This is a genomic window from Candidatus Kaelpia imicola, assembly GCA_030765505.1.
Taxonomy (GTDB): Bacteria; Omnitrophota; Gorgyraeia; order Kaelpiales; family Kaelpiaceae; genus Kaelpia; species Kaelpia imicola.
The window spans coordinates 1-55,793 of record JAVCCL010000042.1; the positions used below are offsets into that span (position 1 = coordinate 1).

Annotated in this window: 52 protein-coding genes and 1 pseudogene; 48 read left to right on the forward strand and 5 right to left on the reverse strand. The window is 37.6% G+C overall.

Features of this window, described 5'->3' with window-relative positions; translation table 11 throughout:
- Window positions 1-334 precede the first annotated feature (334 nt).
- The 21 genes and pseudogenes from P9L98_06295 to tmk all read left to right on the forward strand — a co-directional run bounded on the left by P9L98_06295 (window position 335) and on the right by tmk (window position 22,537).
- Window positions 335-1,411 carry a nitronate monooxygenase family protein gene (locus tag P9L98_06295; GenBank protein MDP8216902.1) on the forward strand — a complete coding sequence of 359 codons (1,077 nt, stop codon included), beginning with the start codon at window positions 335-337 and terminating at the stop codon, window positions 1,409-1,411.
- Window positions 1,412-2,000: 589 nt separating this feature from the next.
- Window positions 2,001-3,419: a lysine--tRNA ligase gene (lysS, locus tag P9L98_06300; protein ID MDP8216903.1), complete on the forward strand. Its 1,419-nt coding sequence runs from the start codon at window positions 2,001-2,003 to the stop codon at window positions 3,417-3,419.
- On the forward strand, window positions 3,416-4,591 hold the full coding sequence (locus P9L98_06305) for an ABC transporter permease (protein MDP8216904.1): 1,176 nt from the start codon (window positions 3,416-3,418) through the stop codon (window positions 4,589-4,591). Before lysS ends, P9L98_06305 begins: the two co-directional genes overlap by 4 nt.
- Window positions 4,591-5,262: an ABC transporter ATP-binding protein gene (locus P9L98_06310; protein ID MDP8216905.1), complete on the forward strand. Its 672-nt coding sequence runs from the start codon at window positions 4,591-4,593 to the stop codon at window positions 5,260-5,262. Before P9L98_06305 ends, P9L98_06310 begins: the two co-directional genes overlap by 1 nt.
- Before the next feature lie 27 nt (window positions 5,263-5,289).
- Window positions 5,290-6,159: a branched-chain-amino-acid transaminase gene (ilvE, locus tag P9L98_06315; protein ID MDP8216906.1), complete on the forward strand. Its 870-nt coding sequence runs from the start codon at window positions 5,290-5,292 to the stop codon at window positions 6,157-6,159.
- A 20-nt stretch (window positions 6,160-6,179) separates the two neighbouring features.
- Window positions 6,180-6,686, forward strand: coding sequence for a UvrB/UvrC motif-containing protein (locus tag P9L98_06320; protein ID MDP8216907.1), 507 nt, complete (start codon window positions 6,180-6,182; stop codon window positions 6,684-6,686).
- The gene (locus P9L98_06325; protein MDP8216908.1) at window positions 6,676-7,728 is read left to right on the forward strand and encodes a protein arginine kinase; all 1,053 of its coding nucleotides are present in this window, start codon (window positions 6,676-6,678) and stop codon (window positions 7,726-7,728) included. The genes P9L98_06320 and P9L98_06325 overlap by 11 nt, the downstream gene beginning before the upstream one ends.
- Window positions 7,729-7,742: 14 nt before the next feature.
- Window positions 7,743-10,193, forward strand: coding sequence for an ATP-dependent Clp protease ATP-binding subunit (locus P9L98_06330; GenBank protein MDP8216909.1), 2,451 nt, complete (start codon window positions 7,743-7,745; stop codon window positions 10,191-10,193).
- Window positions 10,194-10,359: 166 nt separating this feature from the next.
- On the forward strand, window positions 10,360-11,922 hold the full coding sequence (locus tag P9L98_06335) for a hypothetical protein (GenBank protein MDP8216910.1): 1,563 nt from the start codon (window positions 10,360-10,362) through the stop codon (window positions 11,920-11,922).
- 5 nt (window positions 11,923-11,927) lie between these two features.
- The gene (locus tag P9L98_06340; GenBank protein MDP8216911.1) at window positions 11,928-12,686 is read left to right on the forward strand and encodes an ABC transporter permease; all 759 of its coding nucleotides are present in this window, start codon (window positions 11,928-11,930) and stop codon (window positions 12,684-12,686) included.
- Window positions 12,686-13,429 carry an ABC transporter ATP-binding protein gene (locus tag P9L98_06345; protein ID MDP8216912.1) on the forward strand — a complete coding sequence of 248 codons (744 nt, stop codon included), beginning with the start codon at window positions 12,686-12,688 and terminating at the stop codon, window positions 13,427-13,429. Before P9L98_06340 ends, P9L98_06345 begins: the two co-directional genes overlap by 1 nt.
- Before the next feature lie 96 nt (window positions 13,430-13,525).
- Entirely contained in the window at window positions 13,526-14,299 is a 774-nt protein-coding gene (locus P9L98_06350) for an MlaD family protein (GenBank protein MDP8216913.1), read from the forward strand.
- A gap of 14 nt (window positions 14,300-14,313) precedes the next feature.
- Window positions 14,314-15,657, forward strand: a complete 1,344-nt coding sequence (gene radA / locus P9L98_06355) for a DNA repair protein RadA (GenBank protein MDP8216914.1) — start codon at window positions 14,314-14,316, stop codon at window positions 15,655-15,657.
- Window positions 15,658-16,035: 378 nt separating this feature from the next.
- A pseudogene (locus P9L98_06360) lies at window positions 16,036-16,617 on the forward strand (PIN domain nuclease).
- Window positions 16,595-17,302, forward strand: coding sequence for a 2-C-methyl-D-erythritol 4-phosphate cytidylyltransferase (gene ispD, locus P9L98_06365; GenBank protein ID MDP8216915.1), 708 nt, complete (start codon window positions 16,595-16,597; stop codon window positions 17,300-17,302). Before P9L98_06360 ends, ispD begins: the two are co-directional and overlap by 23 nt.
- Window positions 17,293-17,763, forward strand: a complete 471-nt coding sequence (ispF, locus tag P9L98_06370) for a 2-C-methyl-D-erythritol 2,4-cyclodiphosphate synthase (protein ID MDP8216916.1) — start codon at window positions 17,293-17,295, stop codon at window positions 17,761-17,763. Before ispD ends, ispF begins: the two co-directional genes overlap by 10 nt.
- A 231-nt stretch (window positions 17,764-17,994) precedes the next feature.
- A complete protein-coding gene (epsC, locus tag P9L98_06375) occupies window positions 17,995-18,660 on the forward strand; it encodes a serine O-acetyltransferase EpsC (GenBank protein MDP8216917.1) in 666 nt (221 codons plus the stop codon).
- Window positions 18,650-20,098: a cysteine--tRNA ligase gene (gene cysS / locus P9L98_06380; protein MDP8216918.1), complete on the forward strand. Its 1,449-nt coding sequence runs from the start codon at window positions 18,650-18,652 to the stop codon at window positions 20,096-20,098. The genes epsC and cysS overlap by 11 nt, the downstream gene beginning before the upstream one ends.
- 2 nt (window positions 20,099-20,100) lie before the next feature.
- The gene (locus tag P9L98_06385; protein ID MDP8216919.1) at window positions 20,101-21,048 is read left to right on the forward strand and encodes a sugar ABC transporter permease; all 948 of its coding nucleotides are present in this window, start codon (window positions 20,101-20,103) and stop codon (window positions 21,046-21,048) included.
- A gap of 8 nt (window positions 21,049-21,056) precedes the next feature.
- Window positions 21,057-21,926 (forward strand): carbohydrate ABC transporter permease, encoded by an 870-nt coding sequence (locus P9L98_06390; GenBank protein ID MDP8216920.1) that lies wholly within the window; start codon window positions 21,057-21,059, stop codon window positions 21,924-21,926.
- On the forward strand, window positions 21,923-22,537 hold the full coding sequence (gene tmk, locus P9L98_06395; GenBank protein ID MDP8216921.1) for a dTMP kinase: 615 nt from the start codon (window positions 21,923-21,925) through the stop codon (window positions 22,535-22,537). Before P9L98_06390 ends, tmk begins: the two co-directional genes overlap by 4 nt.
- A 149-nt stretch (window positions 22,538-22,686) precedes the next feature.
- Here tmk and P9L98_06400 read toward each other — a convergent pair whose 3' ends face one another.
- The 3 genes from P9L98_06400 to P9L98_06410 are packed head-to-tail and all read right to left on the reverse strand — an operon-like array spanning window position 22,687 to window position 27,783.
- A complete protein-coding gene (locus tag P9L98_06400) occupies window positions 22,687-25,818 on the reverse strand; it encodes an efflux RND transporter permease subunit (protein ID MDP8216922.1) in 3,132 nt (1,043 codons plus the stop codon).
- On the reverse strand, window positions 25,815-27,353 hold the full coding sequence (locus tag P9L98_06405) for a TolC family protein (protein ID MDP8216923.1): 1,539 nt from the start codon (window positions 27,351-27,353) through the stop codon (window positions 25,815-25,817). The genes P9L98_06400 and P9L98_06405 overlap by 4 nt, the downstream gene beginning before the upstream one ends.
- Window positions 27,340-27,783, reverse strand: a complete 444-nt coding sequence (locus P9L98_06410; GenBank protein MDP8216924.1) for a MarR family transcriptional regulator — start codon at window positions 27,781-27,783, stop codon at window positions 27,340-27,342. The genes P9L98_06405 and P9L98_06410 overlap by 14 nt, the downstream gene beginning before the upstream one ends.
- 124 nt (window positions 27,784-27,907) lie before the next feature.
- Between P9L98_06410 and P9L98_06415 the strand changes: the two genes are divergently transcribed.
- The 23 genes from P9L98_06415 (at window position 27,908) to nadC (ending at window position 50,263) form a co-directional block, all read left to right on the forward strand.
- Window positions 27,908-28,468, forward strand: a complete 561-nt coding sequence (locus P9L98_06415) for a hypothetical protein (GenBank protein MDP8216925.1) — start codon at window positions 27,908-27,910, stop codon at window positions 28,466-28,468.
- A gap of 2 nt (window positions 28,469-28,470) precedes the next feature.
- Window positions 28,471-28,914, forward strand: a complete 444-nt coding sequence (locus P9L98_06420) for an NUDIX domain-containing protein (GenBank protein ID MDP8216926.1) — start codon at window positions 28,471-28,473, stop codon at window positions 28,912-28,914.
- Window positions 28,911-29,486, forward strand: coding sequence for a DJ-1/PfpI family protein (locus P9L98_06425; GenBank protein MDP8216927.1), 576 nt, complete (start codon window positions 28,911-28,913; stop codon window positions 29,484-29,486). Before P9L98_06420 ends, P9L98_06425 begins: the two co-directional genes overlap by 4 nt.
- A 23-nt stretch (window positions 29,487-29,509) precedes the next feature.
- Entirely contained in the window at window positions 29,510-29,917 is a 408-nt protein-coding gene (locus P9L98_06430) for a 4Fe-4S binding protein (GenBank protein ID MDP8216928.1), read from the forward strand.
- Entirely contained in the window at window positions 29,917-30,636 is a 720-nt protein-coding gene (locus P9L98_06435) for a UPF0280 family protein (GenBank protein MDP8216929.1), read from the forward strand. The genes P9L98_06430 and P9L98_06435 overlap by 1 nt, the downstream gene beginning before the upstream one ends.
- A 129-nt stretch (window positions 30,637-30,765) precedes the next feature.
- Window positions 30,766-31,038 (forward strand): HU family DNA-binding protein, encoded by a 273-nt coding sequence (locus P9L98_06440; GenBank protein ID MDP8216930.1) that lies wholly within the window; start codon window positions 30,766-30,768, stop codon window positions 31,036-31,038.
- Window positions 31,039-31,102: 64 nt separating this feature from the next.
- On the forward strand, window positions 31,103-31,309 hold the full coding sequence (locus P9L98_06445) for a cold shock domain-containing protein (protein ID MDP8216931.1): 207 nt from the start codon (window positions 31,103-31,105) through the stop codon (window positions 31,307-31,309).
- 121 nt (window positions 31,310-31,430) lie between these two features.
- On the forward strand, window positions 31,431-32,690 hold the full coding sequence (gene hisS / locus P9L98_06450) for a histidine--tRNA ligase (protein MDP8216932.1): 1,260 nt from the start codon (window positions 31,431-31,433) through the stop codon (window positions 32,688-32,690).
- Window positions 32,684-34,078, forward strand: a complete 1,395-nt coding sequence (gene aspS, locus P9L98_06455) for an aspartate--tRNA ligase (GenBank protein MDP8216933.1) — start codon at window positions 32,684-32,686, stop codon at window positions 34,076-34,078. The genes hisS and aspS overlap by 7 nt, the downstream gene beginning before the upstream one ends.
- A complete protein-coding gene (locus tag P9L98_06460) occupies window positions 34,071-34,685 on the forward strand; it encodes a LysM peptidoglycan-binding domain-containing protein (protein ID MDP8216934.1) in 615 nt (204 codons plus the stop codon). Before aspS ends, P9L98_06460 begins: the two co-directional genes overlap by 8 nt.
- Window positions 34,682-35,659: a PhoH family protein gene (locus tag P9L98_06465; protein MDP8216935.1), complete on the forward strand. Its 978-nt coding sequence runs from the start codon at window positions 34,682-34,684 to the stop codon at window positions 35,657-35,659. The genes P9L98_06460 and P9L98_06465 overlap by 4 nt, the downstream gene beginning before the upstream one ends.
- Entirely contained in the window at window positions 35,619-37,817 is a 2,199-nt protein-coding gene (locus P9L98_06470) for an HDIG domain-containing protein (GenBank protein MDP8216936.1), read from the forward strand. Before P9L98_06465 ends, P9L98_06470 begins: the two co-directional genes overlap by 41 nt.
- On the forward strand, window positions 37,804-38,226 hold the full coding sequence (ybeY, locus tag P9L98_06475) for an rRNA maturation RNase YbeY (GenBank protein MDP8216937.1): 423 nt from the start codon (window positions 37,804-37,806) through the stop codon (window positions 38,224-38,226). The genes P9L98_06470 and ybeY overlap by 14 nt, the downstream gene beginning before the upstream one ends.
- A complete protein-coding gene (locus P9L98_06480; GenBank protein MDP8216938.1) occupies window positions 38,223-38,924 on the forward strand; it encodes a diacylglycerol kinase in 702 nt (233 codons plus the stop codon). Before ybeY ends, P9L98_06480 begins: the two co-directional genes overlap by 4 nt.
- Window positions 38,924-39,547, forward strand: coding sequence for a DUF502 domain-containing protein (locus tag P9L98_06485; GenBank protein ID MDP8216939.1), 624 nt, complete (start codon window positions 38,924-38,926; stop codon window positions 39,545-39,547). The genes P9L98_06480 and P9L98_06485 overlap by 1 nt, the downstream gene beginning before the upstream one ends.
- Entirely contained in the window at window positions 39,540-40,292 is a 753-nt protein-coding gene (gene recO, locus P9L98_06490) for a DNA repair protein RecO (protein MDP8216940.1), read from the forward strand. The genes P9L98_06485 and recO overlap by 8 nt, the downstream gene beginning before the upstream one ends.
- A complete protein-coding gene (locus tag P9L98_06495) occupies window positions 40,289-40,942 on the forward strand; it encodes an energy transducer TonB (GenBank protein ID MDP8216941.1) in 654 nt (217 codons plus the stop codon). Before recO ends, P9L98_06495 begins: the two co-directional genes overlap by 4 nt.
- A gap of 100 nt (window positions 40,943-41,042) precedes the next feature.
- On the forward strand, window positions 41,043-42,230 hold the full coding sequence (locus tag P9L98_06500) for a cofactor-independent phosphoglycerate mutase (GenBank protein ID MDP8216942.1): 1,188 nt from the start codon (window positions 41,043-41,045) through the stop codon (window positions 42,228-42,230).
- Window positions 42,227-43,825, forward strand: coding sequence for a carbon starvation protein A (locus P9L98_06505; protein MDP8216943.1), 1,599 nt, complete (start codon window positions 42,227-42,229; stop codon window positions 43,823-43,825). Before P9L98_06500 ends, P9L98_06505 begins: the two co-directional genes overlap by 4 nt.
- Before the next feature lie 2 nt (window positions 43,826-43,827).
- Window positions 43,828-45,063, forward strand: a complete 1,236-nt coding sequence (locus P9L98_06510) for an aspartate kinase (protein MDP8216944.1) — start codon at window positions 43,828-43,830, stop codon at window positions 45,061-45,063.
- A 7-nt stretch (window positions 45,064-45,070) separates the two neighbouring features.
- Window positions 45,071-46,654 carry a citramalate synthase gene (gene cimA / locus P9L98_06515; GenBank protein MDP8216945.1) on the forward strand — a complete coding sequence of 528 codons (1,584 nt, stop codon included), beginning with the start codon at window positions 45,071-45,073 and terminating at the stop codon, window positions 46,652-46,654.
- Between the two features lie 4 nt (window positions 46,655-46,658).
- Complete coding sequence (locus tag P9L98_06520; protein MDP8216946.1) at window positions 46,659-49,415, forward strand: valine--tRNA ligase; 2,757 nt, start codon at window positions 46,659-46,661, stop codon at window positions 49,413-49,415.
- Window positions 49,412-50,263: a carboxylating nicotinate-nucleotide diphosphorylase gene (gene nadC, locus P9L98_06525; GenBank protein ID MDP8216947.1), complete on the forward strand. Its 852-nt coding sequence runs from the start codon at window positions 49,412-49,414 to the stop codon at window positions 50,261-50,263. The genes P9L98_06520 and nadC overlap by 4 nt, the downstream gene beginning before the upstream one ends.
- An 11-nt stretch (window positions 50,264-50,274) precedes the next feature.
- Here the strand turns inward: nadC and P9L98_06530 are convergent, their stop codons facing one another.
- Together P9L98_06530 and P9L98_06535 are read right to left on the reverse strand one after the other, a co-directional pair.
- A complete protein-coding gene (locus P9L98_06530; protein MDP8216948.1) occupies window positions 50,275-52,056 on the reverse strand; it encodes a carbamoyltransferase in 1,782 nt (593 codons plus the stop codon).
- Window positions 52,057-52,268: 212 nt separating this feature from the next.
- Window positions 52,269-52,448 (reverse strand): DUF5989 family protein, encoded by a 180-nt coding sequence (locus P9L98_06535; GenBank protein ID MDP8216949.1) that lies wholly within the window; start codon window positions 52,446-52,448, stop codon window positions 52,269-52,271.
- Window positions 52,449-52,637: 189 nt separating this feature from the next.
- Between P9L98_06535 and P9L98_06540 the strand changes: the two genes are divergently transcribed.
- From P9L98_06540 to P9L98_06555, 4 genes are all read left to right on the forward strand, one after another.
- Window positions 52,638-53,060, forward strand: a complete 423-nt coding sequence (locus P9L98_06540) for a hypothetical protein (protein ID MDP8216950.1) — start codon at window positions 52,638-52,640, stop codon at window positions 53,058-53,060.
- A 203-nt stretch (window positions 53,061-53,263) separates the two neighbouring features.
- Window positions 53,264-54,091 (forward strand): sulfide/dihydroorotate dehydrogenase-like FAD/NAD-binding protein, encoded by an 828-nt coding sequence (locus P9L98_06545; GenBank protein ID MDP8216951.1) that lies wholly within the window; start codon window positions 53,264-53,266, stop codon window positions 54,089-54,091.
- On the forward strand, window positions 54,088-55,503 hold the full coding sequence (gene gltA / locus P9L98_06550; protein MDP8216952.1) for an NADPH-dependent glutamate synthase: 1,416 nt from the start codon (window positions 54,088-54,090) through the stop codon (window positions 55,501-55,503). Before P9L98_06545 ends, gltA begins: the two co-directional genes overlap by 4 nt.
- Before the next feature lie 16 nt (window positions 55,504-55,519).
- Window positions 55,520-55,793, forward strand: a 274-nt coding sequence (locus P9L98_06555) for a Glu/Leu/Phe/Val dehydrogenase dimerization domain-containing protein (GenBank protein ID MDP8216953.1), incomplete at its 3' end; no start/stop codon positions are given.

Below are 55,793 nucleotides of genomic sequence, written 5' to 3' on the forward strand. Positions count from 1 at the left end.
GCAAGCGCTGTTAATGTGAGTATTGCGAAGAAATAATAATAAAGATTTATTGGGCAATGGAACAATGTAAAGAAACTAATTCTTTATAGAGTTCTTCAGTCTTTTCTGTATACATCCAGTTGCATAATTCATCCAACAGGGGGAGACTCTTTCCTCAAGTTGTGCATACCTAAAAAATAATATCGTGTTATAATATATAAAAAAGGATAAGGAAGAAGTGGCGTATTTAAAAGTATGTGTGCTTAGGAGCAGTTCTAGTTGTAATTGCACTGACTTGCAAAAATGGGGTGGGTCTAATTCATGTGGGTAAAATTAAATTTTACGAGGAGTTAAATTGGAATTTAAGGGTTTGAATATAGGGGATCTAAAGATTGAAATACCGATAATTCAGGGTGGTATGGGCGTAAGGGTATCTAATTATTCGTTAGTATCCGCGGTATCAAATGAGGGTGCGTTGGGAGTGATCGCGGCGGTTGGGCTTGGTGAGACCGTTGACTGCTCGGAGAGTGACTACAAAAAGAGATCGAGTGAGGCATTGCGGGAAAGTATCAGGGAAACCAAGAAACGCACGGATAAGCCTTTTGGCGTGAATATTATGTGTGCTTTGTCCAATTATGACGAACTGGTGGCCGTGGCTGAGGAAGAAAAAGTAGACGTCATCATTACGGGCGCCGGTTTGTCGATGAAGCTGCCTTCGCTGGTTAAGAATCCCAGGACCAAATTGCTCCCGATCGTCTCTTCCGGTCGCGCAGCGCGGATTATCTGCGCCAACTGGAAGAGAAAATTCAACCGCCTGCCCGACGCGGTGGTGGTGGAAGGGCCGCTGGCGGGAGGCCATTTGGGTTTCAGCCGGGCGGAGCTGGACGATCCCCAACATTTCTATCTGGATAAGATACTGGTTGATGTCATTGAAGTGGTGAAGGGTTTCCAGGCCGATCAGCACAAGATTCCCGTAATAGCCGCCGGAGGTATTTTTGACGGCAAGGATATTGCCAGGGTGATGAAGCTGGGAGCCAGTGGAGTACAGATGGCCACAAGATTCGTTTGCACGCATGAGTGCGACGTGTCGCCAAAGTATAAAGAAATGTATATTAACGCGAAGGAAGAGGGTATAGTGATCATTCAGAGTCCGGTAGGCCTGCCGGGGCGGGTGATCCGTAATGATTTTGTCACGAGGATAATGCAGGGCGAACGTATTGATTTCGAATGCGCATATCAGTGCCTGTCTACGTGTAATCCGAAAAAAGTCAATTACTGTATCGGCAAAGCGCTCATCAATGCGTCCCGGGGCCGGATGGACAAAGGTTTCGCCATGTGCGGGTCCAACGCTTATCGTATTAATAAAATAATTTCGGTGAAGGAATTGATCAACGAGTTAGTGAAAGAAGCGAGGAAGAGCTATGTCCTATAATATGAAAGATATTATTGACCCTCATCTTATTTATTCCACTGACAAGAGCTCAATCTGTCCTGATTGTTCTAAGTCAACCAGTTCTTGGCATACTTTTTCCGCTTCCTCCGAATACAGCCAGTTGCGAAACTCGTCCAATACGGGGAGATGCGAGCCCGAGAAAATCTTAGTATGAAATTTATCTCTGATTTGGCTATTTATGCACTTTTTGCCGCTATAACGTCAATAATTTGATCCCGGTTATTCAGAGATATAATTACAACTAATATTTGCACGGGGAGAGCCATGTATTCATAAGTAATTGGTATATAAAGAGTTAGTAGAAATAGCCTCTTCATATAGGAGAGGCTATTTTATATATGCTTGGTGCTGAAAGAGTTATGAATGTAGCTATTTCTATAAGCCTTCCCGTTAATTATTTTTTAAATTCTTTCTTAATTAAATCAGGAAATAATTAGCCTTAAAGTATCTCTCTATCTCTGCGACATTAGAGATTTTGGGTCAAAATTATGTTATTTGGAGAGTTATATTATTTTTTAGGATAATCCAAGTTGACTTATTTTGTGTAAGAGTTTACAATTCAAAAGATATGAAAGATGAACTAAGAGAACATAAACTTGATAAACTAAAGAGATTAGAGGCCAAGGGCATAAATGCCTATCCTAACCGCTATCTGCCTTATGATTCCATAGTATCCTGCCTGGAAGATTGGGAGGATGATAAAGAAGTTAAAATTGCAGGGCGTATTATGGCTCTAAGAGGTCACGGCAAGAGCATATTTTTGGATCTTAAAGATGCAGCTTCTAGAATGCAGGTTTATATTAAAAACGATATTTTGGGCGAAGATAAGTTTGCTACTTTTAAAGAGTGTTTTGATATTGGAGATATTATTGGAGTAAATGGAGAGACTTTTAAAACACGGACTGGTGAAGGTACTCTTTTGGCAAAAAGCGTTACAATGCTGTCAAAATCACTCCTGCCTCTTCCTGAAAAGTGGCATGGATTAAAAGATGTAGAGATAAGACATAGAAAGCGTTACCTGGATTTGATTATGAACGATGAGTCCAAAGAGAGATTTTTGTTAAAAAGTAAGATAATAAATCTCCTGCGCAGCTTTCTTGATAAGAGAGGGTTTATTGAAGTTGAGACTCCCATGCTTCATGCTGTGGCAGGAGGAGCAGCCGGAGCACCTTTTAAAACTCATCTTGAAGTGTATGACTTAGACCTCAATCTTCGAATTGCACCGGAGCTTTACTTAAAGAGGTTGCTTGTTGGAGGATTTGAGAAAGTCTATGAGATAAATAGAAGCTTTAGAAATGAAGGTGTCTCTACCAAGCATAATCCTGAGTTTACCATGATGGAGCTATATTGGGCCTATGCAGATTATAACGATATAATGGCTCTGACTGAAGAACTTTTCTCTTTTCTTGCTCGTGAGATAAAAGGAAGTGAAGAGTTTGAGTATCAGGGCAAGAAGATTAGCTTTAAGGCCCCATTTAAGAGGTTAAGTTTTTCAGAGATACTGGGCGAAGAAGAGATTGATATGGATAGGCTTAAAGAGATAATGGAGAAGAAGCTCGATAAGAAATTAGAGAAACTCTCCAGGTCTCAGATTTTAAATTTATGTGAGGAGTATATAGAAGAACAACTTGATGATAACCCTATCTTTGTAGTCGATTATTTAAAAGAGATATCCCCTTTGGCTAAGAGAAAAGAGGGCAGCTCTAATCTTGCCGAGAGATTTGAACTTTTTATTGCTGGTATGGAGATTGCCAATGCATATAGCGAACTCAACAATCCGATTGAACAGAGAGAGAGATTTCAGGCCCAGAGCGGCGAAAGAAAAGAGCATGTAGATTATGATTTTGTTCAAGCTTTGGAATATGGAATGCCTCCTGCTGGAGGTTTGGGGATAGGCGTGGATAGGCTTATTATGGTACTTACTGACGCAGCTTCTATCAGAGAAGTCTTATTCTTCCCGCTGTTAAAACCAGAGAATACTTTATGAGGCTCGAATTCTGGCTGGCCAGGAAATATCTTCTGCGAAGAGAGACTAAATTCCTGAAACTTGTCTCTGTTATAACAGTCTTAGGTGTTGCTATTGGAGTAATGGCGCTGTTGGTTGTTATAGCTGTTATGAATGGTTTTGATCAGGAATTAGAAGATAAAATTTTAGGAATAAATTCTGACATCTTAATAAAGTCCCAGCCCCTAATCTCTAAACCGAATGAGATTATAGCCAGGATCCAAGACTTGGAAAGCGTAATAGCCAGTTCTTCTGTTATGGTAGGAAACGGAAGTCTTATCTATGAGGGTTATTTGGAGAATATATATATTAAAGGTGTAGATTTAAAAAGTGAAAAGAAGACTACCAGAATAGATAACTACCTCCTAAATAGGTTAGATAGCATACCGGGAGATGGTATCGTTGTAGGTAAAGTTATTGCCCAAAAGATGGGTCTGGGAATTGGTTCGTCCGTTAAGGTTCTTCTGCCTTTTAATCTTGATAGTTTTGATTTTAAAGTTGAAGGCATATTTGAATCAGGGATGTATGAGTATGATTCTTCTCTGGCCTATATAAATCTCCAAAAAGCAGAGAATATCTTCAATCTTCTAGGTGCAACTGCTATTGAGGTTAAGATAGAGGACTCTTATAAAGCTGATAAGATTAAAGCTGTAATTAAAGCTTGCTTAGGGTCTGATTTTGATGTTTTAAGCTGGATGGATATGAATAGAAATCTTTTTAATGCGCTTAGACTAGAAAAAACGGCAATGTTTATAATACTCTGCCTGATAATACTCGTAGCCTCTTTTAATATTGCCAGCATTCTTATTATGTCTGTATTGGAGAAAGTGAAAGATATTGGAGTTATGAAAGCAATAGGGATGAAGAATGCAACCATAAGAGGTGTCTTTATGATGCAGGGTATGCTAATAGGTCTCTCAGGTATCATTTTAGGGTCTGCCCTGGGGGGCGGGATAATATATCTTTTGGATAATTATCCTATAATAAAGCTGCCTTCGGATATCTATTATATCGACCGCTTGCCGGTCTCTACGTCTCTATTAGACTTTGCAATAATTATAGTTGCTGCTCTTGCTATAACATTTATATCTACATTATACCCTGCGATAAAGGCATCTAGGTTTGATCCTGTTGTTGCCTTGAGGTATGAATAATGATAACGCTTAGAAATATAAATAAATCTTTTAAGGTTGGAAATAAGAAGATAGATGTTTTAAGGGATCTCTCTTTTGAGGTGGCGGAGGGTGAGATTTTAGCTGTAAGAGGTCCCTCTGGTGCCGGTAAATCAACACTTCTTCATACTATAGGAGCTTTGGAGAGGCCGGATAAGGGGGAGGTCTATTTAGAGGGAGAGGATATTTATAGCTTTGATGAAAATAGAAAGGCTATATTCAGAAATAATAATATTGGTTTTGTATTTCAGTTCTATTATTTAATTCCGGAGTTAAGTATTCTTGAGAATGTTGCATTGCCTCTCTTTATAAAAAATATCAAAAGAGATAAGGTTTTAAATAAAGTCCGGGAGATTTTAAAGTTTTTGCAGATTGATAACAGAAAAGACCACTACCCTAATCAAGTTTCGGGGGGAGAGCAGCAGCGCGCTGCTATTGCCCGGGCTCTTATAGTAGAACCTAAGATTCTTCTCTGCGATGAGCCTACGGGAAATTTGGATTCTCAAATGGGTGGAGAAGTGTTAAAATTACTTGGATTAATAAGTAGAGATAGAGATACTACTATTGTAGTTGTAACCCATGATAGCGATGTAGCTTCCTGGGCAAAAAGAGAAATTTACATAAAAGACGGTTGTATAGAAAGAGATAATTAGCTTAAAGAGTAGAGTAAGGAGGATAAGATGAAAATTTATCTTAACGGTGATTTCGTTAAAAAAGAGGATGCAAAAGTCTCTGTTTTTGATCACGGCTATCTTTATGGCGATGGTGTATTTGAAGGAATAAGGGCATATAATGGTCTGGTCTTTAGATTGGATCAGCATTTAGATAGGCTCTATAGTTCTGCTCATACTATCATGCTTAAGATCTCTTTGACTAAAGAAGAGATGAAAGAGGCTCTTTTAGAAACATTGAGAGTCAACGATTTAAAAGATGCTTATATCAGGCTTATTATCTCTCGCGGCGAGGGGGACTTAGGTCTAGACCCGAGAAAATGCAAAAGTTCAACTATTGTTATGATTGCAGATAAGATTGCGCTCTATCCGCAGGAGTTCTATGAAAAAGGACTTGAGATTATCACAGTTCCTACAAGGAGGAACACCATTGAGACTGTCAATCCTCAGGTTAAATCTCTTAACTATCTTAACAATATCATGGCTAAGATAGAGGCTGTTCATTGCGGATATGAAGAGGCTATTATGTTAAATAACGAAGGCTATGTTGTAGAGTGCAGCGGAGACAATATCGTTATACTTTCTGAGTCTAAGCTCTATACCCCTTCTGACCATATCGGCGCTTTAAAAGGCATAACGCAGGCTGTAGTTGTAAAGTTAGCCGAAAAGATGGGTATCGGTATTGTGCGGGAAGTCTTCTCAAGGCACGATATCTATAATGCTCAGGAGTGTTTTTTAACAGGTACCGCTGCTGAGATTATCCCTGTAGTCAAGGTTGATGGCAGGGCTATCGGGTCTGGTAAGCCAGGAAAGGTCACGCTTCAGTTGATTCAAAGTTATAGAGATCTTACTAAGAGAGAAGGTATTTCAGCTTATTAATTGGAGGGTAAATTATCAATATGGTTTGTGATATTTGCGCTGAGAAAGAAGCCACGGTTCATTTAACCGAGATAATAAATGGCAAAGTTACAGAGCTGCACCTCTGTGAGGATTGTGCCAGGAAGAAAGGGACGCAGATGGAGCAGCATTTTGGGATCTCAGATCTCTTATCCGGACTTGCCGATTTAAGTTCCTCTTTAGAGGTAAAAGAGGACCCCGGTTTAAAGTGTGCTAATTGCGGGATGAGCTATAACGATTTTAAAAAATCAGGGCGTTTCGGCTGCAGTGAATGCTACGGGGCTTTTAAAAAATATATTCCCTCTCTACTTAAAAGAATACATGGTTCTACTAAATATGTTGGAGATATACCTAAGACTGGTGAATTTAAGGTTGTCAGAGACGAGCTGCAGCAGCTACGCAAAGAGCTGCAGTCGGCAATCGAAAAAGAAGAGTATGAGAGAGCGGCTGAAGTAAGGGATGAGATAAAAAAGTTAGAGAAGAAGAGAACAAAAAAAGATGAAAAATAGTAACGTCGATATTTTATTGAACCAGCCTAGTGCTTGGTTAAAAGGTACGGGTAAGGATTCTGATATTGTTATTTCAAGCAGAGTGAGGTTTGCTCGAAATTTAAAAAAGATTCCTTTTTATCACTGGGCAAACGATGAGCAGCGTCAGCAGAGTTATTCTAAAATCAAAAATGTTTTGGAAGATATTCCGGATCTTAAAAACGGAATCTGGCTGGACATAGATAGACTGAGTGAGCTGGATAGATATTTTCTTCTCGAAAGACATTTAATAAGCAGGGAACTGGCTGATAAAGGCACCTATAAGGCTGATCTTGTAGGCGATAGGGAGATAGTCTCTATTATGGTTAATGAAGAAGACCATATCCGCCTCCAAGTTTTAGAATCGGGATTCTCTCTACTTGAAGCTGTTGATATAGCCAGGAAGATAGATAGCGAGTTGGCTAAGAGGCTTGATTATGCTTTCAATTACGAACTTGGTTATCTTACAGCTTGTCCTACTAATACAGGGACCGGCCTTAGGGCCTCTGTAATGCTGCATCTGCCCCTGCTTGTTATGAGCAAGCAGATAGCAAATGTTATCAATACAATAGCAAAATTAAGTTTTACTACTCGCGGTTTTTACGGAGAGGGTACTGAAGCTAGCGGAAATTTCTTCCAGATCTCCAATCAGGTTACTTTAGGGAGAGCCGAAGAGGAGATTGTCGAGAATCTCCAAAAAGTTATAGTTCAGGTTATAAGTTATGTAAGAGCAGCCAGAGAGAAATTTTATAAAAAAGATAAGCTCTCTTTGGAAGATCAGGTATTCCGCTCTTACGGTATGCTGCAGAACTCACGTCTTATAAACAGTAAAGAGGCAATAGAGCTCCTTTCCAACTTGAGATTAGGAGCAGATTTAGGTGTCATAGATATAGATTTAAAGCAGATTAATGAGCTTCTGTTGTATATACAGCCTGCTCATCTGCAGAAGTCTGAAGGTAAGATTTTGGGTTCAAAAGAGAGAGATATAAAACGTGCAAAACTTATAAGAGAAAAGATAGCATAGGAGGTATTATGAAGATGTTCAATAGATTTACCGAACGTGCCAGGAAGGTGATAATAATTGCTAAAGAAGAGGCTAAAAGATTTAATCATGACTATATTGGTACAGAGCATATTCTTTTGGGTTTAGCAAGAGAAGGCGAAGGTGTTGCAGCTATTGTTTTAAAGAGTCTTAGTCTTGAGCTTGGTCAGATCAAGATAGAGGTTGAGAAATTTGTACAGCCTGGACCAAATGCTGTTATCTCAGGAGACGTACCTTTTACCCCTGCAGCTAAGAAGGCGATTGAGCTGGCTATGGATGAGGCGAACTCTCTTGGACACAATTATATTGGTACAGAACATCTTCTATTGGGTTTAGTGAGAGAAGGCGAAGGTGTGGCTTCACAAGTACTTTTAAATCTCGGCTTAAATGCTAATAAGATACGAGAGTCTGTAATGGACCTTTTAGGTACCCCGTCAGGTCAAAATTTGAGCGGTGATAGTGCAGGAAGTTCTGCAGCCAAGAGTAAGACCCCTGCTTTGGATACATTCGGAAGAGATTTAGCTTCTTTAGCCAGAGAGGACAAGCTTGATCCAGTCGTGGGCAGAGGAAATGAGATTGAAAGAGTGATGCAGATATTATGCAGGAGAACAAAGAATAGTCCGGTCTTACTTGGTGAAGCTGGGGTCGGCAAGACTGCTATTGTTGAGGGTTTGGCGCAGAAGATAGTGTCAGGTGATATTCCGGAGCTTCTTAGAAATAAAAGGATTGTTGCTCTAGACCTAGCTCTTATGGTTGCAGGAACTAAATATAGGGGGCAGTTTGAAGAGAGAATAAAGGCGGTGATGAATGAAATCAAGAAGACAGAGGATGTAATTCTTTTTATAGATGAGCTGCATACTCTCGTAGGTGCAGGCGGCGCAGAGGGTGCAATAGATGCATCTAATATACTTAAACCTGCCTTATCCAGAGGAGAGATTCAGTGTATCGGTGCAACTACTCTGGATGAGTATAGAAAACATATTGAAAAGGATGCTGCTTTAGAGAGGCGTTTTCAGATTATCATGGTTGATCCTCCTACGGTTGATGAGACGATAGAGATACTTAGAGGGTTGAGGGATAAGTACGAGGCGCATCATAAGGTTGAATTTGCAGATGAGACTATAGTTGCGGCAGCTAAGTTGTCTGATAGGTATATTACGGGTAGATTCTTGCCCGATAAGGCAATAGACTTAATTGACGAATCAGGATCTAAGGCCCGTCTCTCTGTTTTAACCATACCTCCTGAGCTTAAAGACCTTGAGGAGAAGACAGAGGATATTAAAAAAGAGAAAGAGGCTGCTATCAAAGGTCAGGACTTTGAACGTGCGGCAAAATTAAGAGACCAAGAGAGGGAGACCAAAAAAGATTTGGAATCAAAGAAGAAAGATTGGGAAAAGATAAAGAGTGAGAAACAACCTGTTGTTACTGCAGAAGATATTGCAGTAATTGTATCTAAATGGACAGGTGTGCCATTGATGAAATTAGAGGAGACCGAAAGCGATAAGCTCTTGAAAATAGAAGAGGAACTTAAAAAAGGTATTGTAGGCCAGGATGAAGCTATCTATGCAATAGCACGTGCTGTAAGGAGGTCGCGTGCAGGATTAAAAGATCCCAAGCGTCCGATAGGTACTTTTATATTTTTAGGTCCTACAGGTGTAGGTAAGACGCTTCTTGCGAGAGTGCTGGCAGAGTTTTTGTTCGGAGACGAGGATGCGTTAATACAGCTTGATATGTCAGAGTATATGGAGAAGTTCAATGTCTCTCGTCTTGTAGGTGCTCCTCCAGGTTATGTAGGCTATGAAGAAGGCGGACAGTTAACAGAGAAAGTTAGAAGGCGGCCTTATTCGGTCGTATTACTAGATGAGATAGAGAAGGCTCATCCGGATATATTCAATGTATTGCTCCAGGTCATGGAGGATGGCAGACTTACAGACAGCTTTGGGCGGCGTGTTGATTTCAGAAATGTTGTTTTGATAATGACTTCCAATGTTGGTGCATCGCTTTTGAGGGCTCAGGGGGCAATAGGTTTCAAAGCCGGAGCAGAATCCGGTGGAATTGACCATAACTCTATGAAAGATAAATTGATGGATGAAGTCAAGAAGACGTTTAAGCCCGAGTTTTTGAACCGGGTTGATGATACGATAGTCTTTCGCTCTTTGGATAAAGAGCATCTTGTTGAAGTAGTAGAGATCGAGCTAAAAGAGGTAAGAGGGAGAATACAGGAGCAGGGCCTTGATATAGAGCTGTCGAAAGATGCAAAAGATTTTTTGATAGACAAGGGGTTTGATCCTATTTTTGGTGCCCGGCCTCTGAAAAGGGCTATACAGAGATATATAGAGGATCTTCTTGCTGAGGATATTATTGCTGGTAAATTTAAATCTCCCGACGTTATCTATGTTAAAAAGGCACCGCATAAAGAAGAGCTGGAGTTTAAAAAGAAAGGTTAAGTCTGTTAATAATCTTCTCCAATTCAGCTGTTATATTTTAATTCAGCATTTATTTTAAATGTATTTATCGTACTTTAAAAAAAGGTATAGGGTATTTTTTCTTTTCTTGGCGGTTCTTTTAATATTATTTTCCTTGAGTTTCGTTCTATCTAATATGGTATTTAATATGGTTATAAAAGATCTATTGGCGGGTGCATCTATTCCACCGGATCTTAAGTCTTGTGTAAGACAGTCTATTTTTTCACTTAAGGATGGGGTTATATTAAAAGATATATCTATATCTAGAGGAGATAAGAATCTTATTATTCCTAGTTTTGCAATCAAGAAAGAGAACGATTTTATTTCGATTAAAATAAAAAAAGCGCTGTTAAATCTAGATTTGCTTAAAAGTTTAATAGCTATTTCTGCTAGTAGTAGTGCTTCTAATATTGCCTCTTTTAAAATCAGGTTAGATGATGTCGGTTTTTTATCTCAAGGTAAGGCTATGAATATAGATCATGGTTTCATATTATTTAATGAGAATGGGGTTCATTGGGATTTAAGATTTGATTATCAAGGGTTAAATTTTAATACCAGAGGTTATATCTCACTTGAAAAAGAACTCTGTTTTTTCAATTTTGATTCTGAATTTACAAAAACGGTTTTAGTAGGCGAGTACGATTTAAAAAGAAAAATGCTAAGAGGGGGATTCTTTTTTAAAGGAGAGTTCTACCGCTTAGGAGCTAAAATCCTAAGAGAGCACGAGGCACTCTCTCTAATAGATATCTCTTTAGGTCCTCTCTCTATTCCTGGGCCTGTAGAGTTAGAATTTAGCAAAGGCTTGAGTTTTAATTGGGCTATTGAAGGCAATTCTTTAGATATATCTGGTTTTTTTGATTTTAAGAGCGAAGAAGATAGACTCCGTTTCTATATCAAAATTCTGAAGGCCCAGATTGGAGAGTATGAGCTAATAACAAACTCCTACATAGACTATCTTGCAGACGAGAGGGTCCTGCTCTTTGACTCTGTAGGTACTGTTTTAAATAAGATGCCTTTTCCGGAGATATCTTTTAAAGCAGTATTAATGGATAAAAGGATAGTTCTTGAAAGGTTTGATTATAAAGGCGGGATAAGTCTTAATGGTTATTGTGATTATAATTTAAATCACAGCATTCAGGGGGAGTTTAATAATTTCGACTTACATGAGATAATGATTGTAGTTATGCCGCTCTATACTCGTTATCTAAGTGTTCCTATGATAGACGGGAGATTCAATTATTTTTTCTATGATGATACAAGATTTACAGATATTATATTAGAACTTGGAAAGGGCAGGATTATGGATGTTGCGTTTGAGAGCGGCAGGGTTCATCTAATAGGAAATTCGAATATACTAGAGTTTGTTAATTCAGAACTGGTCATTGACAATATGCCTCTATCTTTTGAAGGCAATATTGATATAGCTAAGTTTCCAACAACTGCTATGTGGGAAGATGTTTTTTTAGTTCCTATTTCAACCTCTTATCCTTTTGGGGATGTATTTTTTGAGGATAGGTTCGGAGATAGAAAAATGTCTTTAGGTGCAAAGTTAAAAGAGAATGTAAGATTGGATTATAATGTGGAATTTTCAGCAGATGAAAACTACAATAAGAATGAAGTTTCATTAGAGATTATAGGTAAGCCTAATTTAAAATTGCGCCTAAAGAATGACGAAGAGATAATGGGAGTAGAGAAAAACATTAAGTTCTAATAATTATGAAGGAGAGAATAAACAATTTCTTCTGTTATATCGGTAAATTGGCTATGCTCACAGGGCATATAATCAACCTTCTTTTTACCAGAACACCGCGTTTCGACCTTCTTTATAAGCAGATGATTAAAATAGGATTAGAGAGTTTTCCTATAGTCTCTTTGACGGCTATATTTATCGGTATAGTTATTGCACTGCAGAGTGCTTATCAGATGCAGAGGCTTTCAGCAGAGATATATATTGCCTCTCTGGTTGCGCTTTCAGTTGTACGAGAGCTGGGTCCTGTTATAACCGGTCTTGTTGTTGCCGGCCGTGTCGGGGCTTCTGTCTCTGCTGAACTGGGTACGATGAAGGTCACCGAGCAGGTAGATGCTATGGAATCAATGGCTACCGACTCTGTTCAGTATCTTGTGATTCCCAGGTTTTTAGCACTTCTTTTTATGCTTCCAATCTTGACTATATATGCGGACATAATAGGTATACTGGGAGGTTTCTTGATAGGAGTGACAAAGCTGGGCATCGGTGCAAATCAGTATTTAAAGTTAACTTTTGAAGCTTTAGCTATGAAGGATATCTATAGTGGTTTTGTAAAACCTGTAGTCTTTGCAATTATCATTGCTCTGATATCTGCGCAGGAAGGCTTTATGGCCAGAGGTGGCGCCGAAGGTGTTGGCAGGGCAACCACGCGTACGGTGGTCAATACTTTTATTTTAATCATTATAGCGGATTGCTTGATAACCGCATTCTTCTATTTTATTTTATAATGATAAAAGTAGTCAATCTTTGGAAAAAATTTGAGGATTTAGAGGTTCTAAAAGGTTTAGATATTACAATAAACAAGGAAGATGTTTTTGTAATAATTGGCCAGAGTGGATGCGGTAAGAGTGTATTTTTAAAACTTTTGATGAATCTTCTTGAACCTGATAAAGGGGATGTATTTATAGAGAATGAGAACGTGTTCAAATTAAATGAAAAAGAACTCAGAAAATTAAGGATGAAGTTTGGTTTTGTCTTCCAGAATTCGGCTCTCTTTGATTCTTTGAATGTGTATGATAATGTTAGTTTTGGATTAGTCCAGCATACTGATTTAGACCAAGATTTAATTTGTGAGAGAGTGGCCGATTGCCTTAAACTTGTAGGTTTACAGGGTATAGAAGATAAGATGCCGGCTGAGTTAAGCGGAGGGATGAAAAAGAGAGTTGCTATAGCCAGGGCGGTAGTCTTAAATCCCAAAATAATACTCTATGATGAGCCGACTACGGGATTGGACCCGGTTGTTGCCTCCTCGATAAATTATTTGATTAAGAAGTTAAAACGGGAAGTCAATGCGACCTCTATCGTGGTTACTCATGATATGAATAGTGCTTATTTTATAGCGGATAGGATTGGTATGCTTTATAAGGGAAAGATTATCGAGATAGGTAGTCCAGATGGAATAAGGGTCAGCTCTAATCCTATTGTCCAGCAGTTTATTAACGGTGATGCCCAAGGTCCTATAGAAGCATGATAGATAGTATCAGGGGCTATAAGTTTAAAATGGAGAATCGAAAAATAAATATTAAAGTGATTGAATTAAGTTTTATTTTGTTAGGAGGATAAAATTATGGAATATTGGAGAAAGAGTGAATGGAGATTAGGTCTCTTTATCGCCTGCGGCATTGTTCTGTTTGGTGCTCTTGTTTTTACTATAAGTAATCTTAACTTCTTTCAAAGAAGTTACGAGGTAAGAGCTCTCTTTAAGTTTGCAAATGGTATAGAGAGTGGAGCTCCAGTCAGACTTGCAGGTGTAAAAGTTGGCGAAGTTAAAAATGTTAAGATAATTTATAATCCAGATAATAAAGTTCCTCTTGTTGAGGTTTATCTGTTGATAGAGGAGGGTGTTCTAATTAGACAGAATGCCAGTATTTTGATATCTACCCTGGGGTTGTTGGGCGAAAAATACGTTGAGATATTGCCTGGGGATAAGAACCGAGCCTTAGTAAGGAAGGGTGATATTATAGTTGGCTACGATGCTGTTCCAATGGCAAAGCTTTCGGATTTGGCATATCAGATTGCTCAAAAATTAGACCAGACTATAGATTCTGTAAGAGATGTTTTTCTCAAAGAAGAGAATAAGCAGGATTTAGAAGATACAATTGTAAATATGAAGTCTTTAAGTGATAATTTGAACAAACTGGTAGTTGAGACCAATGAGGTTATAAGCAAGATAAATAATGGAGAGGGTACTTTCGGTAAGCTTCTTTCTGAGGATCTGCTTTATTATGAGATACTTGCGATTGTAGGAGATATCAAGAGAAATCCTTGGAAGCTATTGAGGAAGACAAAGAGTTCTGACGATATATCTTTAGACGAGGGCAACCAGGGTTATTTACGCTGAGAACAGTTTTTAATATGAAGAAGAGCACTATATTTGTCTGTCAAAATTGCGGCTATCAATCCAAGGGATTTTTAGGGCGTTGTCCGGAGTGTGAGAGCTGGGATTCCATGATTGAAGAGTTTAAAGAGCAGGAGAGCAGGGCTGTATCTAGCGGTAAGACTGCTCAAGTATTGTCCGAAATCGAATTTGAAAACCAAGGTAGAGTCTTAACAGGAGATAATGAATTTGACCTTGTCTTAGGCGGAGGAGTTGTCCCGGGTTCTGTTGTGCTTCTAGGCGGGAGACCTGGAATTGGCAAGTCTACCATTATGCTTCAGGTAGCTTTTAATATTGCAGGGTCTAAAAAAAGCGTTCTCTATGTTTCGGGTGAAGAGTCTTTAGCTCAGATCAAAATTAGAGCGAAGAGATTAAATGTTAAAGAGGAGCCCAGTCTGTTCTTTCTTTCTGAGACCAATCTAGAGGTTATAATATCTCAAATTGAGTTATTAAATCCAGATTTTCTGGTAATAGACTCAATACAGGTTATCTCTCATCCTGATCTCTCTTCTTCCGCTGGAACCATAAGCCAAGTCAAAGAGTCTGCTCAGAGATTAACGAGGATTGCAAAAGATAGAAGTATGTCTACTTTCCTTATAGGGCATGTCACGAAAGAGGGTTCCCTTGCCGGCCCTATGGTGTTAGAACATATCGTAGATACTGTTCTTTATTTTGAGGGAGATAGTTTCCTATCTCACAGAATATTGAGGGCTATAAAAAATCGATTTGGCTCTACCAATGAGATAGGTCTATTTGAAATGACAGAGGACGGATTAAAAGAAGTGGAGAATCCATCTTCAGTATTTCTGTTGGAGAAGGAGAGTCAGACACCCGGCAGCGTCATTGTCTCTACTCTTGAAGGAACACGCTCGCTTTTAGTGCAGATTCAGGCTCTTGTTGCTAAGTCTTACCAGGGTTTTCCGTTGAGACGTACTATAGGTTTGGATCACAACAGAATGACTCTACTCACAGCTGTTTTAGAGAGAAGAGCCGGCTTTGGTCTCTACAATCAAGATATCTTCATAAATGTTGTAGGGGGGCTGAAGATAGGAGAACCTGCTGTAGATTTAGGTGTGATATTAGCTCTGGCTTCGGCTTTCAAAAATAAGACTCTGGACAATGATTTAATTGTTTTTGGTGAGGTTGGTCTGGCCGGAGAGGTAAGAAAAGTTGGTTTTGCAGAGAAAAGAGTAAAAGAAGCAATAAAGTTAGGTTTTAAGAAATGTTTGATCCCCAAAAGAAACCTGTTGGAAAAAGATAAGTTTGATATTAAAATAATTGAAACCGTTAACATTAAAGAAGCATTAAAAATAATGGAGTAAAATATGAAATTAATGAGATTGATTTTTTTTATATTGATTGTAGTTTTAAGTTCCGTTCTTTTTTATTTTAAGAATGCCAGTTTGAATAGTATTCCGTTTTTTACTTTTATATCGTTAGGAGTAGCATTTATTTTAATAGAATATCTTAGCTCCAGAATCAATACGATATATCTGACATCTTTTCTACTTGCACTTCTGGTTAGTTCTGTATTCTCTCTTATCTCGGTAAAGCTGTTCTCTTTCTTTAAGTTTGGTATAGCTCCTGAGATAGTCGCCGTTCTCTCTTTTGTCTTAATTTTCTATCTCTGTTTTGCTGTAGCTTTCAAATTTAGTGAGACAAAATTGTTTTCAGCCTCGGGTTCTAAAAATGAGTTAATAGTTGTGGATACATCTGCAATTATTGATGGCCGGATTGCAGATCTTTGCGCGACCAAATTTTTATCGGCCAGGTTCTTAGTTCCCAAGTTTGTACTTAAAGAGCTACAGCATATAGCTGACTCTCATGACCATCTTAAGAGAAAGAGGGGTAGGCGCGGTTTGGATATTTTGAGCAGGATGAGAAAGGCCAAAGTAGATGTTGTTATAGATGAGCACGATTTTCCTGATATAAGAGAGGTAGATGCTAAGTTAATTCAGCTATCTAAATTCTATGGAGCTTCTATCTTTACAACCGATTACAATTTAAATAAGGTAGCTCAGTTGCAAGGGGTCGTAGTTTTAAATATTAATGACCTTGCCAATGCCCTTAAGCCTGTAGTATTGCCGGGTGAAAATATGAAGATAAGAGTTGTTAAGGAAGGTAAGGATAACAAGCAGGCGGTTGGTTATCTGGATGATGGTACAATGGTTGTGGTTGAAGATGCAAAGCACTTAATGGGTAATGTTATAAGTATAGTTGTAACAACAGCATTACAGACCTCAGCCGGTAGAATAATATTTGCTAAAAAAGCTAAGCGTTGATATGCAGGTTGCATTCATTCTTCTGGCAGCCGGAAGCGGCGAAAGATTAGATGCTGAAGTTCCCAAGTCACTCGTTAAGCTTAATAATTATCCTCTGTTTATACATTCTCTGATTAGATCTAAGGAGGCGGGGTTTTTTAATCAGTCAATCCTTGTTGTGCCTAAAGGGTTTAAAGAAGATTTCCAATCTGCTTTATCTAAATATAACCTTGATGTTGATAGTTTGGTCTTGGGCGGTTCTAAGAGGGTGGATTCCGTCTCCAATGCTCTGGACTCTATCGAGTATGCAGACTATGTATTTATACATGATGCGGCACGTCCATTTATTAGCGTTAAACTTATGGAAGTTCTTTTAGAAGAGGTGAAGAAACATTCTGCCGTTATACCTGCATTGGCAGTCAGTTCGACATTAAAAATATCTAAAGATGGTTTTGCGGTTAGGACATTGAATAGGGATAATATGTACACTGTTCAGACACCGCAAGTCTTTGATTTTCAATTAATTAAATCAGCATTATTGGAATTTAAAAATAGAGATGTAGGAAATGAGATATTTGATGATTCTTATTTATTGGAGTTTAGTGGTAAAAAAGTTAAGATGGTAGAAGGAGATGTATCTAATTTTAAAATTACATATCCTCGGGATCTAGAATTTGCAAAGAGGATTTTAGAACAATGCAGATAAAAGTTGGCTTTGGTTTTGATTCTCACGGTCTTGAAAAAGGCGAGAAGATCAAGCTTGGTGGAGTTGAGATAGAATCTGACCTTAAACTCAAAGGATTTTCAGATGGAGATCTCATTATGCATGCTCTATCTGATGCTATCCTCGGTGCTATATCTCATAAAGATATAGGGGAGCTATTTCCTGATACGGATAGCTCTAATAAGGATAGGGATAGTGCTGATTTTTTAAAACAAGTTAAAGAGTTAATGCTCTCGAAGGATTATAATTTGAGCAATGTCGACATTACTGTTGTTTTAGAGAGGCCGCATCTTAGTCCCTATAAGGATAGGATAAGAGGAAATATAGCTGAAATTTTAGAGTTAGACAATGATTTAATCTCTGTTAAAGCTAAACATCCTGAGGAAGCTTTTTCAACTAATGCAGCTGTTTGCTTCGTAGTTGTACTGCTGACAAAAGATTGAGTTTTCTATATTAGTTTATTTCAGGGTTAATCAACACTATATTTTTATTGATTGTTATGTTTTTGGCTTGCATGTCTCTACTTTCGTATTTTATATAATTAGATATAATAATCTGGCTGTTATCTTATTCTCTAAATTTAGCTTTATATATTGACATTTTATGAAGTTCAGAGATAATAAATTACAATGTTTCTAATTATTTTAATTGTTGCAATAATAGCGGGATATGTTATCTCTATTCTGCTTAAGTCTGAGATAGAGGCAGCTATGGAGCGTGACCCTGCAGCCAGGAGCAAAATAGCCATAATAATATTATATCCTGGGCTACATGCTTTAATCGTCCATAGGTTATCCCATTATCTTTATGGGTTGAGAGTGCCTTTTATCCCCAGATTGATATCTCAGCTGGCAAGACTATTAACCGGCATTGAGATTCATCCTGGAGCTGAGATAGACGATGGACTATTCATAGACCATGGAATGGGCGTTGTAATAGGTGAGACCTCTATGCTAGGTAAAAATGTGACTCTCTATCAGGGTGTTACATTGGGGGGGACCGGCAAAGAGCGGGGAAAACGCCACCCTACCATAGGAGATAATGTTGTTATAGGTTCCGGAGCCAAAGTGCTGGGCAATATAAGAATAGGAGACAATGTTCAGATAGGTTCCAATGCTGTTGTTATAAAAGATGTACCTGACGACTCTACTGTCGTTGGAGTTCCGGGAAGAATGGTGAAGAGAGAGGGGGTAAAAATACCCAAGATATCTTTAGATCATACAAATCTACCTGACCCTTTAGCTCAGTCTATAGACCATATTCAGAGCGAGATAAACGAAATAGAAGGTGTCTTAAAGCAGTGGCGTAAAAAGAAAGAAGAAGAGCTGAATGGCGATTAAACTCTTAAACTCCCTTAGTAAGAAGAAAGAAGAGTTTCAACCTATAAGAGAGAATAAGGTCAGCATCTATCTCTGCGGGCCTACTGTCTATGATAAACCCCATTTAGGGCATTTAAGAAGCGCTTACGATTTTGATGTTATAAGAAAATATTTTCTATTTTCAGGGTATGAAGTATTGTTTTTAAGAAACGTTACCGATATAGATGATAAGATTATAGATAAGGCTAGAAGTTCATCGAGTAAAGATCTAAAAGAATCAACTCGTGAGATTGCTGATAAATATTACAAGGTTTACGATCTTTGGATGACCCAGTTTGGGATAATGCCTCCTGATTTAGAACCCTGGGCTACGGATCACATATCCCAGATGCAAGAGATGATTCAAGAACTTATTGATAGAGATTGTGCCTATCTCTCAGACGGAGACGTTTATTTTGATATTAAGAAGTTCAAAAATTACGGTAAGCTCTCTCATCGCTCTGCTGAAGATATGATATCAGGAGTAAGAGTTGAGCCAGGCGATAAAAAGAGAGATTCTCTTGATTTTGCTCTCTGGAAAAAAGCTAAAGAAGGTGAGCCTTCTTGGGAGAGTCCTTGGGGCAAGGGGAGGCCTGGTTGGCACATAGAGTGCTCAGCTATGAGCACATGTTACCTAGGGAATACTTTTGATATTCATGCCGGCGGAAGAGATCTGATATTCCCCCATCATGAGAACGAGATTGCCCAGGCTGAAGCGGCAACAGGAAAGAGATTTGCAAATTACTGGCTGCATAATGGAATGCTTACAATTGATGCTCAAAAAATGGCTAAATCTCTTGGTAATTTTATAGCAATAGAGGATGTTTTAAGTAAGTATCATCCTGATGTTGTTAAGATGTTTTTTCTCTCTACAAATTACAGTAGTCCTATCGATTTTTCCTGGCAGAGATTGGATGGGTTGAAATCAGTAAAGAGTAGTTTTGATTCTTTCTTTTCAAAGTTAAGGGTGATAAGAAATGTAGAATACTTGAAATCTGAAGTAAAGTTTGGGAAAGAATATTCTGAATTTGATAATCAGATAGATGGTCTAGCTTCTAAATTTAAAGATGCTATGGATGACAATTTTAATACTGCCTTAGCATTCGGGGTTCTTAATGAGATGTTGAGTCTCGGTAATAAAATATACGATGATAAAAATATAGAGTTTTCGTCTAAGGTTATTCTTTTGATCAGGATAAAGAATCTTGTTTTAAAGTTCTCTAAAATATTTGGTCTTTTTGAGAATCTTGATTCAGGGATAGAGGGTTATAAGCAGGCAGTCGATATTTTGGTAAGAATTAGAGATGAATTAAGAGATCAGAAGTTATATCAATTAGCAGATAAGATAAGAGGTTCTTTGGAGAACATAGGAATAGTCTTAGAAGACGGCGCGGGTGGATCCAGCTGGAGAAAGGTTTAAATTTGAAATCTAGAAACAAAGAATCTCTAGCAGCTTTTCTATTTTTAACTCCAAATATGATTGGGTTTTTGGTTTTTACTTTTTTACCTGTGATATTCTCTCTTGTCTTAAGTTTTTTTCATTGGGAACTTGTCGGTAGCGGAGAGTCTCTTTTTTCTAATCTTAAGTTTGTTGGTTTTGCCAACTTTGTTAAGCTTCTAGGTTTTCATTTTAAAGATGGTCACTTAATAGCTAATGATCCCCATTTCTGGTACTATCTCTACAATACTATATTCCTGATGCTTATAATTCCTGTAGGCATTCTAGGATCTTTGATATTAGCCGTAGCTGTTAATCAAAAATTAAAAGGTGTTGTATTATATCGAGTCATATTCTTTCTTCCGGTTATATGTCCTATTGCCGCAATAGCAGTTCTCTGGAAAGTCTTGCTCAATCCCGATTTTGGGCTTATAAATAGTTTGATAGTTAAGTTCTCAACTCTATTAGGCTTAGAGATAGAAGGACCTAATTGGCTGTCTGATACTAATTGGGCAAAGCCGGCAATCATGCTTGTTAATCTCTGGATGACTGTGGGCGGTTATAATATGATCCTATATTTGGCAGCATTGCAGGGTATTCCAAAGGATCTCTATGAGGCAGCAAATATAGATGGGGCTAGCTCTTGGCATAGATTCCGCTATATTACGGTTCCAATGATATCTCCGACCACCTTCTTTATAACCATTATGAGTATCATTGGAGGGTTACAGGGTTCTTTTGCCATAATATATATCTTAACAGGGGGAGGTCCAGCCGGATCATCTACCACTATAATGTATTACATATTTACAAATCTTTATGAATTTCAAAAGGCTGGTTATGCTGCTGCTGTTGCCTGGGTGTTGTTTATTTTAATATTTCTTTTCTCCAGAATATATTGGAAGAGAGGCGGGAGTTTGGTTCACTACTGAGAATTTTAATGAAGAGCGAGATTAAAAATAGAAAAAGATTTGATGGAAAGATTACCAAAAATGTTTTTTGGTATCTCTTTCTTTCTATTTTTGGTATTACCATGATTCTGCCTTTTGCTTGGATGGTATCTACATCACTTAAAGATTCTGTCGAGGTCTATACAGGAGACCCTTTAGATTGGCGAAGCTGGATACCTGATAATTTTATTTGGCAGAACTATATTGATGTTTTTAGGGTAATACCATTTTTAAGATTTTATTTTAATTCTCTATTCGTTGCCTTGTGTGTAACTTTAGGTGTTGTTATTACAAGCTCTCTTGCCGGCTATGCTTTTTCGCGGCTTAATTTCATAGCTAGAGATAAAATATTCTTTACCTATCTTGCAACTATGATGATACCGGGTGCTGTTGTAATAATACCGGTCTTTATTTTAATGCGCTACTTTGGTTGGATAGATAGCTATAAAGCATTGGTTATTCCCGCTATGTTTACAGCCTATGGCACTTTTATGCTGAGGCAGTTTTTTATGACGTTGCCTAAAGATTTAGAAGATGCTGCTAAAATTGATGGCTGCGGTTATCTGGGGATATTTTTAAGAATAATACTGCCTCTTTCAAAACCGGCTCTGGCAACTCTTACCGTCTTTACCTTTATAGGCAACTGGCAGAGTCTGCTCTGGCCGCTTCTTGTGACTAACTCGATTGAGATGTTTACTGTTCCTATCGGTCTATCTTATTTTGAGTCTCAGTATTACCTTGTTAATTGGACGCTTCTTATGGCGGCCTCTACTATGGCAATCATTCCTATCGTTACAATCTTTGTCTTTGCTCAGAAGTTCTTTATCCAGGGCATCAAGCTTGAAGGGATTAAAGGATGAGGGGAGTATTCGTTACATTTGAAGGTATTGAGGGAAGCGGTAAATCTACCCAAGCAAGCCTTTTTATAGATTGGTGTCAGGAAAAAGGTAGGAAGGTAATTTTTTTAAGGGAACCCGGCTCGACTTCTATTGGTGAGAAAATACGCGAAGTATTGTTATCTCTTGATTATGAAAATTTTTACTCTCAGACTGAACTTCTGCTTTTTCTGTCTGCTAGGGCGCAGATGGTGAGAGAGAAGATAAGCCCTGCCTTAGAAAAAGGTGTTATAGTTATTTTGGACAGATATTCAGATTCTACTTTTGCCTATCAGGGATACGGGGAAGGTATTCCTTTAGAGCTTATTGATAAAATGAATTCTTTTGCAACTTCTAATCTTATGCCGGATATTACTTTTCTTTTGGATATAGAGATAGAAGAGGGTTTAAAAAGAGCAGGTTTTAAGGATAGGATTGAAAAAAAAGGTTTGGAGTTTCATCGAAAAGTAAGAGATGGTTATTACCAATTAACCGAGAATTCTGATGGAAGGATACGTATTATTAAGGTCAAGAAAGATTTCTCAGAGACTCAAAAAGAAATAAGAGAAATTTTCCAGAAAAAGTTTTCTTTATAAAGTTCTTTCTGCTTCAAATTGACTGTGATAATAGTATCGATATATAAACAACGAATCAAAGATTAATTAATAATAAAGAGATAAAGATGAATAGATGGTAGTCAATAATTCAGTTAAACAAAAATATTTAAGTTTTTAGCACAGGGCAGTTAGTCTGAATTATTCTCGTTCTTCTTTCTTGCAGTCTCATGATGGGCTATCTTTATAGTAATATCGTCAATAACGGCATAGATGCAGGGAATAACTATTAGAGTTAAAACTGTTGCACAGATTAAACCCCAGACAATAGTTAAAGCCATGGGTTTTAAGAACGGATCGCCTCCCCAGATGCCGTAGGCTGTGGGAGTTAGACCTAGAGAAGTTGTTATTGTTGTAAGCAGAACAGGTCTAAGACGTAACCGGCCTGCCTCTATGATCGACTTACGTCTATCTATGCCTTTTTGGCGCAAGTTGTTTATGAATTCAACCAGGACTATTGAGTCATTAACAACTATACCGCTTAGGCCGACTACTCCCATAAGCATAAAGAAACTTAATGGAAGGCCGTGCAATAAGAATGCCCAAATTACTCCTATTAAGCCAAAGGGAATAGCCATCATGACAATAAATGGTTGAATAAGCGAATTAAAGTTAGCAGCCAATATCATAAATATGCAGAAGAATGCAATTATAAAAGCTCTCATGAATCCTTGGAGCGATTTTACGTTCTCTTCCTGTTCACCGCCGAATTTAACTGTATACCCTGGGTATTGCTTAGGTATATCTTCCATCTTTTGAGCAAGAAGCTGGTTGGCCTTGAGAGAGGTTATTTTTTTGTTATCTACATCGGCTCTGATTGTTATTACTCTCCTACCGTCTAAGTGGCGTATCGTAGAGATAGCCGTCTTATCTTCTATTTTAGCTACCTTATTAAGAGGTATCAGGTTATTGAATTTATTGAGAATTAGTATTTTATTGAAAGTGGCTCTATCATTGCGATAGTTTTGCGGAAACATTACCAGAACATCTATCTCTTCTTCTGCTTTTGTCGGTTTTATTGAGGTTGCAATTCCTCCTCTAAATGTTGCACGGATATTTGAAGCAATCTCGCTAATTGATAAGTAGGTGCTAGCTGCAGCTTCTTCATCGACAACTACTCTTATCTCACTCTGTCCTATTTCGTAATCTGATGTTATGTCGGTTATACCTGGGATATTCTCTAACATTGAATATGTTTTCCGAGATATCTCATTTAGTACCTCAAAGCTCTCGCCTCTTATTTGGATTGCTATGGCTTTACCTGTTGGAGGTCCCTCTTTCTCTTTTTCAAAATATACTTCATCAAAGCCTTCTAGATCTTTTAATAAAGGTCTTAAGTCGTCGACAATCTCATCGACCTCTCTTTTTCTATCTGCAGTAGGGCTAAGATATACAGTAACCTGAGCAATATGGCTTCCAATCTTTCCACTGGGATCGAATGTGCGGTGCGATAACCCGGATCTACCAATTTCAGTTGTATAGGCATCAAGTTCATCAGATGGGAGTTCAGATACTACTTCTTCTATTTTATACATCAATCTCTCTGTCTCGTAAAGATTGGTTCCTATTGGTGCTTCTGCTTTTATATAGAATTGCTCGATGCCCTGGCTTCCAAATAGTATAAAGGGCATAAATTTAGCGGTCACAAATGTTAAGATTAGAATTATAAATATCACTGTTAATACAATGTAACGTTTGTTTAAAGCTTTATTTATGGTTTTAGTATAGAAATTAATTAGAGTTTTAAACCAGGGTAATTCTTTCCTGGATTTAAATTTTTCACCTGCTTTTACCTTTATAAAATCTGCAATATGGGAGGGTAGAATTACCAATGCTTCGAATAAAGATGCAGCTAGAGCAATTGTTACAACAATAGGTATTCCACGGATAAATTTTCCAATCATACCTTCCATAAGCATAAGCGGTATAAAGGCTGCTACTGTAGTTATAATTGTTGCGGTTACCGGCTTAATAACTTCCTCTGTTCCTAAAATGGCTGCTTTTCGGGGTGGGTATCCTTCTTCTATATAGCGGGAGCAGTTCTCGGCTATGATTATTCCATCATCTACAATCATGCCTAATACTATAATAAGCCCAAACATAGTTATCAGGTTTACACTTATTCCGACAAAACCCATTATTGCCAGAGTTATGCTAAAAGCTATAGGTATGCCCAAAGCAGTAAGAAAGGCTATCTTTGAATTCAGGAAGAGCATCAACACTCCCAAGACTAAAAATATTCCAATAATTCCATTCTGCCTCAATACCCCAAGGCGTCTTTTGACATAGAAGGACATATCGTCAATATAGGAGATATGGAGTTTTGAATTAGCATACTTTGTGTATTTTTTGACAGCTTTTTTAACAGCAGTTACTGTCCTTATTGCATCACCGCTGCTTTTTTTAATAACTGTTAATGCTATAGAACGGGTACCAAAGTTTTTGTTTATTGAATCTTCTTCTTCAAAAGAGAATCTTACCTTAGCAACTTCTTTTACATAGAGCCAGTTTCCTGCATCATTTGCTCTTATTACAACATTCTCTATCTCATTTACTGTATGGAACTCTCCTGTAGTTCTGATGCTGAACTCTTCATTGGCTCTGATCTTTCCTGCAGGTATGCTTATATTTCTTTTACTCAGTGCCGCCATTATCTCTTCAAGCGAGATCTGATACTCTTTTATCTTATCGGGGTCAACTTCGACCCAAACTTCTTTATTACGCCAACCGCTTTTAGATATTGAAGATACGCCTTCTATATCTTCGAGAATATCTTCCAGGTTCTCGGCATCTTTCTGCAAATCCCATTCACTCATATCTCCGCTCAATGCAATTTTAATAACTGGGATTTCATCCGATGTTATCTCTATTACCCGAGGGTCTTCTTTAATCTCACCGGGTAGACCTCTTACTCTATCTACAGCTTTTTGGATATTATCTATTACCTTATCTTTATCTCTAGCATCTTCACTTATCTCTACTGATATTGAAGAGAGGTTATCCGTTGAAGAAGAGCTAAACTCTTCTATACCATCTACGCCTTTAAGTTCTTTCTCAATAGGAGTAGTTACTAATTTTTCTACTTCATTAGGGGTTGCTCCTGGATAGACTGTTGTTATTATAACAGTATCAAAAGATACCTCAGGGAATGCCTCCTTCTTTATCTTTGATATAAAGAGGGTATAAAATCCTGCGATAAGGATAAATATAGATATGAGGTTTATTAATAGCGAGTGTTTTACAGAGAATTCACTTATCTTCATAGTTCAGAGTTCCAGTATCTATCAAGCAGCGTATTTTTTGTAATAGCCAAATCTATCAAACTGATATGGTAGTTATAGAGAGTGGTTGCAAGGTTTAGTTCTGCATTTAATAGGTCTTCTTCATATCTTATAACTGCATCTGAGCTGGATCTTCCGTAATTAAATCTTTTCATCTCCTCCTGGAGTTTATTTCTCTGCAGCTCTACAATTGAGCTATAAAGTTCAGTCTGACTCTTTAAGCTATTTACGCTTTTGACCTTGTTGTACGCTTCTTTAAGTATCAATCGTTCAACTCTTTTTAAAGAGAGCAAGAGCTGTTCCTTGTAGAGACGTGCTTCTTTAAGCTCTGAACGGGCTTCTCTATTCTCTATCGGAATATTGAAGCTTATCCCTACGTAAGTTTGAGAGTCATTCTCTCTTGATAGATCACTCCAGGCATCGCTCTCGCTGCTTCTGATACCATTTTTAATAAAACTTGCTTCTAGATCTATCTCTGGCCAGAGAGAATTTTTCTTTATGTTGATATCTATATCTTTGGACTTAAGTCTGTTTTCAATAGTCTTATAGTCACGCCTGGTCTCTATTGCTTTTTTTAATTCCGTATTCACGTCTTTACTTAGAAGCTCTGTTTTTAAGCTATCCAATATCTTTATATCAATAGAAGAGTCTTCTTCGTTTAACAAGAATAGTAGATTGTTTTTAACCAGTTCTCTTTCTAGCTCTGCAACAAGGAGCTCATTCTTTCTATTTTGAAAGTTTGCTTTAGCTGCAAATATATCTACTTCTTCTGCCAGACCGCGTGAATATTTATCTTCATATCTTGTATATAATTCGTTGGCTTTATTGAGCATATCATTTCTTATATTCAATATTTTATCTCTTAAAACCAAGCCCCAGTATTCGGTCTGGACATTATATATGACACGTTCTATGGAATCTAAAGAAGAGTATTCAGCATTCTCTATATCTATCTTGGTTATTTTGATCTCATTCCGGTCTTTAAGGCCGAAGAAGTTTTTACCTAAAGACTGAGTTAAAGTTATAGCTCCAGATGCTTCATAGTTCGGGTTTACTGCAACTGTCGAAAGGCTTGATGAGGTTCTTATATCTGCTGCTTCAAGTTCTATAGTTGAACCTGTTGGCAGAGTCTTTTCTATTCCCATTGAAAATGATTTACTGCGTGTATGAGAGTTATCTATTGTTGAGGATAACTGCTGCTTATTATCACGATAGTCAGCTTCTAAAGTTAAAAACGTATCAAAGATAGACTTTTCTTTTTTAAGTTTTGTCCTGCTTCTGTAGGCATCATATTTTGCAATCTGTATCTCTAATGAATTTTTGAGCGCAAGCTCTGTTACAGATTCAATTGATAAAGGCAATGTTATGTTATGCTCATTTTTTTTAGTTTTAAAGTCTATTCTCTCTTTATCTATTTCATTTAAAGAGAGAGCTTTGTCGTTGTTAAGCATTACAATAAGAATAGCTAATAATAGGACTATTGCTTTATATAAAATCAGATGTTTATCTTTCTTCATTTTGATATAGACCGGTTTTTATTTTCTTTAAAATATTCAGATAGTCTTCTCTCTCTCTCTCTGTTAATTTAGAGAATAGCGCTATTATTTCTTTCTCTCTTTCTAGGCGTATATCTTTTACCATTTTTTTCCCTTTCTCTGTAATCTTTATATAGATTACACGTCTATCTTTTTTATCATATATTCGTTCTATCGTTTTTATAGAATAAAGCCTATCTATCAGGCCTGTTGCAGCAGGTAGGGATATGTTAAGTTCAGCTGCAATATCTTTCATCTTTAGCGGTCCTTGCAGAGATAAAATATTAAGTGTCAGGTATTGAGGTAGGGTAATAGTCCCTTTCTTTAAAGCGTCATTTTGGTTTTTGACTATACCCCTTATTATATGAGGTAGTATCTTTGTGACCTCTTTGGCAAAATGCTCAATATTCATTTTTATTTTAGTTAATTCAGTAAATAGTTAATACTACTAACTATTTGCTGAATTAACTATCGCATATTCTCTTATATCTGTCAAGAGGTTCTGGTATAATAACTAAATAAATACAGGAGGTATTATGGTAATATTTTTTAAGTTTCTATTTTTGGTAATTCCGCTGACGTATATTCTATTTGAGAAAAGAGCCTCTTTAATCGTCGTAACGGTCTTATTCTCTTACTTTCTAATTCTAAGAGTATCTGAATCTAATCCTGGAATATTTAATTTTCTCATGAGGTCTAAACTCTATTCCGGGGTTAAGGATATTGCCAGGGAGAAACAGGTAAGTTTTCTCTGTATGTTAGGAGCTGTATTTATTGTAGCTAACTTTTTTCAAAAAGATATTGCCTGCTTCTCTCTCATATTAAGCCTCTCTTATATTGCAATATTATCTTTCCTTGAGAGGTTTTCTAAGATTCGACTGTTAAATAGGCCTTTAGATATAATGGTGATTCTAATCCCGGTTATATATTTCTTAGCTAAATATATAGGGATTTATTTTGTACTCGAGAATAATGTTGTGAATTACTCTGTCTTGGCTCTGCCTTTAATACATTTTTCTTTACGTTGGCCAGAGAAGAGTTTCTCTGTTGTATTTTTTACGGCTTTTACGGCTCAGTTTATTAAAAACTCTTTTTAAAAATGGTTAAGAGAGAACTATCCTGCGGCGGAATTTTATATAGAAGAGTAGAGGATAGTTTTCAGATTGTTTTAGTTAGGAGGTTAAGAAAGAATGGTCTATCTGTTTGGTGTATTCCCAAAGGCAAGGCTGAAGAGGGTGAGGGGCATAAAGAGACTGCATTGAGAGAGGTAAGAGAAGAGACGGGTATGAATGGTATTATTGAGGATGAATTAGGCAAAATTAATTACTGGTTTCATGATTCTGAAAATAAGGTTAAAATAAATAAAACAGTATGGTTTTTCCTTATGGTGTATAAAGATGGTGATTTGGAAGATCATGATTCTGAAGTTGAAGAAGTGAGATGGCTTGGAATAGATGAGGTGTTAGATTATATGAGCTATGATTCGGAAAAGGATATGGTTGAAAAATCAAAAAATAGATTACTTGAAAAGGGGATTATTTGAAAAAGTTTCTACTTCTATCTTTTATTTCAGGGTTACTATTTACAATGAAAGCTTATTGTCAAGATAAAGTTTTGATGATAGTGCCTAAACAAGATTTTCGGGATGAAGAACTGTTTGTTTCTAAAGAGATTATTGAAGATGCAGGCTATGAGGTAGATATAGCTTCTAGCTCTACAGGATATTGCTTCGGCATGTTGGGTCATAATGTCGAGGCTGCTAAATCTTTAGACGGTATAAGGGTGGCAGATTATAAGGCTATAGTATTTATAGGCGGTGCGGGAGCGAAAGAGTATTGGTATGATAATAGAGCTCTCTCTATAGCTCAAGATGCTATAAAAGAGGAGGTTGTTTTAGCTGCGATATGTATAGCTCCTGTTACTCTGGCCAATGCTGGAGTTTTGGAAGGTAGAGATGCTACCGTATCAGCTTTATTTAAAGATAAGATTATAGCTAAAGGTGCAATTTATAGTGGTTCCGGTATCGAGGTTGATGCTAATATTATAACTGCAAGTGGCCCCTCTTCCAGTGAAGGATTTGGTTATAAGATAGTCGAACTTTTAAAAGATAAATAGTTTTTTTATTTTCGGAGGTAGAGATGGGTTCTAAAAAAATAGTGTTACATTTTCCTAAAAAATTAGTCGACCGTCCTATTATTTGCAATATTGTTAAAAAATATAATCTAGATTTTAATATCCTTAGAGCTTCAGTTACTCCGGATGAAGAAGGGCTTTTGGTTCTGGAACTTACAGGAGCGGTTAAAGATTTAAGTAAAGCAGTTAAGTCTCTAAGGAGCAGCGGAGTCACGGCTCAGCCTTTGAGCAAGGATGTTGTTAGAAATGAGTCTAAGTGTACTCATTGCGGGCTCTGTGTAGTCTATTGCCCAACAAATGCTTTATATACTGACAGAGCAACACAAGAGATAATCTTTGAAAAAGATAAATGTATTGGATGCGAAATTTGCGTAAGAGTCTGTCCTACCAAAGCTATGGAAGTTAGTTTTTAATGCAAAACAGATTCTATAGGGATTGGACCAGAAATCATGGAGGGGTAAATTTTCAGGTCCAAATTGAGGAGACGGATCTCTCTATATCGGCAGATAGCGATATTAAGGATCAAGCTCTTGACTGCGTTAAAAAACAGAGAGCTTTATTAAAAGAGTATATAAAAAAAGATAGTTCATTTCTCATCTCGCTTGAGCCAGTTGAAATTAAACCCCAGGCACCTTTAATTATAAAAGAGATGATTAGAGCCGCTTCTATAGCCAATGTTGGGCCTATGGCTGCTGTTGCCGGTGCAATGGCAGAGATTGTAGGAAGAGAGCTGCGTAAGCTAAGCGAAAATATAATAGTTGAAAATGGCGGCGATATCTATATAGATACTCGTGATAGCAGTGTAGTTGCTCTCTATGCGGGCGGTTCTTCTATATTGGGTAAGATAGGTTTAAAATTAGACCAAAATATTATGCCTGCTGGAGTCTGTACTTCTTCAGCTACGATAGGGCACTCTTTGAATTTTGGTAAAGCCGATGCTGTTACTATAGTATCTGATTCAGCTGCTATTGCTGATGCATTAGCTACTTCTATCTCAAATAGAGTTAAATCTTCTTCTGATATAGGCTCTGTTTTAAAATACGCCCAAGATATTAGTGATATTAGAGGGTTGGTTATAGTTGCAGCTGGAAGAATAGCTTTCTATGGTGGTATTGAGATTATAAAAGTGTGATTTTACAAAAATTAAGTTTTTTTGCTATCTTCTTGAGGCTATTTTAGTTATAGTAATTATCTTGACATGAATTTGCTCTTATGCTAACGTGGCCCTAATACTTAATAGAAGATAAAAAAGGAGGTTGTGATGACTAAGAAAGATATTGTTAATCAAATTGTAGAAAAGACAGGCTATAAACAAACTAAGGTTAAGAATACAGTTCAACTGACGTTAGATACAATAGCTTCTGCTCTTGTGGGTGGGAATAATATTGAATTGAGGAATTTTGGAGTCTTTAAGGTAAAAACAAGAAAGCCCAGACAGGGACGTAATCCACGGACAGGAGAGATTGTTCCTGTGCCCGAGAGGCGTGTTGTAGTTTTTAAGCCAGGCTTGGAGTTGAAAGAAAGATTAAAATAGAAGAATGTTTACTTCTTGCCATGTCTGCCTGGCTATACGGGGAGAAGGAAGAGGTAGGTGAAGTATGAGTAGTAAAGGTAAGGTCAAATGGTTTTCAAACCAAAAAGGTTTCGGTTTTATAACACCAGAGGAAGGGGCGGATGTCTTTGTCCATTTTTCTGCAGTTCAAACCGAAGGTTATAGGACACTTGAAGAAGGTGATGATGTGGAGTTTGAGATAGTTGAAACTCCTAAGGGTCCTCAGGCTGCTAATGTAAAAAGAGTTAGCTGAATCAAAAATTACAAACCCGCCTCTCTCTATTTTTGGAAAAGGCGGGTTTTAAAATAATACTTTTTTGTTTTTTTCAATACATCCTTATGCTCAATCGTATTATACTAAAGATGGGTAAAATATGAATTATAGAAGGTTGCGAGGTACAGAAGATATATATGGGTCTAAGGTTGAGGTTTGGCATAAGGTTGAGGCTATTGCCAGGGAGATTTTCGAACTCTACGGGTATAAGGATATAAGAACACCTTTAATCGAGTATACAGAGTTATTCAAGCGCAGCATCGGTGAGAATACCGATATTATAGAGAAAGAGATTTTTCAATTTCAGGATAATTCCCAGAGACTCATATCTCTAAGACCGGAGGCTACTGCCTCTATTGTCAGAGCATATCTTGAAAATAGTCTTTATCAAAGACCTGGAGTGGCAAAATTTTATTATTCAGGGGCAATGTTTAGGGCTGAGAGGCCTCAGAGAGGACGGAAGAGGCAGTTTCATCAATTAGGCGTTGAAGCTATAGGTTCTCTATATCCTGAGATGGATGCAGAGGTTATATTATTGGCTCAGAAGTTTTTTGATCTTCTTGGAATTAAAGATTGTATTACAGAGCTTAACACTTTAGGCTGCAGGAAAGATAAGAATGGGATATCCGATTATTTAAGGAGAGAGATCAAAGATAGTCTTGGAGATCTCTGTCCCAGCTGTCAGGAGAGATACGATAGAAATATTTTCAGGGTCTTGGATTGCAAAAACCCTACTTGTAGAGAAAAGATATCAAGGTTGAATGTCGATATTAAAAATGCTGTTTGTAAAGATTGTTTAAAGCATTATCAGGATTTAAAAGATATGCTTGACCTGTTAGGTCTTAAATATGTGGAGAATAAACATTTGGTCAGAGGTTTAGACTATTATACCTGCACTGTATTCGAGATATCCCATCCAGGTTTGGGTGCTCAGAATACCATAGCTGCGGGGGGGCGGTATGACAATTTGGTAGAAGATATGGGCGGTTCTGCCACTGGAGCTGTCGGTTTTGCTCTAGGAGTAGAAAGGTTGATAACGGCGCTTAATGAAAAGACGGATTGTTCTAAGAGTCTGGATGTTTTTATTATTCTGCAAGATAGAGGTTTAATAGATCAGGCTTTGCTCAGGCTTGTTGAGCTTAGGGATAATGGTGTCTCAGCAGATATGGATTATGAGAGCAGGTCATTAAAATCACAGATGCGGTTGGCTAACGAGAAAAGATCTAGATTTGTTCTAATAATAGGCAAAGAAGAGGATAAGCAGGGGGTCTATTCTTTAAAAGATATGAAAGCACATCAGCAGCAAAAAATAAAAAAGAGAGATATTTTAGGCGTTATCAAAGGAGGTTTAAATTGCTAAGGACTCATTATTGCGGAGAGCTTCGGAGAGAAGATAAAGATAAGAAGGTTGTTTTAGCCGGCTGGGTCTATAGGATAAGAGAACATGGTAAGGTCACATTTATCGACCTGCGTGATAGGGAAGGTCTTATCCAGGTTGTATGTGTTCCCAGCATCTTAAAAGATAGTGTAAGTGTTGTTAAAGAGTTAACCAAAGAGGATGTTGTCTCTATTAGAGGTACTGTGAATGAGAGGCCTCAGGGTACAATAAATGAAAGTATTCCAACCGGAGAGGTTGAACTGTTGGCGTCAGAGATTAAATTACTTAATAAATGTAATGACCTCCCTTTTGACATAGAATCAGAGACAGAAGTATCTGAGGACCTGCGTCTTAAGTATAGATATTTAGATTTAAGAAGAGAGGAGTTAAAGAAAAACTTTATTTTTAAAAATAGAGTTACCAAAAGTATTAGAGATTTTCTTCACCAGAAAGGGTTCTTAGATATAGAGACTCCGATACTTACAAAGTCTACACCCGAAGGAGCTAGGGATTTTCTGGTACCTGCTCGTCTACGTTCGGGCAGTTTCTATGCATTGCCTCAATCTCCCCAGCTATTTAAGCAGATTCTGATGATTGCAGGGTTTGATAAGTATTACCAGATAGCAAGGTGTTTTAGGGACGAGGATCTAAGAGCTGATAGGCAACCTGAGTTTACACAACTTGATTTAGAGATAAGCTTTGTAGATGAAGAGGATATCTTCAATCTCATAGAAGAGTTGTTAAGGTATCTCTTTAAGGAGGTGTTGAATTATGAACTGAAGATTCCTTTTCCACGTCTCTCTTACGGAGAAGCTATGGAGAGATATGATTCAGATAAGCCGGATCTAAGAACAGAAAAAAATGATTTTTGCTTCCTCTGGCTAAAAGATTTTCCATTATTTAATTTTAATGCCGAAGAAGATAGATGGGATATGGAACACCATCCTTTTACTGCGCCTCATCCGGAGGATATAGATCTTATAGGCAAAGATATGGGTAAAATTCGGGCTAGGTCATATGATTTGATTCTTAATGGTGTTGAGTTGGGTAGCGGCAGCATTAGAATACACCAGAGAGAATTACAGAGAAAGATTTTTGAAGCCATAGGAATGGAGGATAAAGATGCAGAGCGTAAGTTTGGTTTTCTATTAAAGGCTTTGGATTCCGGTGCACCGCCTCATGGCGGTTTTGCTCTGGGGCTGGATAGAATGCTTGCTTTAATATTAGGGAAGGATAGCATTAGGGATGTAATAGCTTTTCCTAAGACTCAGCGCGGTATCTGTCTTTTAACTGATGCCCCTTCTCATGTTGATGTTGACCAGCTACTGGAATTAAAAATAAAAACGTTGAAGGAGGAGAGAGATGGATAAAAAAATACCGTTTTTAATTTTAATAGCAGTTCTATGTTTCTCTTTAGGTTGCATAAGTGTGGGAACGAGAGAGATCATAATGCCTGATCAAGAGATGATAGGTAATCAGGGTTATCTGGATGGTTCTCCTTCATCAATATATAGGGGGAGAGAGGTTAAAAAGAAAAAGATTTACGATATAGAGATAGAGATTCCAGATCTGTTTCAGGAAAAAACAAGTTTTTCTTACGATCAAACCATATGGGGTAACCAAGGGTATCTTCAAAAAGAAAATGCCGAGATGTCCCGTATCTATGTTGCCCCGAAAAAGAAATCTCTTCCTGTCATAGAGTTAGAAGAGGTATATGAGAGTGAAGATGATATAGAGCCCCTAAGTTCATATTCTCAGGAGCCTGCAGAGCCTGATAGAGTCGAATATATGGATTATGTAGTAGTTGAGGGGGATAGCCTCTGGATTATTGCAAAGAGAGTTTATGGTGATGCGGCAAAATGGGATCTTATATCCGATAATAATCAGGATGTTTTAAAAGGCCGCAAGTATCTTAAACCTGGAATGATATTGAAGCTGCCTGTTTTAGACGAGAATAGAGTTCAGTATATAAAATGAAAGAGAAGCTCTTGGAGTTTGAAGATAGCAAGGTTGCTCAGGCGCTTGCCGGTCGTTTTGATGATAATGTTAAATTGATCGAGAAAGAGTTGGGTTTAGATATTATACCTCGCGGTAATGGTTTTATACTAAAAGGTAAGGATAGTGAAATAAAACAAGCTGAGAAGTTGCTCCAAGAACTGGCTTTTGCTGTAGATAGAGAATCCTATCTGCGTAAACACGATATAATCTATGCTTTAAAATTGTTAGACAAGAATGCTGAGGCTATCCATGAAGTATACTTAGATAAAATAGAGGTATATTCAAAGAAACAATACGTCACTCCTAAGACGGAAAAACAGAAAGAGTATCTGGATGCTATTAAGGATTATGATATTGTTTTTTCTATAGGGCCAGCGGGTACAGGCAAGACCTATCTTGCTATGGCCATGGCTGTAAATGCTCTTAAAAAGCAGGAGGTCTCGCGTATTATTTTAGCTAGACCTGCCATTGAAGCAGGAGAGAAGCTTGGTTATCTTCCGGGAGGCATTCAGGATAAAGTATCCCCTTATCTTAGGCCGCTCTATGATGCTCTATATGATATGATGGAGCCTAGTATGATAGAGGATTATATAGATATGGGTATTATAGAGGTTGCACCTCTTGCCTATATGAGAGGCAGGACTCTTAACGATGCTTTTATTATTTTAGATGAAGCACAAAATTCTACCCCCGAGCAGATGAAGATGTTTCTTACTAGGCTTGGTTTTGAGTCAAAGGCAGTGATTACAGGGGATATCACCCAGAGCGATTTGCCCAATGGTGTAATTTCAGGCTTGGTAAGAGCGGTGGATATATTAGAAGCTATAGATGAGATTAAATTCATATATCTTAGCCGTGACGATGTTGTAAGGCATGAACTAGTCCAGCAGATATTAGAGGCTTATGAGGCTTATGAAGGTAAGAGAGAGAAAGAAGATACTAAAACTTCGTAAACGAAAAGGAACTGGAGACTCTTTAAGCTTAAAGTTTTTTGTCCGGCCTTTAATAATATTAAGTACTGCAGTTTTAATTACCGCAATATATTATCTGGGTGAAGAGATATCTCAGTTTAGCTTAAGAGAAGGAGATATAGCCTTAAGAAATGTATTTGCTCCTTTTAACTTTAGCTATAGCGTCGGCATAGATAAGGATAAAACAGAAGCAGCAAAAGAGAGAGCTAGATTAAATTCGGGAGAGGTCTATCTTTTTGACAAGAACGTGCCGCTGGTTGTTTTGGATAAGATTAAAAAAGTCTTTGATTATATACCCTCTGTTTTTACCGAAGAAGAGAATCTGCACTTGCCTGAAGAGCTGATATCTTTTATGCCTCAGAAGCTGAACTTTAAAGATCTCCGTGCTTTAAGAGAGTACAACCTGGATTTGATCTTAAAAGAGATGTCTGAGCCGTTGGAAGAGTTCTACAAGAACAGCTATGTTATCTCCGGCTCTAATTTCTCAAGGTTTATCTTATCAGAAGCTAAGTATCTCTATGTAAAGTCCGGCAGTGATTATGTCCAGGTTTCCAGAGATAGCTTGAAAATAGCCGCTCTAAGTAAAGCCAAGGATATTCTTTCTTCAGAGTTTAGGAAGGTACTCAAGTTTAGGAACAGAGAATTGATAATAAGTTTAATATCTTGGAACTTGGAACCCAATATAATATTTTCTGAAGGAGAGACAGAGGCGTTTAGAAAAAGAGCAGAGAAGAATGTAAAGGATATAGATATACGTAAGTATATCAAAAAGAATGAGAGTATTCTCTCGAAAGGTGAACATATAGATAAAGAGGATTTGATTAAAATTAGAGAGATTAACAGTAAGTTTGGAGATAAAAAACTTCCTGCAGTTTTAGGTATATTTATCTTCTCTTTACTCTTTCTTTCCCTAATTACTATCTCTTATAAGTATTTCAATCCCAAGTTCTATCAAAATGTTTCTCAACTAATTTTAGTCTCTTTGGTTATCTTGCTTACAGTAGCTATCTCTAAAATAGTAGTGCTATCTCCGTTGCCCAGTTATTTAATCCCTGTTGCTATGGGGCCTATGCTGATAGCTGTTCTGGTCTCTTTTCCAGTTGCGGTAAAAGTCTCAATCTTTGTCGCTATTATAAGCGGTATCATAATAGGGGATAATATAGTACCTGCGGTATGTTTTCTCATCGGTTCTCTTGCCGGTATCATGGCCATGAAAGATACCCGTAACCGTTATCAGCTTCTCAAAGCCGGAATAGCTGTCTCGGGTGCTCAATTTGTTGCTCTATTCGGACTGGGACTGGCCTTTGGCATGGATAATTATATTCTTTTGAGAGAAGGTTTAATGGTTGTATCAAGCGGAATCTTGGCAGCTTTCTTTGCGCTGGGATTATTGCCTATCTTAGAACATATCTTTAAGATTATAACCAATATAAGCCTTTTAGAGTACTCAGATTTAAATCACCCATTATTAAAAGAACTTTTAATAAAAGCCCCCGGGACCTACCATCATGCTCTTATTGTAAGCAGTCTTGCTGAGCAGGCTGCGGAATCAGTTGGAGCTAATCCGCTTTTGGCCAGAGTCGGCTCCTACTTTCATGATATTGGAAAGTTGGAAAAACCTGAATATTTCTCCGAGAATGTATCTTTAAAGAAAAAAGATAAGTCTAAACATGAAAAACTTTCTCCCTCTATGAGTAGTTTAATAATTACAAATCATGCTAAAAAAGGTATAGAGCTTGCGCAGTCATATAAGTTGCCTTCGGCAATAGTGGATTTTATTGAACAACATCACGGGACTTCTTTAGTCTATTATTTTTATCATAAGGCTTTGGAAAATAAATCTCCCCAAGACATAAAAGAAGAGCAGTTTAGGTATCCGGGCCCTAGACCTCAAACAAAAGAGGTTGCAATAGTCTCTTTAGCCGATGCTGTTGAAGCAGCTACGAGAAGCCTTCAGGATCCAACTTCTGCCCGTATAAAAGGCCTAGTAAAAGAGGTAATCAATAACAAGTTTATTATGGGTGAGCTTGATGAATGTGAGCTGTCCTTTAAAGATTTGCATAAGATCGAAAATGTTTTTACCAGATTGAGTGTTAGTATACACCACGGAAGAATTGAATATCCTAATGGCAAAAAATAGTTTTAATATTGTTATAGATAGTAAAGATTCGCCCTTCAAGAAGAGTAAGATCGCTTTTTATTTCGAGAGAATAATAGGAGTTTTGCCTGAAGCTAGAAGTCTCTCTTGGAGTATTGCGGTAGTATCGGATAAGGATATGAAAAGATTAAACAGGAGCTATAGAAGTAAAGATAAGACTACGGATGTACTGGCTTTCTTCTATTCTGACGGAGATCCTCAAGCAGAGATTATCATATCTTCAGAGATGGCGGTTAGGAATGCTCCTTACTATAGCAACTCTCCCGAGGAGGAGTTTTTAACTTATTTGATCCACGGGGTATTGCATATTTTGGGATATAATGATATAAGGAAAGGTCAAAAAGATTTAATGTTTAAAAAGCAGAGTGATATTTTAAAGAAGATACTATGAAAAAAAGAACTTTTACTGTGCGGTTAAATAATGCAGTTGAAGGATTGATAGGAGTTTTCAAAGAGCACAGAATAGTACGTTTATACCTTCTTATAAGCAGCCTTGTTTTTGCAGTGGGTGTTTTTCTTGGATTGGGTAGAGTGGAGCTGCTTTTTCTTACCATGGTTCTTGGACTTATACTCTTTGCTGAGATGATTAATTCCTGCATTGAGATGGTGCTTGATTTTGTACATCCTGATTATAGTAAAAATCTGGGTAAGATTAAAGATATGCTTGCAGGTACGGTTCTGTTTATGGGGGTAGTTTCGTTTTTTATAATCTATCTCTTGCTTAGTCCTTACCTGGAAACTTCTCTGCCTAGAGGTTTTGATAGGTTAAAAGGGGCTCATTGGTATATTACCTTTTTTACCCTTGCTATAGTAGGTGCTATAGTTATAATAAGCAAAACTTTCTTCCAGAAAGGTACTCCGCTTCGGGGCGGTATTCCATCAGGACACGCTGCTATGTCTTTCTCTATTTGGACTATCATAACATTACTTGAGGCAAATGCATTGCTCTCAGTATTGATATTTGTCATGGCAGTAATAATTGCAGCAAGCAGGATTAAAGAGGGTATTCACTCATTATGGGAGATAGTACTCGGAGGTTTGGTAGGTTTTTTAGTAACGCTTACTATATTTCAGATATTTAGCGGCTAATGATGTTTAAAAGAGTAAGAAAATATTTTTTGACTGGTATTGCTACAGTCTTACCGTTGATAATAACTTTTTGGTTTTTAGCTTGGTTGTTTGAAATAGTCGACAATGTTTTATTAGAGCCGTTTTTCAATTATGTTCAAAATTATTTAGGTTACCCCGGCATAGATATAATTATTAAAGTTGTTCTGGTATTGGTTCTGGTATTACTGCTCTCTTTCCTGGGCTTTCTGGTCAGTTTTTTATTCTTCAGAAGATTCTTGAATTTTTTTGAGGCCCTTTTTCTTAAATTTCCCATAGTAGGCAAGACTTATAAATCTATTAAGCAGATAAGCGATGCTGTTATGGGTGAAGGTAGGAATGTGTTTAAAAAAGTAGTTCTTGTTGAATATCCCTCTGACGGTAAATTCTGTATAGGTTTTATGACTGCCAAAGCAGAGAATATTTTAAATAAAACGGCTGGATTTGAGCTTATTACTGTCTTCATACCTACAACTCCTAATCCTACAAGCGGTATGTTAATCTACTATCCCAAGGAAAAGATTAAATATCTTGATATGACTGTTGAAGAGGGTATGAGAGTAGTTATTTCGGCAGGAACTGCAATTGTATCCTCAGATGATTGAGAAGACAAAAGCCTTTATAATCAACAGAAGAGTATATCGTGATACGAGCCTGCTTCTTACTCTATATAGTTATGATTTCGGTAAGATTGAGGGAATAGTAAAAGGTGTGAGAAAGATAGAAGATTACGGCCGTTACGATGGTGTTCTGGATCTATTTTCCAACTATGAAGTGGTTTTCTATCCTCGCAAATCAAAATTTGCCCTCTTTGTTCAGTTCTATCTCTTAAACTCCTATTGGGAGAGTATCAGAGATTACAGCAAATTTTCCACCCTATGTTCGGCTATAGAGCTGTTAAATTATGTTATGCAGCCCTACGAGGATAACAAGGATGTATATGGCTTGATAGATTTTCTATTAAGCGAGATATCTGCGAATAGAACAGATATAGTTTTTTATACTTTCCTGATAAAACTGCTGAAATTTTCCGGTTTTAGCCCTCAAATAAACGAGTGTATTAATTGTGCTGAAAAAATAGAATATAAGGGTTATCTCTCAATTTCCGAAGGGGCTCTATATTGTTCGGAATGCGGCAGTAAGAGGAGAGGTCTGACTCCTGTAAGTTCTGGAGTTATTAAATCTATTAATTTTTTAAAAGACGAGTCTTACGTAAATATAAAAAGGTTTCTATTTACCCCCAAAGTTAGAATAGATTTAGAAAATATCATTGCTAAGTTTTTAAAGTACCATATATCCTTCAGCTCTAAAAGCTGGAGCGAGTTAAACTCTGAGCCTGCTTGCAGATGATTAGAGATAATCTTATCAAGAGGGCTCTCTTTGTTTCGCTTCTGTTTCATTTTGCGCTTTTAGTTCCTTGGCGAGGTATATCTCTTATTAAACCTAATAAGAATAGAGTTTCAGGGGCAGAGCCTGTGGTAGTCTCTTACAAGATATCTAACAAAAAGGAAGTCGAAATCCAAAAAGTTGAAGTTTTGAAGAGAGATCAAAAGGCCGAAGCTAAGGACTCAGAGAGGAAGCCTTTTGAAGGCTTAAAAGATGATATTACACTGGTGGAGAAGGAGAAACATGAACAGAGCTCTTATTTAATTGAAGAGGATGAGATTGTAAGCCTTTCAGGAAAGATGAATAGCCATGTAGTCCCGGCTATTCTTATTGAGTATTATAGCTCCATAAGAGAAGAGATTAAAAAGAAAGCTTTCTATTACAAACCTGTTCAGGGTAGAGGTGCTGTCACAGTACTCTTCGGTATCGATTCAAAGGGCCTACTTAAAAGATTGACTATTGATGATATTAGGTCAACTAATCAAAAAAACCTCAGAACCGCTGCTTTAAATAGTGTAAAACATGCTGCTCCTTTCTCTCCTTTTCCTCCGGAACTTAAGAATAGTATTATAACCTTCAGTATAACTATAGAGTTTGCATTGGGAAGCAATTAAAGCAATATTTGATTTAAATTTGATCTATTTGAGGGTAAAATTGACTTCAATCTTTATATATGATAGATTTAAATAGTTTTTAAATTTAAGGGAGAGAGTTATGAAATACGTACTTCTTATTGCTGATGGGATGAATGATAGACCTGTAAAAGAGATTGATGGATCTACGCCTTTAGAAGTTGCACATACGCCCAATATTGACGATATGGCTCAGAGAGGGGCTTTAATCGGTGTAGTTAGGAATATTCCGCGTGGTTTTAAACCCGGTAGTGATATAGCTATAATGTCTATACTTGGGTACGACCCTAAATCATACTATACAGGCCGCGGTCCTCTTGAGGCTGCAAATCTGGGGTTAAAACTTACGGATAATCAAGTTGCTTTTAGGTGTAACTTTACAACGGTTGCGGAGGGGAGGATGATTGATTATTCTTCTTCCCATATAAGCAACAGAGAGACAGAGGTTTTAATAGAAGGTTTAAATAAAAAGTTCGGCAGCAAAAGATTCAAGTTTTATACCGGTATAAGCTATAGGAATCTTCTACTCTCTGAGGGTGTAGGTGATGAAGTTAGGACAACACCTCCTCATGATATTATGGGAGAGGAGATTGCCAAGTTTTTACCCAGCGGATTAGACTCAGAGTTTATAAGAGATTTAATGCTAGAGTCGCAAGGTTTCTTAGCTTCCCATGATGTCAATAGAGTTCGCCTGGATTTGGGCGAGAATCCTGCGAATATGATATGGTTATGGGGACAGGGCAGGCGTCCCAGTTTCCTGAGTTTTGAAAAAAAATATGGAGTAAATGGTTTTGTAATCTCTGCAGTTGACTTGGTAAATGGTATGGCAAGATTGATGGGCTTAGAAGTCGTAAAGGTTCCTGGTGCGACAGGTTATTATGATACAAATTATGTAGCTAAGGGAGAGTATGCAATTGAGAGTCTTAAGAGGTATGATTTCTGCTGTGTCCATCTTGAAGCAACGGATGAGGCAGGTCATAACGGAGATTTGAGAGAGAAAATAAAGGCAATTGAATCGTTTGACCGTTATATTGTTGGACCGATATATGACTATCTTAAAAAGGATAGAGATTATAGGATTCTAATATCTTCGGATCATGCTACCCCTGTCAGTATGCGTACTCATACTGAAGAGCCAGTGGCTTTTATCTGTTATGGTAAGGGAGTAAAGAGCGGCATCAAGCTAAAATCTTTCAACGAAAAGAATGCCCGTGCAACGCTTATCGAATATAAAGGACCTAAGTTAATAGAAGAGGTTCTGTTTAAATGAGCGGTTTGGCGTTGCTGTTATTTTCAGTAGCAGCATTTATATTAGGATACCTCTTTTATTTAAAGTTTCTATTAAAGAGAGCATTTCCTATATCTTTAGATACTCCAACTCCAGCAGTAGAGCTAAACGATGGTTTTGATTATGTCCCTGCCCGTAACTGGCTGATGCTATTTGGACATCATTTTGCTTCTATTGCAGGAGCGGCTCCGATAATAGGTCCGGTTATTGCATTATCTCTTTGGGGCTGGGCTCCAGCGATAATATGGATTGTGCTGGGCAGTATTTTTTTGGGAGGTATACATGATTTTTCCTCTCTCTATGTATCTATGAAAAGCAAAGGCGGGTCTATGGCTGAGGTCAGCAAAATAGCAGTCTCCAGCAAAACTAAAAACCTTTTTTCGGTCTTTATTCTGCTTACTCTTATTCTTGTCATCGGGGTCTTTCTCTATTTTTGTGCTGATACTCTCATGAATAAGCCTGAGGTTATAATACCTTCTTTTGGGCTTATTCCTGTTGCAGTCTTGGTCGGGATTATGCTTTATAGATTTAATATGAATATATTTTTTTCGACTCTCTTAGGTCTTCTTTTGCTTGGGGCTTTAATCTATTTTGGCGATAAAATGTCCTTTGCCGTTCCTATTGGCAATGAGGGTTGGATAATAATTCTAATCTGCTACTGTTTTATTGCCTCTGTTATTCCGGTCAATATACTTCTCCAGCCCAGAGACTATCTATCTACTTACCTTCTCTTTGCAGGTATAATATTTGGAGTATTGGGGATATTTATAACACGCCCTGTAATAGAGGCTCCCGCTTTTACAGCATTTAACACTGAGAGCGGGTTTCTCTGGCCGATGCTTTTTGTTACTGTTGCTTGCGGTGCTATATCGGGTTTTCACTCTCTTGTTGCAGCGGGAACAACATCAAAGCAGATATCAAGTGAAAGATATGCGCCCAGAATAGGGTACGGGGCTATGCTCTTAGAAGGCTTATTGGCTGTAATAGCTCTGGTATCTGTAGCATCTCTATCCGGGGATACCTTCTCTAAGCTGTTCAAATCTTCCGGAGCGATAAACTGTTTTGGTCATGGATACGGCAATATTGTATTTCCTTTTCTAGGTTCTTACGGGGCGGCTTTTGCGATATTAATTTTAAATACTTTCATCTTAACTACATTAGATACGGCGACACGTATATCTAGATATGTCATGACGGAGGTGTTCAACTTAAAGAGCAAGTTGATAGCTACTCTGATCCCTGTTATACTGGCAGGATTATTGGCTATCTCTGGAAGCTGGAGGGCTATCTGGGTTATATTTGGCGCCGGTAATCAATTGATTGCCGCTTTGAGCCTGATAGTAGTCTCTGGATGGCTGATTAAAAGAGAGAGGCCTATAAAATATACGTTTATTCCGGCTATATTTATGCTTACAACTGCTGTATTTGCTATACTTTATAAGCTCAATCAGTTTGTAAAAGATAGAAATATTGTTTTATCTATTATATCCGTTATGTTAATATTATTGGGGATTTCGGTTTCATGGGAAGCAAGGTTTATATTTAAGAGATTTATATTTAGGAAGAGAATGGTGTAAATATGGGAAAAAGAAGAGAGATTGTTGTACAAAAATATGGCGGTTCCTCGGTTGCTACTGTTGAAAAGATAAAAAGAGTTGCCAAAAACATTATAGATTATAAGAAGAAAGGGTTTAGCGTTATCTCTGTAGTCTCTGCTTTAGGTGATACAACAGATGAATTAATAAGCCTCGCGGCTAAAATTACAAAACACCCTAAAGAGAGAGAGTTTGATATGTTGATCTCTACAGGAGAGCAGGTCTCATCGGCTCTTCTCGCTATGGCTATACATGATATGGGCTATAAGGCTATAGCTTTCACCGGTTTTCAGGTTGGAATCATAACCGATGGTGTTTTCACCAGGGCAAGGATTGTAAAGATAAATGCTGATAGGATAAAGAGTGAGCTTAAAAGGGGTAAGGTTGTAGTTGTTGCAGGGTTTCAAGGTGTTAATATTGATATGGATATTACGACTCTTGGCAGAGGAGGGAGTGATTTGACTGCAGTTGCTCTTACTAAGGGCGTCAATGCCGATATATGCGAGATATACACCGATGTCAAAGGTGTCTATACAGCAGATCCTAGAATAGTTAAGGAGGCTAAAAGGATATCTAAGATATGCTATGATGAGATGCTTGAGATGGCATCGCTTGGTGCTCAGGTTATGCAGGCTCGTTCTATTGAATTTGCTAAAAAAAATAATGTTAAGATACATGTTCGGTCCAGTTTTTCTAAAGGAGAAGGGACAATAATCATGGGGGAGGTAAAAAGCATGGAAAATATTTATGTTACGGGTGTAGCAGTAGATAAAAAAGAGGCGAAAGTTACGATATGTGATGTTCCGGATAAGCCTGGCATTGCTGCTTTAATATTCTCAAGGATATCCAGTGAAAATATAAGCGTCGATATGATAGTACAGAATGTAAGCCGCAAAGGGTATACCGATCTCTCTTTTACCGTGCCCAAGACTGATCTGACCAGGACAGTGAGTATTGCTAAACTTGTTGCTTCTGATATTAAAGCAACAGGGGTGATAATAGATGATAAGATTGCAAAAATATCAGTTGTTGGGGTGGGCATGAGATCCCATGCAGGTATAGCTGCCGGGATGTTTCAGGCGCTTGCAGATAACAAGATAAATATAGAGATGATATCTACCTCGGAGATAAAGATTTCATGTGTTATAGATGTAAAGCATGCTGAGGAGGCAGTAAGAATATTACACAAAGTATTTAAACTGCATAATATAAAGAGGTGATTTTAAGATGAAGAAAAGAAACGTTAAAATATATGATACTACTTTACGGGATGGCGCCCAGACACCGGGGATATCCTTTGCTGTAAAAGATAAATTATCTATAACTGAAAAACTAGATGATTTAGGCATTCATTTCATTGAGGGAGGCTGGCCTGGTTCTAACCCCAAGGATATAGATTATTTTAAAAAGGCTAAAAAGTTAAGACTTAAGAACTCCCAACTAGTTGCTTTTGGTTCTACGAGAAGAGCCAAGACGAAAGCCAGTGTTGACAGCAATTTGAAGGCACTTTTAAAATCAGAAGTTAAAAATATAGCCATCTTTGGCAAGAGTTGGGACCTGCATGTAATTAAGGTCTTTAAGGTATCTTTAAAGGAAAACCTGGATATGATTTTTGATTCTGTCTCTTTCTTGAAGAAGAAAGGTTGTTTTGTCTTTTTTGATGCTGAGCACTTTTTTGACGGCTATAGAGTAAATCGAGATTATGCTCTTGAGAGCCTAAGGGCAGCAAAATCCGCAGGGGCTGACTGTTTAGTTCTTTGTGATACCAATGGCGGCATGATTCCCGGCTGGGTTAGAGATATAGTGACAGATGTAAGGAGTGAATTAGATATTGATTTAGGTATTCATGTCCATAATGACTCTGGTATGGCAGTGGCCAATTCCATAATAGCGGTTGAGGAAGGTGTTACCAATGTTCAGGGAACTATAAATGGTTACGGAGAGAGATGCGGCAATGCAGATCTCTGCTCTTTAATTCCAAACATAAAGCTGAAATTAAAATTAGATTGCATACCAGATTCTAAAATTAAACACCTTACAGAGATATCCCGTTTTGTATCTGATGTTTCGAATATGAAGCAGTTTGAAAATCAACCCTATGTTGGCTCCAGCGCATTTGCTCATAAAGGCGGGATCCATATCAATGCTGTTATGAAAGAGTCCAGCACCTATGAGCATATAGATCCGGAATTAGTAGGTAATAGAAGAGAGCTTTTGGTTTCAGAACTTTCAGGTAAGTCTTCCCTTGTTTTAAAAGCTTGGGAATATGGGTATAAGCTTCAAAAAGATAAGAATGTTACCGGGAAGCTGCATAAGCTCCTGCAGAGCTTGGAGCATGAAGGCTACCATTTTGAAGCTGCGGAAGGCTCTTTCGAGCTGCTTTTAAATAAACATCTTAAGAAATTTAAGAAATTTTTTACTTTAGAGGGGTTTCGAGTTGTAGTTGAACAAGAGAATAAAGATGAGATTGTTTCAGAAGCGACTATTAAACTTAAGGTTGATAACAAAAAAGAGTATACAGTTGCAGAGGGAGATGGCCCGGTAAATGCATTGGACGAGGCTTTAAGGAAAGCTTTAAACCGGTTCTACCCTGTATTGGCTGAGATGAGGCTCTCAGATTTCAAGGTAAGGGTTTTAGATGAAAAAGACGGCACTGCTGCTAAAGTCCGGGTCTTAGTTCAGTCTCAAGACAGAGAGAGCAGCTGGAATACAATAGGAGTATCTGAGAATATTATTGAAGCTAGCTGGAAGGCTCTCTTAGACAGCGTTGAGTATAAGCTGATGAAAGAACGTAAGAGGGGTAGAATATAGATTGATGGAATCCCGCTATAACTCTAAAGAGATAGAGCAGAGATGGTATAAGTTTTGGGAAAGCAATGGTCTCTTCCGGGCCTCAGTTGATAGTAAGAAGAAGCCTTACTCAATTGTAATCCCCCCTCCTAATATTACTGGTATTTTACATATGGGTCATGCACTCAATAATACCATTCAGGATATATTGATAAGATATAAAAGAATGCAGGGATATGCCTCTCTCTGGATTCCCGGTACCGATCATGCCGGAATAGCCACTCAGAATGTTGTTGAGAAACAGTTGGCAAAGGAAGATTTAAGCAGGGATGATTTAGGGAGAGAGAGCTTTATAGAGCGTGTCTGGAAATGGCGTGAAGAGTACGGTTCTACCATAGTAAGGCAGCTTAGACGCTTGGGGGCATCTTGCGATTGGAGCAGAGAGCGCTTTACAATGGATGAAGGTTTATCCAGTGCCGTGATAGAAGCGTTTATAAAACTTTATGAAAAAGATTTTATCTACCGCGGTAACTATATTATTAATTGGTGTCCGCGTTGTAAGACTGCACTCTCTGATGAAGAGGTGGAGTATCAGGAACAGGAAGGCTTCCTCTATTATTTAAAGTATCCTGTGCTGGGTGAAGAGGGTAAGTTTGTAACAGTTGCTACAACCCGTCCTGAGACGATGCTTGGTGATGTTGCTATAGCGGTTCATCCAAGCGATGAAAGATTTGAATTTTTAAAAGATAAAAAAGTTGTATTACCTATTTTGAATAGGCAGCTTAAGCTTATTTGGGATGATATCGTAGATCCTGAGTTTGGTACCGGGGCAGTAAAAATTACTCCTGCTCATGATGGAAATGATTTTGAGATTGCAATGAGGCATGGACTTAAACCTGTCGTTGTTATGGATGAAGGCGGGGTAATGAATGAAAATGCAGCGGAATACAGGGGTATGGATAGGTTTATAGCTCGAGAGAAAATAGTAGAAGATTTAGAGAAGCAGGATCTGGTTGAAAAAATAGAACCTTATGTTAACTCAATAGGTTGCTGTTATCGTTGCGGTACTGTAATAGAGCCCTATATATCTTGGCAGTGGTTTGTTAAGATGCAGCCTTTGGCAAAAGAGGCTATCAAGGTTGTAAAAGACAGGGAGGTTAAATTTTTTCCTCCTCGTTGGGAGAAAGTCTATCTTCATTGGATGGAGAATATCCGCGATTGGTGTATATCCCGTCAGATATGGTGGGGGCATAGAATTCCTGTATATTACTGCAGAGATTGCTATAGACAGACTGAGGTTTTAGGCAGCTTAGATTCTAAGAGTGGTGAAAATATTAAAGGTATAATTGTTTCCCGGGATAAACCTGATAGCTGCCCTGAATGCGGCGGTAGGGATATCTATCAGGATGAAGATGTTTTAGATACATGGTTCTCTTCCTGGCTCTGGCCGTTCTCTACGATGGGTTGGCCGAATACTGTAAAAAGTAAACAGCAGGCTGGTAAAAGCCAGAGTTTAGGCGATTTAGATTATTTCTATCCTACTTCGACTTTAGTTACAGCGCAGGAGATACTATTTTTCTGGGTTGCACGTATGATTATGGCGGGGCTTGAATTTATAGATCAGATTCCTTTTTCTGATGTTTATATCCATGGTACTGTTAGGGATGAGAAGGGCAGGAAGATGTCTAAATCTTTAGGCAATGTAATCGATCCTTTAGAGATCATAGATGAATATGGCGCCGATGCATTACGTTTTAGTCTTATCTCTATTACCGCTATGGGCCAGGATGTATTTTTGTCTAAAGATAGGTTTATATTTGGGCGTAACTTTACAAATAAAATCTGGAATGCTGCACGTTTTCTTACGATGAATATCAATGAAATAAAATCAGTCTCTCCGTATAAAGAGGGTTCTATTTTTGATAGTTGGATTTTGGCGAAGCTTAGAAATCTGATTCAGGAGCTAAATGTTTCGCTGGATAAGTATAATTTCAATGAAGCAGCTTTTTTGCTCTATGAGTTTTTCTGGCATGTCTTTTGCGATTGGTATATAGAACTTAAAAAAAAGGACCTGTATTCAGAGGAGAATGGTGTGCAGGACTCAGCTTCTTTGATTTTGATATTTGTACTTGATAATCTTTTAAGATTACTCCACCCTTTTATGCCTTTTATAACTGAAGAGATATGGCAGATGTTAAGGCCTAACCTTAAATATGCTTATGAGTTTTTGGGATTTAATTATAACGATACAGAGAGCCTGATGCTTAACAGTTGGCCGGATATGCCTGATAGGTTTAAAAACGAAGAGGCGGAGAGCAGAATGTCGAGTATTATTGCAATTATCCAAACTGTTAGAAATATGAGAGCGGAGCTAAATGTTCCTTCTCAAGAGAAGATAGAGCTGGTACTCTTCTCTTCTGATTTAGAATTGCTTGAGACATTTAAAAAGAATATCTCTTATCTTGGGCCTCTGGCGCAGATATCGGATATAAAAATAGAGAGAGAAGAGATAGAGAGGCCGCCTTATTCCGCATTCGGCATAATTGGTGAGACCAATATATATATACTACTTGAAGGCATAATAGATTTTGAGAGAGAGAGAGAGAGATTGTCTAAAAAAAGAGAGAAGATGATAAAAAATTTGGAGATTGCAAAAAATAAGTTGAAAAATAAAGATTTCATTAACAAGGCCAACGAGTCTGTTGTTCAGAAAGTAAAGGAGAGAGATCAGATGCTGGGTCTTAAGATAGCCGAAATATCGGATATAATAGATAATATATGAAAATTACCTCCAGTATTAGAAATTTGATTAAAGCTGCTTTGGACGAGGATTGTGCAGCTGGCGACCTTACTACATTAGGACTCGGCATAGCAGGCTTAAAGCTGAAAGCCGTTGTCATCGCAAAACAGAAAGGCGTACTTTCCGGGCTCGATATTTTTAAAGAAGCATTTACGATTATTGGAGATGTTGGATTTAAGACAAAACTTAAAGATGGTGCTTGTTTCGATAGTGGTTTAAAGATCATAACTATTGAAGGTAATTCAGATGTCATACTCTCTGTGGAGAGAGTTGCACTTAATTTTCTATCTCATCTCTCAGGAATATCAACATTTACTGAGAAGTTTGTTGATGTTATTGGTCATAATAAGATAAAAATATACGACACTAGGAAGACAACTCCTCTTATAAGAGAGCTTGAGAAATATGCTGTTAAAGTAGGGGGGGGATACAATCACAGGGTGAATCTATCTCAGGCGTTAATGATAAAGGATAATCATATAAACATATTTAGAAAAAAGTATCGAGGGGAAGACTATATTTTGGAGATGGTTAGAATATTGAGAGAAAAGTATCCCCAGAAAGAGTTGGTACTTGAAGTTCATAATCTTTCGGAGTGGATGCAGGCTATGAAATCGGATCCTGATGTTGTCATGTTCGATAATTGGAATGCAGAGGACATTGAAGTTGCTTTAAAGCTGCTTGAGAAAAAGAATTTTCAGATAGAGATTTCAGGAAGTATTAGACTTGAACAGCTTGAAAGGATTATAAACTTAGGCGTTGATAGGATCTCATTAGGAAGGATTACCCATTCTGCTCCGGCATGTGATTTTTCTTTAGAAATTTTATAGCTGTAGCGGCTCTATTTTTCTATTACATATTTCCCCAACACCAACATATCTAAGCCGCTACTTCTAAATGTAGAGTAAGCATCTTGAGGTGAGTTCACAATAGGTTCTCCTTTAAGATTGAAAGATGTATTAATTAAAAGCGGTACCCCTGTTTTAAGGTAGAAATTTTTAATCAAAGAGTAATAGAGAGGATTATCCTTTTTCTCCAGGAGCTGGATTCTACTCATTCCGTTCACATGAGTTACGGCCGGTATTAGGTCTCTCTTTTTGACAGCCACGGCGTAGAGCATGAATTTTAAAGGTGATTTTTCTAATATCTTATCAAGATCAAAAAAATCGCTTGCTTCTTCAACTAGCACTGAAGGAGCAAAGGGTCTAAATGGTTCACGGAATTTTATTTTGGCATTCAATATTTTTTTCATCTCTGAGCTTCTGGGATCAGCTAAGATTGAACGATTACCTAGAGCGCGGGGCCCCCATTCGAATCTTCCCTGGAAATAACCTATTATTTTTTGCTCTATTATTGCATCAGCCATGTAATCTAGAAGCTCCGTTTCGTTATCATATTTTTTATAGGTTATATTATTCTCTTTGAGAAAACTCTCTATCTCCTCATTAGTATAGCCTTTACCTAAGTATATATCTGTTAAAATATGCTCTCTTTTTTTGTTTCCTAAGCAGTGCCAAACATATAGAGCTGCTCCCAAAGCAGCGCCGGAGTCACCTGCTGCAGGTTGGATATATATCTCATCAAAAGGTGTGTTTTCAAGTATCTTAGAGTTTGCAATGCAGTTTAAAGCTACTCCGCCTGCTAAACAGATCTTGTTTAGTTTTGTTATATCATGAAGATGGTTTGCGATTTTTATTAAGATATCCTCTGTTACTTTTTGGATACTTGCTGCAATATCAGCGAAACACCTGTTCTCCTCTATCTCCCTATCCGTTATAGGTTCTTTACTATAGGAGAAGTCATCTTTTCTTAAGACAAATCTTTGCCCTCTCTTCCTCGGTTCTCCGAAAAGCTCTACAAAGCGTCTGTTGAAACTATGTTTTGTTGAATAATGGTATGAGAAATATTCCATCTTTAATTTGAAGCTTCCGTCTTCGTTTAAATCAACTAATTTATATATCTTATCTTGATATTTAGGTTCTCCATAAGCACTCATACCCATGACTTTATATTCACCGTTATTTATCTTAAAACCAAGAAAAGCTGTAAATGTAGAGTAGAGTAGGCCTATTGAGTGGGGAAAGTCTATCTCCTTCAATAAAGTTATATTATTCTTATTACCTTCTATAAAACTGCTCTCTCCTATACCCAGAGTTGTTGTTGCCCACTCTCCAACTCCGTCAACTGTTAGAATGGCTGCTTCTGTAAAAGGAGAGCAAAAAAAACTGGATGCAGCATGTGAGAGGTGGTGTTTGGAGAACAATATTTTATCTTCAGGTATATCAAGAAAGCCAGTAATTGTAGATTTAATCCAGAGCTTCTCTTTAAGCCAGTTTTTGGAAACATCAGAAAATAGCCTAGCTGATTTTGGATATGTTGTGAGTATTGTTTTCATAATACGCTCAAATTTAATAAATGGTTTTTCATGAAAGACGACATAATCTAAATCTTTTGAATCAATATTTGCATAATCAAGGCAGAATTGAATAGCTTTTTCAGGAAACGAGAAGTCATGTTTAATGCGGGAGAATCTCTCCTCACTTGATGCTGCTATTATATCCCCATCTTTGATTAATGCAGCTGAGGAGTCATGATAATGGCAGCTTAATCCAAGTATATACATTATTGTTTTTTAAGAGATAGAGGGATGTCAGTTATTTTGTCTCCCTTTTTCCATTGAGGCGGCTGTTTTAAGCCTAAATAATCTTTAAAAACTTTAATCAATATTGCAAAAGGGGTAATCACTATAAAATAGCTTAGAAATAATAATAGGTTTATGACTATAGAGATAATCTTCTGAACCAAGCTATGAATTTTCCTGAAGAATTTCCTCATTTAAAAAAGAGCATATATGAAAGGAACTACAGCCGATGATTGTGCCAACCAGATAAACAACCCGAGCAATAAAAATATTACTACAATTGGAGTCATCCACCAGAGCTTATTTGCCCAGAGAAAAGAGAAAAGCTCGCCAACTATTTTGAATTTAGAAGTTACTTTTTTAAGTTTTTTCATGTTATAAATTATATCAATTAACCAAGTAAAAATGAAAGTTTTAATTGTCTTGTCTAATTACAGATTTTCAGATTGATACACAAATAGCATAAATATATAGTTGGTATCAATAAAGAAACTTTTGAGAAAAAACTATAAATTATGGAATTTGTCTATTAATTGTTAGGCTAAAATAAAAAAGGAGGGGTTATGAAGAGGATAGTAACTTTCATATTAGTTGTAATTATTACTTGTACTGTTGCGAATATCTCGTTTGCAAAAGAACCTAGCGAATTTATTGAGGAGTTCTTTGTCCAAGTCAAAGCAGGAGAAATAGAAGAAGCCTATGATAATCTTTTCGCAGGTTCTGGAATCCCAAAGATGAAGCCACAGGCTGTAGAGATGATCAAAATGCAAACAGCAAGCGGTTTACCGATGTATGGAAAAATCATAGAATTTGAAAAGGTAAGAGAAGAAAAATTTGGAACATCAATTGTCAGATTCGTTTACATCCTAAAAAGCGAAAAAACACCGCTGATTTGGGAATTCTACTTTTACAAACCTACATCAAATTGGTTTCTAGCGAACATTTTATTCAACGATCAATTTCAACTTCTAGATAGTAAAAAATGATGAATAATTTTGCCTAACAAAGCAATGCAGCCGACCTTGTTTCGCTGCAGTATCTTAGTTTAGATATGAGGATATTTCTATTCTGCCTTAATATTAAGCAGAAAAAAGTTGACAGTCAATAATGATATGCTATGATTTATGAGTCGTAAGGACAAAGGTGTCCGCTAGAGATAGTGGATGCCTTTTTTTATTTTAAACTAAAAATGAAGATATTAGCTAAAGAGGTATTATCGGATTTTGAAGGTGCACGTATTACGCGTATTGAAGTCAAGGCGGTTGATTTAGCTCAGAAAGCTTTGGCCGGAAACTTTGTTATTTTGATGGTCAAGGAAGAGGGTGAGAGAATACCTCTAACTATTGTAAGTGCTGATAGAGAGTGCGGTACTATTACACTTATATTCCAGGAGATAGGATTCTCGACCAAGCTGCTTGGTAAGCTCAAAGTAAGCGACTCTTTATATTCTATAATGGGTCCTTTAGGTCATGCGACTGAGATCAAAAATTACGGTTCCGTTGTATTGGTTGCAGGAGGGGTTGGAATTGCTGAGATTTATCCGGTTGCAAAAACACTTAAAGAGGCAGGAAATAAGATTAAGGTGATCATGGGTGCTCGTACTAAAGAGTTACTTATATTGGAAAACGAGCTTAAAGAGGTATCAGATGAACTTTTTGTAACTACTGATGATGGAAGTTATGGTATTAAAGGTTTTACAACAAACGTGCTTAAAGAGATTTTAGATAAAGAGAGAATTGATATAATTTATGCAGTGGGTCCTATTCCAATGATGGAGGAGGTAGCGGATCTTACAAGGGGTTATGGAGTTAAGACCTTGGTGTCGTTGAACTCTTTAATGGTGGATGCGTCTGGTATGTGCGGGTGTTGCCGGGTAAATATAAATGGAGAGACAAAGTTTGCCTGTGTGGACGGCCCTGAATTTGATGCTCATAGTGTTGATTGGGATACCTTAAAGAAAAGGAATAGTGTTTACGTGGATAAAGAGAGACATATCTGTAACTTAAATAAATTATGAAAGAAGCTGTAAGAGCAAAAGAGTTGGACCAAAAAGAGAGAATAGGTAATTTCGATGAGGTTATTCAGGGCTATACCGAAGACCAGGCTGTAGAAGAAGCCTCTAGATGTCTTCAGTGCAAGAATCCAGTTTGCGTAGAAGGTTGTCCTGTTGGAATAGATATTAAAACATTTATCAAGCAGGTTCAGGATAGAGACTATAAAGGGGCTTATCTTACAATAAGAGAGAAGAATAATTTTCCCTCTATCTGCGGCAGGGTATGTCCTGCAGAATACCAGTGCAGTAAAACCTGCGTCTTGACTAAGAAAGATGAACCTTTTGCGTCAGAAAATGCAATAAATATTCATTTCTTGGAGCGGTTTATAGGTGATTATGGAGCCAGGGAAAGCATAACTTCAGGTAGTAAAGATAAGAGACTCACTATGTATAAGGTAGCAGTTGTTGGTTCAGGCCCGGCTGGGATATGTTGCGCTGGAGAGTTAGCACGTGAAGGAGTTAAAGTCATCATCTATGAGACTCTTCATAAGATGGGTGGAGTTCTTCAATATGGAATACCGTCTTTTAGATTGCCGCGAGATGTATTGGATTATGAGATAGACTCTCTTAAGAGCATGGGTGTTGAGTTTAAACCTAATTATATAATAGGAAAGATTAAGACTTTAAATGATCTTCTAGAAGAAGGCTTTGATGCGGTATTTTTGGGTTTGGGTGCTGGTACACCATCTTTCTTAGATGTAGAAGGTGAAAATTTATGTAATGTCTATTCAGCCAATGAGTTTTTAACCCGCGTCAATCTTATGAATGCGTATAAGTTTCCTGAATTTCATACACCTGTTAATGTAGGACATCATATGATAGTTATTGGTGGAGGCAATGTTACAATAGACTCTGCTCGTGTTGCTTTACGCCTTCAGAAATTAAACAATATAGAGCCTAATACTACTATAGTCTATAGAAGGACAGAGCTTGAGATGCCTGCAAGACGTCTTGAGATAGAGCATGCTAAAGAAGAGGGAATAAAATTTGAATTGTTGGTTCAGCCTATCGAATTTATAGGTAATAAAGATGGTTATGTTAAGAAAATAAAATCTCTAAGGTGTGAGCTGGGAGAATCTGATCAGTCCGGTCGAAGAAGACCCAGCCCTATAGAGGGTAGTGAGTTTGAGCTTGATTGTGATGTTGCAGTCATAGCGATAGGATTGAGTGCGAATCAGGTTTTAACATCTTTAACACCTGAGCTCAAAGTAGATAAATATAAGGATATTATTGTAAACGCAGAGACTATGGAGACTTCTGTCTCTCATATCTATGCAGGAGGAGATATTGTAGGTGGAGAGGGAACTGTTATTGAGGCTATGGGTATGGCTAAGAGGGCTGCTAAGTCTATAGTTAAATATTTAAATGGCAGATAATTAAAGGAGGTAAAAGATGTCAGGCAAAAATTATGTAACAACTGTTTTAGAAGCAGTAAAGAAGAGAAATCCAGGAGAAGTAGAGTTCCATCAGGCTGTAACTGAAGTTTTAGAATCGCTTATTCCCGTAGTTGATAAGCATCCTGAACTTGAGGACACTGCATTACTAGAGAGGATAGTTGAGCCGGAGCGTCAGATCATATTTCGCGTACCTTGGCAGGATGATAGGGGTAAGATACATGTTAATAGAGCTTTCAGAGTTCAGTTTAATTCTGCTCTAGGCCCATATA

What these genes read in the sequence shown, in the direction of transcription:
- lysS (MDP8216903.1), top strand. Translation starts at nt 2,001, where the DNA reads ATGAAAGATGAACTAAGAGAACATAAACTTGATAAACTAAAGAGATTA.
- P9L98_06305 (MDP8216904.1), top strand. Translation starts at nt 3,416, where the DNA reads ATGAGGCTCGAATTCTGGCTGGCCAGGAAATATCTTCTGCGAAGAGAG.
- P9L98_06310 (MDP8216905.1), top strand. Translation starts at nt 4,591, where the DNA reads ATGATAACGCTTAGAAATATAAATAAATCTTTTAAGGTTGGAAATAAG.
- ilvE (MDP8216906.1), top strand. Translation starts at nt 5,290, where the DNA reads ATGAAAATTTATCTTAACGGTGATTTCGTTAAAAAAGAGGATGCAAAA.
- P9L98_06320 (MDP8216907.1), top strand. Translation starts at nt 6,180, where the DNA reads ATGGTTTGTGATATTTGCGCTGAGAAAGAAGCCACGGTTCATTTAACC.
- P9L98_06325 (MDP8216908.1), top strand. Translation starts at nt 6,676, where the DNA reads ATGAAAAATAGTAACGTCGATATTTTATTGAACCAGCCTAGTGCTTGG.
- P9L98_06330 (MDP8216909.1), top strand. Translation starts at nt 7,743, where the DNA reads ATGTTCAATAGATTTACCGAACGTGCCAGGAAGGTGATAATAATTGCT.
- P9L98_06335 (MDP8216910.1), top strand. Translation starts at nt 10,360, where the DNA reads ATGGTTATAAAAGATCTATTGGCGGGTGCATCTATTCCACCGGATCTT.
- P9L98_06340 (MDP8216911.1), top strand. Translation starts at nt 11,928, where the DNA reads ATGAAGGAGAGAATAAACAATTTCTTCTGTTATATCGGTAAATTGGCT.
- P9L98_06345 (MDP8216912.1), top strand. Translation starts at nt 12,686, where the DNA reads ATGATAAAAGTAGTCAATCTTTGGAAAAAATTTGAGGATTTAGAGGTT.
- P9L98_06350 (MDP8216913.1), top strand. Translation starts at nt 13,526, where the DNA reads ATGGAATATTGGAGAAAGAGTGAATGGAGATTAGGTCTCTTTATCGCC.
- radA (MDP8216914.1), top strand. Translation starts at nt 14,314, where the DNA reads ATGAAGAAGAGCACTATATTTGTCTGTCAAAATTGCGGCTATCAATCC.
- ispF (MDP8216916.1), top strand. Translation starts at nt 17,293, where the DNA reads ATGCAGATAAAAGTTGGCTTTGGTTTTGATTCTCACGGTCTTGAAAAA.
- cysS (MDP8216918.1), top strand. Translation starts at nt 18,650, where the DNA reads ATGGCGATTAAACTCTTAAACTCCCTTAGTAAGAAGAAAGAAGAGTTT.
- P9L98_06390 (MDP8216920.1), top strand. Translation starts at nt 21,057, where the DNA reads ATGAAGAGCGAGATTAAAAATAGAAAAAGATTTGATGGAAAGATTACC.
- tmk (MDP8216921.1), top strand. Translation starts at nt 21,923, where the DNA reads ATGAGGGGAGTATTCGTTACATTTGAAGGTATTGAGGGAAGCGGTAAA.
- P9L98_06400 (MDP8216922.1), bottom strand. Translation starts at nt 25,818, where the DNA reads ATGAAGATAAGTGAATTCTCTGTAAAACACTCGCTATTAATAAACCTC.
- P9L98_06405 (MDP8216923.1), bottom strand. Translation starts at nt 27,353, where the DNA reads ATGAAGAAAGATAAACATCTGATTTTATATAAAGCAATAGTCCTATTA.
- P9L98_06410 (MDP8216924.1), bottom strand. Translation starts at nt 27,783, where the DNA reads ATGAATATTGAGCATTTTGCCAAAGAGGTCACAAAGATACTACCTCAT.
- P9L98_06415 (MDP8216925.1), top strand. Translation starts at nt 27,908, where the DNA reads ATGGTAATATTTTTTAAGTTTCTATTTTTGGTAATTCCGCTGACGTAT.
- P9L98_06420 (MDP8216926.1), top strand. Translation starts at nt 28,471, where the DNA reads ATGGTTAAGAGAGAACTATCCTGCGGCGGAATTTTATATAGAAGAGTA.
- P9L98_06430 (MDP8216928.1), top strand. Translation starts at nt 29,510, where the DNA reads ATGGGTTCTAAAAAAATAGTGTTACATTTTCCTAAAAAATTAGTCGAC.
- P9L98_06435 (MDP8216929.1), top strand. Translation starts at nt 29,917, where the DNA reads ATGCAAAACAGATTCTATAGGGATTGGACCAGAAATCATGGAGGGGTA.
- P9L98_06440 (MDP8216930.1), top strand. Translation starts at nt 30,766, where the DNA reads ATGACTAAGAAAGATATTGTTAATCAAATTGTAGAAAAGACAGGCTAT.
- P9L98_06445 (MDP8216931.1), top strand. Translation starts at nt 31,103, where the DNA reads ATGAGTAGTAAAGGTAAGGTCAAATGGTTTTCAAACCAAAAAGGTTTC.
- hisS (MDP8216932.1), top strand. Translation starts at nt 31,431, where the DNA reads ATGAATTATAGAAGGTTGCGAGGTACAGAAGATATATATGGGTCTAAG.
- P9L98_06460 (MDP8216934.1), top strand. Translation starts at nt 34,071, where the DNA reads ATGGATAAAAAAATACCGTTTTTAATTTTAATAGCAGTTCTATGTTTC.
- P9L98_06465 (MDP8216935.1), top strand. Translation starts at nt 34,682, where the DNA reads ATGAAAGAGAAGCTCTTGGAGTTTGAAGATAGCAAGGTTGCTCAGGCG.
- P9L98_06470 (MDP8216936.1), top strand. Translation starts at nt 35,619, where the DNA reads ATGAAGGTAAGAGAGAGAAAGAAGATACTAAAACTTCGTAAACGAAAA.
- ybeY (MDP8216937.1), top strand. Translation starts at nt 37,804, where the DNA reads ATGGCAAAAAATAGTTTTAATATTGTTATAGATAGTAAAGATTCGCCC.
- P9L98_06480 (MDP8216938.1), top strand. Translation starts at nt 38,223, where the DNA reads ATGAAAAAAAGAACTTTTACTGTGCGGTTAAATAATGCAGTTGAAGGA.
- P9L98_06485 (MDP8216939.1), top strand. Translation starts at nt 38,924, where the DNA reads ATGATGTTTAAAAGAGTAAGAAAATATTTTTTGACTGGTATTGCTACA.
- recO (MDP8216940.1), top strand. Translation starts at nt 39,540, where the DNA reads ATGATTGAGAAGACAAAAGCCTTTATAATCAACAGAAGAGTATATCGT.
- P9L98_06495 (MDP8216941.1), top strand. Translation starts at nt 40,289, where the DNA reads ATGATTAGAGATAATCTTATCAAGAGGGCTCTCTTTGTTTCGCTTCTG.
- P9L98_06500 (MDP8216942.1), top strand. Translation starts at nt 41,043, where the DNA reads ATGAAATACGTACTTCTTATTGCTGATGGGATGAATGATAGACCTGTA.
- P9L98_06505 (MDP8216943.1), top strand. Translation starts at nt 42,227, where the DNA reads ATGAGCGGTTTGGCGTTGCTGTTATTTTCAGTAGCAGCATTTATATTA.
- P9L98_06510 (MDP8216944.1), top strand. Translation starts at nt 43,828, where the DNA reads ATGGGAAAAAGAAGAGAGATTGTTGTACAAAAATATGGCGGTTCCTCG.
- cimA (MDP8216945.1), top strand. Translation starts at nt 45,071, where the DNA reads ATGAAGAAAAGAAACGTTAAAATATATGATACTACTTTACGGGATGGC.
- P9L98_06520 (MDP8216946.1), top strand. Translation starts at nt 46,659, where the DNA reads ATGGAATCCCGCTATAACTCTAAAGAGATAGAGCAGAGATGGTATAAG.
- nadC (MDP8216947.1), top strand. Translation starts at nt 49,412, where the DNA reads ATGAAAATTACCTCCAGTATTAGAAATTTGATTAAAGCTGCTTTGGAC.
- P9L98_06530 (MDP8216948.1), bottom strand. Translation starts at nt 52,056, where the DNA reads ATGTATATACTTGGATTAAGCTGCCATTATCATGACTCCTCAGCTGCA.
- P9L98_06535 (MDP8216949.1), bottom strand. Translation starts at nt 52,448, where the DNA reads ATGAAAAAACTTAAAAAAGTAACTTCTAAATTCAAAATAGTTGGCGAG.
- P9L98_06540 (MDP8216950.1), top strand. Translation starts at nt 52,638, where the DNA reads ATGAAGAGGATAGTAACTTTCATATTAGTTGTAATTATTACTTGTACT.
- P9L98_06545 (MDP8216951.1), top strand. Translation starts at nt 53,264, where the DNA reads ATGAAGATATTAGCTAAAGAGGTATTATCGGATTTTGAAGGTGCACGT.
- gltA (MDP8216952.1), top strand. Translation starts at nt 54,088, where the DNA reads ATGAAAGAAGCTGTAAGAGCAAAAGAGTTGGACCAAAAAGAGAGAATA.